This is a genomic window from Vibrio marinisediminis (genome assembly GCF_014050145.1).
GTDB lineage: Bacteria > Pseudomonadota > Gammaproteobacteria > Enterobacterales > Vibrionaceae > Vibrio > Vibrio marinisediminis.
On the sequence record NZ_JACFYF010000010.1, the window covers coordinates 1 to 57,671 of the forward strand.

Annotated in this window: 55 protein-coding genes, 1 tRNA gene and 1 pseudogene (1 of these 57 running past the window's edge); 31 read left to right on the forward strand and 26 right to left on the reverse strand. The window is 44.4% G+C overall.

The window, feature by feature from the left end; translation table 11 throughout:
- A pseudogene (locus H2O73_RS14690) lies at positions 1-168 on the forward strand (Hsp70 family protein); the annotation flags it as partial.
- A 304-nt stretch (positions 169-472) separates the two neighbouring features.
- Complete coding sequence (dnaJ, locus tag H2O73_RS14695) at positions 473-1,618, forward strand: molecular chaperone DnaJ (RefSeq protein ID WP_182109623.1); 1,146 nt, start codon at positions 473-475, stop codon at positions 1,616-1,618.
- Positions 1,619-1,718: 100 nt separating this feature from the next.
- On the opposite strand, the gene H2O73_RS14700 is transcribed toward dnaJ, so the two are convergent.
- A complete protein-coding gene (locus tag H2O73_RS14700) occupies positions 1,719-2,150 on the reverse strand; it encodes a type IV pilin protein (RefSeq protein ID WP_182109742.1) in 432 nt (143 codons plus the stop codon).
- Between the two features lie 66 nt (positions 2,151-2,216).
- Here H2O73_RS14700 and H2O73_RS14705 point away from each other — a divergent pair, with 66 nt between their 5' ends.
- From H2O73_RS14705 to tadA, 7 genes are all read left to right on the forward strand, one after another.
- Positions 2,217-2,762, forward strand: coding sequence for a GspH/FimT family pseudopilin (locus tag H2O73_RS14705; protein ID WP_306464269.1), 546 nt, complete (start codon positions 2,217-2,219; stop codon positions 2,760-2,762).
- Positions 2,740-3,351 carry a PulJ/GspJ family protein gene (locus H2O73_RS14710; RefSeq protein ID WP_182109624.1) on the forward strand — a complete coding sequence of 204 codons (612 nt, stop codon included), beginning with the start codon at positions 2,740-2,742 and terminating at the stop codon, positions 3,349-3,351. The genes H2O73_RS14705 and H2O73_RS14710 overlap by 23 nt, the downstream gene beginning before the upstream one ends.
- Positions 3,348-4,580, forward strand: a complete 1,233-nt coding sequence (locus H2O73_RS14715) for a hypothetical protein (protein WP_182109625.1) — start codon at positions 3,348-3,350, stop codon at positions 4,578-4,580. Before H2O73_RS14710 ends, H2O73_RS14715 begins: the two co-directional genes overlap by 4 nt.
- Positions 4,570-5,025 carry a type IV pilus modification PilV family protein gene (locus tag H2O73_RS14720; protein ID WP_182109626.1) on the forward strand — a complete coding sequence of 152 codons (456 nt, stop codon included), beginning with the start codon at positions 4,570-4,572 and terminating at the stop codon, positions 5,023-5,025. The genes H2O73_RS14715 and H2O73_RS14720 overlap by 11 nt, the downstream gene beginning before the upstream one ends.
- Before the next feature lie 254 nt (positions 5,026-5,279).
- Complete coding sequence (locus H2O73_RS14725) at positions 5,280-6,839, forward strand: AbgT family transporter (protein WP_182109627.1); 1,560 nt, start codon at positions 5,280-5,282, stop codon at positions 6,837-6,839.
- 111 nt (positions 6,840-6,950) lie between these two features.
- A complete protein-coding gene (locus H2O73_RS14730) occupies positions 6,951-8,231 on the forward strand; it encodes a hemolysin family protein (protein ID WP_182109628.1) in 1,281 nt (426 codons plus the stop codon).
- 78 nt (positions 8,232-8,309) lie between these two features.
- Entirely contained in the window at positions 8,310-8,852 is a 543-nt protein-coding gene (tadA, locus tag H2O73_RS14735; RefSeq protein WP_438696072.1) for a tRNA adenosine(34) deaminase TadA, read from the forward strand.
- A gap of 70 nt (positions 8,853-8,922) precedes the next feature.
- Here the strand turns inward: tadA and H2O73_RS22220 are convergent, their stop codons facing one another.
- Both H2O73_RS22220 and mltF read right to left on the reverse strand, forming a co-directional pair.
- Positions 8,923-9,057: a hypothetical protein gene (locus H2O73_RS22220; RefSeq protein ID WP_281364235.1), complete on the reverse strand. Its 135-nt coding sequence runs from the start codon at positions 9,055-9,057 to the stop codon at positions 8,923-8,925.
- 231 nt (positions 9,058-9,288) lie between these two features.
- Positions 9,289-10,848: a membrane-bound lytic murein transglycosylase MltF gene (mltF, locus tag H2O73_RS14740; protein WP_182109629.1), complete on the reverse strand. Its 1,560-nt coding sequence runs from the start codon at positions 10,846-10,848 to the stop codon at positions 9,289-9,291.
- 385 nt (positions 10,849-11,233) lie between these two features.
- Between mltF and purL the strand changes: the two genes are divergently transcribed.
- Together purL and H2O73_RS14750 are read left to right on the forward strand one after the other, a co-directional pair.
- On the forward strand, positions 11,234-15,142 hold the full coding sequence (gene purL / locus H2O73_RS14745) for a phosphoribosylformylglycinamidine synthase (protein ID WP_182109630.1): 3,909 nt from the start codon (positions 11,234-11,236) through the stop codon (positions 15,140-15,142).
- Between the two features lie 260 nt (positions 15,143-15,402).
- Positions 15,403-15,723: a DUF3622 domain-containing protein gene (locus tag H2O73_RS14750; protein WP_182109631.1), complete on the forward strand. Its 321-nt coding sequence runs from the start codon at positions 15,403-15,405 to the stop codon at positions 15,721-15,723.
- Positions 15,724-15,794: 71 nt separating this feature from the next.
- On the opposite strand, the gene H2O73_RS14755 is transcribed toward H2O73_RS14750, so the two are convergent.
- From H2O73_RS14755 to purM, 5 genes are all read right to left on the reverse strand, one after another.
- The gene (locus H2O73_RS14755) at positions 15,795-15,986 is read right to left on the reverse strand and encodes a DUF4250 domain-containing protein (RefSeq protein WP_182109632.1); all 192 of its coding nucleotides are present in this window, start codon (positions 15,984-15,986) and stop codon (positions 15,795-15,797) included.
- A gap of 2 nt (positions 15,987-15,988) precedes the next feature.
- On the reverse strand, positions 15,989-16,192 hold the full coding sequence (locus tag H2O73_RS14760; protein WP_182109633.1) for a YaeP family protein: 204 nt from the start codon (positions 16,190-16,192) through the stop codon (positions 15,989-15,991).
- A gap of 152 nt (positions 16,193-16,344) precedes the next feature.
- Positions 16,345-17,001 (reverse strand): tellurite resistance TerB family protein, encoded by a 657-nt coding sequence (locus H2O73_RS14765; RefSeq protein ID WP_182109634.1) that lies wholly within the window; start codon positions 16,999-17,001, stop codon positions 16,345-16,347.
- Between the two features lie 177 nt (positions 17,002-17,178).
- Entirely contained in the window at positions 17,179-17,817 is a 639-nt protein-coding gene (gene purN, locus H2O73_RS14770; RefSeq protein ID WP_182109635.1) for a phosphoribosylglycinamide formyltransferase, read from the reverse strand.
- A 3-nt stretch (positions 17,818-17,820) separates the two neighbouring features.
- On the reverse strand, positions 17,821-18,861 hold the full coding sequence (gene purM / locus H2O73_RS14775; protein WP_182109636.1) for a phosphoribosylformylglycinamidine cyclo-ligase: 1,041 nt from the start codon (positions 18,859-18,861) through the stop codon (positions 17,821-17,823).
- Between the two features lie 180 nt (positions 18,862-19,041).
- On the opposite strand from purM, the gene upp reads away from it, so the two are divergent.
- The gene (upp, locus tag H2O73_RS14780) at positions 19,042-19,668 is read left to right on the forward strand and encodes a uracil phosphoribosyltransferase (protein WP_182109637.1); all 627 of its coding nucleotides are present in this window, start codon (positions 19,042-19,044) and stop codon (positions 19,666-19,668) included.
- 113 nt (positions 19,669-19,781) lie between these two features.
- Here the strand turns inward: upp and rluF are convergent, their stop codons facing one another.
- The 3 genes from rluF to H2O73_RS14795 all read right to left on the reverse strand — a co-directional run bounded on the left by rluF (position 19,782) and on the right by H2O73_RS14795 (position 21,806).
- On the reverse strand, positions 19,782-20,828 hold the full coding sequence (gene rluF, locus H2O73_RS14785) for a 23S rRNA pseudouridine(2604) synthase RluF (RefSeq protein WP_182109638.1): 1,047 nt from the start codon (positions 20,826-20,828) through the stop codon (positions 19,782-19,784).
- A gap of 101 nt (positions 20,829-20,929) precedes the next feature.
- Positions 20,930-21,508: a DNA endonuclease SmrA gene (smrA, locus tag H2O73_RS14790; protein ID WP_182109639.1), complete on the reverse strand. Its 579-nt coding sequence runs from the start codon at positions 21,506-21,508 to the stop codon at positions 20,930-20,932.
- A gap of 157 nt (positions 21,509-21,665) precedes the next feature.
- Entirely contained in the window at positions 21,666-21,806 is a 141-nt protein-coding gene (locus tag H2O73_RS14795) for a DUF3149 domain-containing protein (protein WP_182109640.1), read from the reverse strand.
- A gap of 257 nt (positions 21,807-22,063) precedes the next feature.
- Between H2O73_RS14795 and H2O73_RS14800 the strand changes: the two genes are divergently transcribed.
- Positions 22,064-22,140 (forward strand) — tRNA-Pro (locus H2O73_RS14800).
- A 192-nt stretch (positions 22,141-22,332) separates the two neighbouring features.
- Here H2O73_RS14800 and H2O73_RS14805 read toward each other — a convergent pair.
- The 6 genes from H2O73_RS14805 to nagA all read right to left on the reverse strand — a co-directional run bounded on the left by H2O73_RS14805 (position 22,333) and on the right by nagA (position 31,064).
- Entirely contained in the window at positions 22,333-23,199 is an 867-nt protein-coding gene (locus tag H2O73_RS14805) for a TraB/GumN family protein (RefSeq protein ID WP_182109641.1), read from the reverse strand.
- Positions 23,200-23,496: 297 nt separating this feature from the next.
- On the reverse strand, positions 23,497-24,888 hold the full coding sequence (locus H2O73_RS14810) for a peptide MFS transporter (protein ID WP_182109642.1): 1,392 nt from the start codon (positions 24,886-24,888) through the stop codon (positions 23,497-23,499).
- A gap of 276 nt (positions 24,889-25,164) precedes the next feature.
- Positions 25,165-26,829, reverse strand: a complete 1,665-nt coding sequence (gene asnB / locus H2O73_RS14815; RefSeq protein WP_182109643.1) for an asparagine synthase B — start codon at positions 26,827-26,829, stop codon at positions 25,165-25,167.
- A gap of 207 nt (positions 26,830-27,036) precedes the next feature.
- Complete coding sequence (locus H2O73_RS14820) at positions 27,037-28,623, reverse strand: cation:proton antiporter family protein (protein WP_182109644.1); 1,587 nt, start codon at positions 28,621-28,623, stop codon at positions 27,037-27,039.
- An 87-nt stretch (positions 28,624-28,710) separates the two neighbouring features.
- A complete protein-coding gene (gene nagC, locus H2O73_RS14825) occupies positions 28,711-29,925 on the reverse strand; it encodes a DNA-binding transcriptional regulator NagC (protein ID WP_182109645.1) in 1,215 nt (404 codons plus the stop codon).
- 2 nt (positions 29,926-29,927) lie between these two features.
- Positions 29,928-31,064, reverse strand: coding sequence for an N-acetylglucosamine-6-phosphate deacetylase (nagA, locus tag H2O73_RS14830; RefSeq protein WP_182109646.1), 1,137 nt, complete (start codon positions 31,062-31,064; stop codon positions 29,928-29,930).
- A gap of 480 nt (positions 31,065-31,544) precedes the next feature.
- Between nagA and nagE the strand changes: the two genes are divergently transcribed.
- Positions 31,545-33,104, forward strand: a complete 1,560-nt coding sequence (gene nagE / locus H2O73_RS14835) for an N-acetylglucosamine-specific PTS transporter subunit IIBC (RefSeq protein ID WP_182109647.1) — start codon at positions 31,545-31,547, stop codon at positions 33,102-33,104.
- A gap of 247 nt (positions 33,105-33,351) precedes the next feature.
- On the forward strand, positions 33,352-35,022 hold the full coding sequence (gene glnS / locus H2O73_RS14840) for a glutamine--tRNA ligase (protein ID WP_182109648.1): 1,671 nt from the start codon (positions 33,352-33,354) through the stop codon (positions 35,020-35,022).
- Between the two features lie 103 nt (positions 35,023-35,125).
- On the opposite strand, the gene fcrX is transcribed toward glnS, so the two are convergent.
- A complete protein-coding gene (fcrX, locus tag H2O73_RS14845; RefSeq protein ID WP_182109649.1) occupies positions 35,126-35,572 on the reverse strand; it encodes a ferric iron uptake transcriptional regulator FcrX in 447 nt (148 codons plus the stop codon).
- A gap of 199 nt (positions 35,573-35,771) precedes the next feature.
- On the opposite strand from fcrX, the gene H2O73_RS14850 reads away from it, so the two are divergent.
- On the forward strand, positions 35,772-36,278 hold the full coding sequence (locus H2O73_RS14850; protein ID WP_182109650.1) for a DUF4442 domain-containing protein: 507 nt from the start codon (positions 35,772-35,774) through the stop codon (positions 36,276-36,278).
- Between the two features lie 31 nt (positions 36,279-36,309).
- On the opposite strand, the gene fldA is transcribed toward H2O73_RS14850, so the two are convergent.
- From fldA to H2O73_RS14865, 3 genes are all read right to left on the reverse strand, one after another.
- Positions 36,310-36,843, reverse strand: coding sequence for a flavodoxin FldA (gene fldA / locus H2O73_RS14855; RefSeq protein ID WP_182109651.1), 534 nt, complete (start codon positions 36,841-36,843; stop codon positions 36,310-36,312).
- Positions 36,844-36,902: 59 nt separating this feature from the next.
- The gene (locus tag H2O73_RS14860; protein ID WP_182109652.1) at positions 36,903-37,124 is read right to left on the reverse strand and encodes a DUF2788 domain-containing protein; all 222 of its coding nucleotides are present in this window, start codon (positions 37,122-37,124) and stop codon (positions 36,903-36,905) included.
- Positions 37,125-37,208: 84 nt separating this feature from the next.
- Positions 37,209-37,973 (reverse strand): alpha/beta fold hydrolase, encoded by a 765-nt coding sequence (locus tag H2O73_RS14865; protein ID WP_182109653.1) that lies wholly within the window; start codon positions 37,971-37,973, stop codon positions 37,209-37,211.
- 93 nt (positions 37,974-38,066) lie between these two features.
- Between H2O73_RS14865 and seqA the strand changes: the two genes are divergently transcribed.
- Entirely contained in the window at positions 38,067-38,606 is a 540-nt protein-coding gene (seqA, locus tag H2O73_RS14870) for a replication initiation negative regulator SeqA (protein ID WP_182109654.1), read from the forward strand.
- Between the two features lie 101 nt (positions 38,607-38,707).
- Positions 38,708-40,354 carry a phosphoglucomutase (alpha-D-glucose-1,6-bisphosphate-dependent) gene (gene pgm / locus H2O73_RS14875; protein WP_182109655.1) on the forward strand — a complete coding sequence of 549 codons (1,647 nt, stop codon included), beginning with the start codon at positions 38,708-38,710 and terminating at the stop codon, positions 40,352-40,354.
- Between the two features lie 52 nt (positions 40,355-40,406).
- On the opposite strand, the gene H2O73_RS14880 is transcribed toward pgm, so the two are convergent.
- The gene (locus tag H2O73_RS14880; RefSeq protein ID WP_182109656.1) at positions 40,407-41,159 is read right to left on the reverse strand and encodes a DUF1853 family protein; all 753 of its coding nucleotides are present in this window, start codon (positions 41,157-41,159) and stop codon (positions 40,407-40,409) included.
- Between the two features lie 90 nt (positions 41,160-41,249).
- Here H2O73_RS14880 and H2O73_RS14885 point away from each other — a divergent pair, with 90 nt between their 5' ends.
- The gene (locus H2O73_RS14885) at positions 41,250-42,008 is read left to right on the forward strand and encodes a Nif3-like dinuclear metal center hexameric protein (RefSeq protein WP_182109657.1); all 759 of its coding nucleotides are present in this window, start codon (positions 41,250-41,252) and stop codon (positions 42,006-42,008) included.
- A gap of 125 nt (positions 42,009-42,133) precedes the next feature.
- Here the strand turns inward: H2O73_RS14885 and H2O73_RS14890 are convergent, their stop codons facing one another.
- Positions 42,134-43,423, reverse strand: coding sequence for a citrate synthase (locus H2O73_RS14890; RefSeq protein ID WP_182109658.1), 1,290 nt, complete (start codon positions 43,421-43,423; stop codon positions 42,134-42,136).
- Between the two features lie 396 nt (positions 43,424-43,819).
- On the opposite strand from H2O73_RS14890, the gene sdhC reads away from it, so the two are divergent.
- From sdhC to sucD, 8 genes are all read left to right on the forward strand, one after another.
- Positions 43,820-44,212, forward strand: coding sequence for a succinate dehydrogenase cytochrome b556 subunit (gene sdhC / locus H2O73_RS14895; protein ID WP_182109659.1), 393 nt, complete (start codon positions 43,820-43,822; stop codon positions 44,210-44,212).
- Positions 44,206-44,550 carry a succinate dehydrogenase, hydrophobic membrane anchor protein gene (gene sdhD, locus H2O73_RS14900; protein ID WP_182109660.1) on the forward strand — a complete coding sequence of 115 codons (345 nt, stop codon included), beginning with the start codon at positions 44,206-44,208 and terminating at the stop codon, positions 44,548-44,550. The genes sdhC and sdhD overlap by 7 nt, the downstream gene beginning before the upstream one ends.
- Positions 44,551-46,317 carry a succinate dehydrogenase flavoprotein subunit gene (sdhA, locus tag H2O73_RS14905; protein WP_182109661.1) on the forward strand — a complete coding sequence of 589 codons (1,767 nt, stop codon included), beginning with the start codon at positions 44,551-44,553 and terminating at the stop codon, positions 46,315-46,317.
- A gap of 13 nt (positions 46,318-46,330) precedes the next feature.
- Positions 46,331-47,041, forward strand: a complete 711-nt coding sequence (locus H2O73_RS14910; RefSeq protein ID WP_182109662.1) for a succinate dehydrogenase iron-sulfur subunit — start codon at positions 46,331-46,333, stop codon at positions 47,039-47,041.
- A gap of 105 nt (positions 47,042-47,146) precedes the next feature.
- Positions 47,147-50,002 carry a 2-oxoglutarate dehydrogenase E1 component gene (gene sucA / locus H2O73_RS14915; RefSeq protein WP_182109663.1) on the forward strand — a complete coding sequence of 952 codons (2,856 nt, stop codon included), beginning with the start codon at positions 47,147-47,149 and terminating at the stop codon, positions 50,000-50,002.
- Between the two features lie 11 nt (positions 50,003-50,013).
- A complete protein-coding gene (odhB, locus tag H2O73_RS14920; RefSeq protein ID WP_182109664.1) occupies positions 50,014-51,219 on the forward strand; it encodes a 2-oxoglutarate dehydrogenase complex dihydrolipoyllysine-residue succinyltransferase in 1,206 nt (401 codons plus the stop codon).
- 195 nt (positions 51,220-51,414) lie between these two features.
- The gene (sucC, locus tag H2O73_RS14925; RefSeq protein ID WP_182109665.1) at positions 51,415-52,581 is read left to right on the forward strand and encodes an ADP-forming succinate--CoA ligase subunit beta; all 1,167 of its coding nucleotides are present in this window, start codon (positions 51,415-51,417) and stop codon (positions 52,579-52,581) included.
- Entirely contained in the window at positions 52,581-53,453 is an 873-nt protein-coding gene (gene sucD / locus H2O73_RS14930; protein ID WP_182109666.1) for a succinate--CoA ligase subunit alpha, read from the forward strand. Before sucC ends, sucD begins: the two co-directional genes overlap by 1 nt.
- Positions 53,454-53,540: 87 nt before the next feature.
- On the opposite strand, the gene H2O73_RS14935 is transcribed toward sucD, so the two are convergent.
- Entirely contained in the window at positions 53,541-53,831 is a 291-nt protein-coding gene (locus tag H2O73_RS14935) for a hypothetical protein (RefSeq protein ID WP_182109667.1), read from the reverse strand.
- A gap of 571 nt (positions 53,832-54,402) precedes the next feature.
- On the opposite strand from H2O73_RS14935, the gene H2O73_RS14940 reads away from it, so the two are divergent.
- A complete protein-coding gene (locus tag H2O73_RS14940; RefSeq protein ID WP_182109668.1) occupies positions 54,403-54,921 on the forward strand; it encodes a GNAT family N-acetyltransferase in 519 nt (172 codons plus the stop codon).
- Here H2O73_RS14940 and H2O73_RS14945 read toward each other — a convergent pair.
- Complete coding sequence (locus tag H2O73_RS14945; RefSeq protein ID WP_182109669.1) at positions 54,869-55,168, reverse strand: DUF3301 domain-containing protein; 300 nt, start codon at positions 55,166-55,168, stop codon at positions 54,869-54,871. The genes H2O73_RS14940 and H2O73_RS14945 overlap by 53 nt on opposite strands.
- Positions 55,169-55,192: 24 nt before the next feature.
- Positions 55,193-56,230 carry a DUF3549 family protein gene (locus H2O73_RS14950; RefSeq protein WP_182109670.1) on the reverse strand — a complete coding sequence of 346 codons (1,038 nt, stop codon included), beginning with the start codon at positions 56,228-56,230 and terminating at the stop codon, positions 55,193-55,195.
- Between the two features lie 88 nt (positions 56,231-56,318).
- Here H2O73_RS14950 and H2O73_RS14955 point away from each other — a divergent pair, with 88 nt between their 5' ends.
- From H2O73_RS14955 to H2O73_RS14965, 3 genes are all read left to right on the forward strand, one after another.
- On the forward strand, positions 56,319-56,621 hold the full coding sequence (locus H2O73_RS14955) for a YqcC family protein (protein ID WP_246335940.1): 303 nt from the start codon (positions 56,319-56,321) through the stop codon (positions 56,619-56,621).
- Positions 56,622-57,344 (forward strand): tRNA pseudouridine(65) synthase TruC, encoded by a 723-nt coding sequence (gene truC / locus H2O73_RS14960; RefSeq protein WP_182109672.1) that lies wholly within the window; start codon positions 56,622-56,624, stop codon positions 57,342-57,344.
- A gap of 305 nt (positions 57,345-57,649) precedes the next feature.
- A protein-coding gene (locus tag H2O73_RS14965; RefSeq protein WP_182109673.1) for a YncE family protein crosses the window boundary here: on the forward strand, positions 57,650-57,671 show its 5' portion. Its footprint extends 2,951 nt past the window's final position; 22 of the gene's 2,973 nt are visible here — the first part of the coding sequence; its start codon is at positions 57,650-57,652; its stop codon lies off the right edge, out of view.

Consider the following 57,671-nt stretch of genomic DNA (forward strand, 5'->3'; position numbering starts at 1 on the left):
GACGCAAAAGTACAAGCGCTAATGGCTGCGGCTCAAAAGCTAATGGAAATTGCTCAGCAACAAGCGCAAGCACAACAAGCTGAAGGCGCTGATGCTGGCGACGCTCAATCTAAAGAAGATGACGTTGTAGACGCGGAATTCGAAGAAGTTAAAGACGACAAAAAATAATTTATCGTCGCTATAGCGTGTGACTTCTATGTCGAGAGTGCTCACTTACACTTGTAAGCTGCGCGCTCTCTCCTTGAACTAACGCGTTCTAGCTTAGATAAATCGTTTTTAGAATCTAACGATGCGGGCGTCAGAGGTAACTCTAACGCCCGTATGTTTGTTAATGAAGGTTGTCTTTCTAGCTAAGTACTTTGCCAGAGTTTAGATCTGGAATTGAGTGAAAAGCTTTTAGCTAGAATGAGATAAACAATAAATGGCTCTAATGTTTAGGGCTATTTGTAGCAAAGAATTGGTGACGAAAAGCATGTCAAAACGTGATTTTTACGAAGTATTAGGCGTAAGCCGTGATGCAGAAGAACGCGATATTAAAAAGGCGTACAAACGCTTAGCGATGAAATTCCACCCTGACCGCAATCAGGGTGATGAAACTGCGTCAGACAAGTTTAAAGAAGTAAAAGAAGCGTACGAAATCCTAACTGACCCGCAAAAGAAAGCGGCGTACGACCAATATGGTCATGCGGCTTTTGAACAAGGTGGCGGTGGCTACGGCGGTGGTTTTGGTGGCGGCGGTGCTGATTTCGGTGATATTTTTGGTGACGTATTTGGCGATATCTTTGGCGGTGGTCGTCGTGGCGGCGGTGGTCAACGTGCACAACGCGGCGCCGATTTACGTTACAACATGGAACTGACTCTTGAAGAGGCGGTTCGTGGCGTATCAAAAGAGATTGAAATCCCAACACTAGTGCATTGTGATTCTTGTAACGGTAGTGGTGCGAAGAAAGGTTCTTCAGCTGATACATGTGGTACGTGTCATGGTCATGGTCAGGTGCAAATGCGCCAAGGTTTCTTTGCTGTTCAACAAACTTGTCCTACTTGTCATGGTAAAGGCAAGATCATCAAAGACCCTTGTAACGAGTGTCATGGTCAAGGTCGCAAACAGAAAACCAAAACCCTTAATGTTAAGATCCCTGCAGGTGTGGACACAGGTGATCGCATTCGTTTATCTGGTGAAGGTGAAGCGGGTGAGATGGGCGCTCCAGCGGGCGACTTGTATGTTCAAGTCCATGTTAAAGAGCACCATATTTTCGAACGTGAAGGCAACAACCTCTACTGTGAAGTGCCTGTAAGCTTTGCTATGGCAGCGTTAGGTGGTGAAGTTGAAGTGCCTACCCTTGATGGTCGCGTAAATTTAAAAGTACCAACAGAGACTCAAACTGGTCGTATGTTCCGTATGCGCGGTAAAGGTGTTAAAGGTGTTCGCGGTGGTGGTATTGGTGACTTGATCGTCAAGCTAGTAGTCGAAACGCCAGTGAACCTGAGCGCGCGTCAAAAAGAGCTGCTAAAAGAGTTTGAAGAAACATGTGGTGGTGATGCGGCTACCAAGCATAAGCCAAAATCTGAAGGTTTCTTTAATGGCGTTAAGAAATTCTTCGATGATTTAACCAGCTAATTGGTTAATACAGCATATTTAAAAAAGCCTGCTTACTAGCAGGCTTTTTTTACATCTAGAGATTAGGTTGAGGCTGATGGGTTCTGTTTTAAAGCTATTCTCACTGCCAACAGGCTTCAGGTCTCCCGTGACCGGAGTGATCAAGGGTAATGATATCATTGTGGTTACTAAGACAAGCATCTTGCTCTTGGTTCATTTGTGGATCGGCACTAATGGTATAGCTCTGACTATCTGCCGTTATCGTAATTAAATAATCGCTACTGTTACTGTCGCAAAGCTGGCAGCTCCCCCCTGACATAATGACGTCGCGTGCATCACTGTAACCACCGTTATAGCCGTTTTCCAAGTAGAGTTGAATTCGAGCAAGATCACTCAGAGCCGCTGCTCGATTCCCCTGAATCAGTTGTGTTTGGTAAGTAGGATAGGCGAATGAGGCGAGTAAGGCGATTATTCCGACTACAATCAGCAGTTCGATCAATGTCATTGCTTTTAGATGTTTTTTTCTTACTTTGCAGTCAATAATCAGAGCCATTTCGAGGAGTTCCTGTTTATCCATCAGCTCAATTTTGATTACTGTTAGCATCAAAGCAAGATTGAAATGATCAGCCACGCTGTTTACAAAGGATTTTGGGAAATGGGTCGAGGCTTTAACCTTCTTGAACTGACGATCATTATTGCGATTCTCTCCATCCTTTTATTGATGGCGGTTCCTAGTTTTGATGGAATCATGAGCCGAGTTAAGATGAAGCGACTAGCGAGTGAGCTCAATAGCTTTTTGGTTCAAGCTAAGTCTGAAGCCGTGACGCGGAACAAAAAACTGTATGTCCACTTTTCATTTAATACCGACAATAGCATCTCTAACGGTAGTTGGTATATCCAGCTTACTGACTCAGCCTCATCCACTGGTAATCAGTTGCTCTACTTCAGCGGCGCACCGTTCAATAAGATAGAGATCAGCCACAGTTATAACCCTGCTTACATTACTTTCGACCAAGTTCGAGGTCGTCCTAATGGGGGCACAATCGAATTTTTCTCTGTTACGGATACGGTAAATAGACTTAAGGCTGTGATGGCGAACCCACCGGGAAGAATCAAGGTTTGTGCAACCAGTGGAGCTGCCTATGGCTACCCATCCTGCAGTTAGTTCCGTCAAAGGTTTCACCGTCATCGAATTTATTGTTTCTGCTGCGATTGGAGGTGTAGCGCTTGGGATCATAGGTTCAATTTTTATTTCCGCACAGAATGTAGCGCATCAAAAAAGCCAACAACTTAATCTATTACAGTCTCTCACCAGTACGTTTCAGACCATTGAAGAAGATATTCAACGCGCGGGCTTTGATAGTGCCCAAGGGCAAAGCTTAACCTTATCAGGCGCGACAAGTGTCATTACGCAAAATGGTGGCAGCGAATTTGGTATGGCGTATTACCGACAGATGGTCGACAACAAGAATTACCGTAGCCTTCGCTATTACTTAAATGATGGCAAACTGATTTTGTGTGAGCAGGGAGTATTGGTTAAAAGTGAGATAAAAGCATTAACCGACATTGCAAGTTGTCGCTCTTTATTGGATCAAAACATTGTTCAAGTAACGTCGTTTGCATTGTCATCTACCCCTTTGATCAATACCAATGCCACCAGTGCTATTTGGCATCTTTCTATATCAGCACATACCGTCGATAACGCCTATCAGCGTCAACTCGCAGTCGATATTAAGCAAAGGAATTGGCAATGAATTTACAACGCGGTGCGGTAACCATCATTGTGACGTCTGTTCTGCTTTCAGCGATGTTGTTGTTGGTGATGGGGAGCTATCGAGCCACTTTTCACCAAATAAAAGTTGGGCAAAACGAATTGAAATCGCGAGTGAATCATTGGCAGGCTGAAGGCGCGATCGAATGTTTGTTCACTTATATTCAAACCATGTCAGAAGACCCCGCAAATCTTACGCAAGGCAGTAGCCATGCAGCGTTTGCGGCTGTGCAAAATATCTGCTTATCGGATACGAGTCGACAGTCGTTATTCACCAAGCTCGATGCATTGAGCAATTACCGTTTGATTTACCGCTTTGATGGGGTGGATCTAATCAGCAAGACCATTGTTCAGCTTGTTGGGACGGGCAGTGGGGTGATTCAATCTCGAGGACCGCTTATTTTAAATGGTTCACTAGAAATATGGCCGGACGTGACAGGGAAAAAGATCGATGGTCAGGATGAATGTGTGGCGATTCGTTATGCACAAGAGATTGATTACACCTATTCAGGGAGTGGGTTGCAGACGGTCAACCCATTAAATGATGGTCCTTATGCTGGCTATGCAGGGGTTTGTCACCAGTCGACGAAAACTAATCTCAGTGTTAGCAAAAACAGCGCCTCAGATCCAAGCAAAGTGCATTTTAAGAATGACATGATAAAAGACAGCAGTTTGGACCCTTTTCGGTCTTTCTTCGGTTCTCCTCGTTCACAGCTTAACGATGTTCGTGCTAGCTACAAAGTTATTGCTGGCTCAAAAAGCAATTGTGATCAACTAATTGCTAATGCTTTTGCTTCAACTGACAAGGTGTGGGTTCAAGGAGACTGCGATCTTGGAAGTGGGCACGCTTTGACGCTGCTACCTAACACGCCAAGAAAGCTCGTTGTAGAGAACGGTGTCTTTGGTGTTTATTCGGCGGTGGTGTTTTATGGGGCGATGTATCACCTCTATCAGCCTTCAACACCAGTGGACTTGACGGCGAACTGGAGTGGAACAACCAGCGGCATCTACTTACCGGCGAGCCATAAGTCGTCAGTGGCGCATTTTCAAGCGGGCTCTTTTGTCAGCACCGGAGGCTTAATTCTCGATTTACCCAATACATCGACTTACTTCTTCAATTCGATGGTGTTCAAATATGATCGCTCTGCGTCAGGTAGCGGGGGCGGTTCTTCTTCGTATGTATGGCTGAAAGGATCATGGAGTGACTTATAAGCAGAACGGGTTCAGTTTGTTTGAAGTGATGGTATCGCTCGTATTGATCACTATTGCCGCATTAGGATTAATAAAGTTACAAGCTAATCTAGAACAAAAAGCCACATTTACCTTGCAGCAAATCGAAGCTGTGCATTTTGCTGAAAGACAGTTAGAGCTGTTTCGTGCTCGAGCCAATGACACAGCTGGCAGTACCGGATTGGTGGCATTTTCACAGCTGGCTTTACCCGCTTATTGTGGTCATGGAATTGATCAGTTAAGTGGCTCCATTTACTCCATAAGTTGTAAAGTTGAGGACGCCGGGGGGATTTTATCTGGAGAGCTTAAAAATGTCACAGTAACGGTGAGTTGGAATAAACGTGTCGCGGATTACATAGAATTAAGTCCATCTCATGCGGTTTCTTTATCAACAAAACTATCAAAATACAGCGAATTTGATATGTAACAAAATGTTTCTAGCACGAAAAATACGGTAAAGGTTTCGAAATGGTTTCGTCATTGTATTTTATGTGATGTTGATGTGTGTCTTTATTGTTGTGGAGCGTTGTTAAATTTGCAAATTAGGTCTCTAAATGTAGTTTTTCTTTCGGGGTGATGTGCTTTTGTGTGATGTATTTAATAAAATGCTTAATTAGCTAAAGACCACTAAAACTATTTCTAAAGGTCACCGGCAATTACAACATCACATATGGAATTACCATGAGTAACCAAGCTGCAAATAAAGCACCATTGCCAAAGCCGAAGGGTATGGATCGCTTTCTAAACGCTATTGAGCGCGTCGGCAATAAAATTCCAGATCCAGCGATCCTGTTCTTCTGGGCGTTAATGATTACATGGGTAACATCAGCACTTTTATCGAATGTTACGTTCGATCTAGTCAACCCTCGAACTGGTGATGCTCTAACCGTTTCTAACTTGCTAACGGGTGAGTCTCTGGCTAACTTTTTAGCTAACATGGTGACGACGTTTACAAGCTTTGCTCCACTGGGTATCGTTCTCGTTGCAATGCTGGGTGTTGGTGTGGCGGACTCTTCAGGCTTTATTACTACCGGCCTAAAGAAAATGCTTAACTTTACGCCTGCGAAACTATTAACACCTATGCTGATCCTGGTTGCGATTGTGTCGCACACCGCTGCGGATGCCGGCTATGTGTTGGTTATTCCACTAGGTGGTATCATCTTCCACGCTGCGGGTCGTCATCCGCTGGCGGGTATCGCAGCTGCGTTTGCTGGTGTATCGGGTGGTTTCTCTGCAAACTTTATTCCTTCAGGTATTGATCCATTGTTGGCTGGTTTTACCCAGACAGCGGCTCAAATTCTAGATCCTGAGTACATTGTTAACCCACTGGCGAACATTTTCTTCACTGGTCTTTCATCAGTCGTTATCGTTGCTATTGGTTGGTATGTAACAGAGAAAGTTATTGAACCTCGTCTAGCGAATACACCTATCGATGAAGATGCTGAAAAAGCACCGGATCTAGGTTCATTCACGGAGCTAGAATCGAAAGCATTCCGCTATGCGGGTTGGTCAATGATGGCGGGTATCGCACTGCTGATTGCTGCGCTAGTGCCTGAAACATCGGCATTGCGTTCGCCAGAAGGTGAAATTACTGCGTTCTCTGCGCCAGTCATGCGTTCTATCGTTCCGCTGATCTTCATTCTATTTATCATTCCTGGTTACGTGTACGGTCGTGTATCTGGCACGTTCAAGACCAGCAATGACATTATCAAAGCAATGGCAAATACCATGTCGACCATGGGTGCTTACATTGTTATGTCATTCTTCTGTGCGCAGTTCCTATCGGCATTTGCACAGTCAAACATCGGTACGATGTTGGCGCTATACGGTGCGGAAGGTCTGAAGGCTATGAACCTACCAGGTGAAGCGACAATCGTGGGTATGATTCTACTGACGGCGTCTGTAAACCTACTTATCGGTTCGGCATCGGCGAAGTGGGCACTAATTGGTCCAATCCTTGTACCAATGTTGATGGCGGTGGGTATTTCTCCTGAGCTATCTCAAGCGGCTTACCGCGTTGGTGACTCAGTATCGAACATCATTTCCCCGTTAATGGTCTTCTTCCCGCTTGTGGTTGTGTACTGTCAGCGTTATGTGAAGTCGACAGGTATCGGTACGCTAGCATCGCTAATGATGCCATTCTCTATCGCTATGCTAATTGGTTGGTCTATCTTCCTAATCGCATACTGGATGATTGGTATTCCACTAGGTGTACAAGCGCCATACACTTACACAATGTAAGCGACACAAATGGTTACAAGCCTACCCAACCGGGTAGGCTTTTTTTTATCTGCGACTCGCTATACACTGCATGCGACGGCACATGCCGTTATACATGGAAAATAACAAACTATGAAAATTCTGCTTTTAGTAGGGTTAATTGTTTTAAACGGTTTATTTGCGATGTCTGAGATCGCATTAGTTGCTGCAAAAACGAGTCGATTGAAACGCATGGCTGAAAAGCATAAAGCTGCTCAAGTCGCACTGGATTTAAAAGAAGATCCCACTCGTTTCCTCTCTACCATACAAATAGGTATCACGGTTATCGGTCTGTTGAGCGGTATTGTCGGTGAAGCGACGCTCTCGGTGCCTTTAGCCCAGCAAATGGAGTTATGGGGTATTGAAGCCACTCAGGCAAATATATTCTCTACTGCAATTGTCGTTGTGGGTATTACTTACTTCGCGATTGTTGTGGGTGAGTTGGTGCCGAAACGTTTTGCTCAATCGCAGGCAGAAACGATCGCGGTTCTGGTGGCATTGCCTATTTATTGGGTCTCGAAAATCACGACTCCATTTGTATTTGCACTTTCTTGGTCAACAGAAACCTTGCTTAAATTGCTTGGTCAACGAAACCAAGAGGACAGCGTGACAGAAGATGATATTCACGCCATTGTACGTGAGGGCTCTGAGTCAGGTGCGATTGAACAAGGCGAGCAAGAGATGATCCGCAATATCTTGCAGCTTGATGACCGATTAGTCAGTTCATTGATGACGCCGCGTCGAGATATTGATTTTCTCGATATTGATCAGCCTATAGAGCAGTTACTCAAACGTATTCGCTCAACCAAGCACACGGTCTTCCCTGTATGCCAAGGGCATCTAGAAAAGATGGTTGGTACCGTCTCTGCTAAGGCGCTGCTTAATCAAGCGCACAAGCTGAATGTGCAGGTTATCGTGGGGTTGTGTAAAGCGCCAGTCTATATTCCTGAATCAATGAAAGGTTTGCGCCTACTTACTTACTTTAAAGAGTCGGGCAGTGAAATGGCGTTTATCGTCGATGAGTATGGTGACGTTCAAGGTGTCGTGACTCATTACGACGTATTGGAAGCAATTGCTGGCGAGCTATCGAATAACCCAAATGATTTGTGGGCAGAACCTACTGAAAATGGCTGGTTATTAGATGCGTCGATTCCTCTTAGTGAGGTTAAAAATCGTTTAGAGCTCTCTGAACTAGAGGGGGAAAATGAAGGGTTTCAAACTTTAAATGGATTACTCACTTGGCGAGTGGGACGTTTACCTGAGCAAGGTGAAGTGATCACTTGTCAGCAATGGCAGTTTGAAGTTTTGCTGGTTGAGCATAACCGTATTGTGAGTGTGAAAGCATCGCCGCTTGAGCAAGATCAAAACGACTAAACTCTCTTTGGTTGTGTTATAAGGCTAAGATTAGGTATGCTTCGCGGCATACCTATTTTTTTATATTTGTTTCTATAGTTGGAGCCCAGTTTGTCTCAGCAATTTTCCGCACTCGATGAGCATTTCATGCGTTGTGCCATGGCATTAGCCGCTCAAGCAGAAAAAGAGGGAGAAATCCCTGTGGGTGCCGTGCTGGTCAAAGATGGCGAAGTTATCGCAGAAGGCTGGAATCAGTCGATTAGTTGCCACGATGCCACTGCCCATGCAGAAGTTCAAGCGCTGCGTAAAGCGGGTCAGTCGCTATCAAACTATCGACTGCTTGATACGACGCTGTATGTGACGTTAGAGCCTTGTCCTATGTGTGCTGGCGCGCTTTTGCATAGCCGTGTGAAACGCATCGTTTTTGGCGCTCCGGATCTTAAAGCGGGGGCGGCAGGCACAGTATTAAATCTGTTTGAACATCAAGCCGCTTATCACTACGCGACCGTTGAACGAGGGCTGCTGGAAGATGAATGTCGTAAACAGTTGCAAACGTTTTTTAGGCGTCGTCGTAAACAGATTAAAGCGTTAAAGAAGGCAAAGGATAAGTTGCTAAGTAAGCAAGGAAAAAGCGAGTCATAGAAAGGAAATTCAGTTAGCAAACATATAAATATGTTTGCTAACTTTTCAAGCCAGTCTAATTCAAAAAGAACTAGAGGCTAGACAATTGCACAAATGCACGATGGCGAGCAATCACCTTTTTCTTGTTGTTTGCTAGTTTGCGTTTACGGCGGTTAGCGGCAACAGTCTTTTTAAGGCGTTTTGATTGCATGCTACGTTTTCGCATAAAACAACCTCCAAATAATACAAATTGCATTACCGGTTAAAACCGAAATGATCCCCACCAAAAGTTGATGAGAACACGCTTCTACATATTTAGATTTGTATCAGAAATTGATGACAGTTTATTTATCTAAACTCTCGAAGGGCAGTGAGTATGTATGGATTGCAGCAAAGAATTCAAGGGAAATCTGCATAAATCGAGATTTCCCTTGATTTAGAATAGGTAACCAGTGTTTTAGTTAGTTTGGTTACTTGTATTTGACGACTCAACCGCAGCAGAAGTTGTTAACCCTGAGGCATCGGAAATAGACCCTTGCGCCGCAGAAAGCATCTGTGGGGTGACCTCTATTACCGCTAAATCGTTAATATTCACATCACCTTCGTCAGGCGTTTGCTGCTCAACATGACCGATAATACTTTGGTAATAACGACGAATATTCTCAACGTAATTACGCGCTTCGTCACCACGAGCGTAACCATAGCGGGTATGGCTGTAGTACTTCGCTTGGCGTAGTAATGGCAAGCGCTCTTTTACATCAGCCCATTGGTCAGGGTTGCCACCTTGTTTCTTGGTGAGCCTTCTGGCATCCATTACGTGTCCGTAGCCTACGTTGTAAGAGGCGAGGGCAAACCAAATTTTCTCATGCTGCTCAATAGAATCAGGAATGCGAGCTACCATGCGGCGTAAGTATTCCACTCCCCCTTTAATTGATTGCTCAGGGTTAAGTCGATTGGTTACCCCAACACTTTTTGCCGTTGGTAGAGTTAACATCATCATGCCACGCACACCGGTTGGCGATCTAGCAACTGGGTTCCAATGTGACTCTTGGTAGGCCAAAGCGGCAATTAAGCGCCAATCGAATTCTTCTGAATACTCTTTAAATAGTGGTGCCCATTTAGGCAGTTTGTTGTCCAATGCACGAATAAACGCACGGGTGTCGACGTAATCAAAGCTGCCGATATGACCAATGTATTTCTCTTCTAATTGAGCTAAATCACCGGATTGCTTTAAGTGACCAAAGAATTCAATCACCATCGCGTACAGGCTTTCATCATCAGAACGACGTAAGAACCATGACGTAGGTTGGTCTTCAGTAAGCTCGAAGGCGGTGGCGACATCAGGGTAGATACGTTGAGAAAGTGATACTTCAACGGAATCGGCAACGGTGAAGCGTATTTTGCCTTCTGATATCTGTTTGAGCAAATCACTGACATCGGCCGATTTATTAATAGTGAACTTAAAGTCAGGGTGCTCTGTTTGAATCGTCGCTAAGGTTTGCTTGAAGTGAGAATCACCAACGATAGTGACTACAGGTTTACCGTCATTCTCTTCAATCAGTGATGCTTGCTTCTTAAGCAATTGGCTCAAATTACGTGGTCGCCAATGCCCTTTTTTATAGATCAACTGCTGGCTGACGTAATAGTAAGCAGGACCGGGTCTAAAGCGTTTCAATCGATCAGGGGATTGAGTTAAGCCGGCAGCAATAATGTCTATCTCACCTTTTTCAAGCGCTGGATAAAGATTCGAAATTTGATAAGCCGGTTTCATTTCTAAACGTACGCCAAGTTCTTGCGCGAACTGACGTGCAATTTCGTAGTCCAACCCGGCAGGACCATCAGGACCGATGTAGTATGAAAGTTGATTGTTTAGTGTGCCTACACGCAATACGCCGCGTTCACGAATTTGGTCTAAATCGCTTTTGGGTGCCGACTCTATCTGGCATCCCACCAACATCATCGCGCTGATAGTAAATAGCAGATAAGTTCGTACTTTATTAAGAAATTGGCTACTCATTCATAGTTTCTCGTACTTCATGTACGGCCTTTATATCAGAGTCGACGAGTAAGGCAAAGTAAAGCTGAAGCTATCGCGAGCACAGCTAGATTTTTCGGTGGTGTGCAAAAAAGTTTATGCCGCTATTTGTGGCGGGTTCCGCAGTTGTGGGTGCAGCAATCTCAAGCAGGACAAGCGTTGAGCAATATTACGTGAACCGGTTGTATTTCAAAATTGACAAAAAAATAAAGCAAACGTTTGCTTTTGATGTTACATCACAAAAATAAATCCTTTATAATGCGCCCGCAACCCGAGGTGAAATCGGCATAAGTTATCGATGAATGTTTATTAACTATCTGAATTTATTCCAATATCACCTTAATCAATTGCAGAGAGACCTAAGTACATGAGAATTTTGCGTGGCTCCCCAGCTCTTTCCGAGTTTCGTGTTAACAAGCTACTAGACCTTTGCCGTGAACAGCAGTTACCTGTGAGCGCTATTTACGCAGAGTTTATGCACTTTGCTAATTTGACGGCAGATCTCAATGCCTCAGAGAGTGAGAAGCTTGAAAAGCTACTTACCTATGGTCCAACGATTGAAGAACATGAACCGCAAGGTTTATTGCTTCTTGTTACCCCACGTCCCGGCACAATCTCACCTTGGTCTTCTAAATCGACTGATATCGCAACAAACTGTGGCTTAGACAAAGTAAAACGTCTTGAGCGTGGCACGGCGTATTATATTGAATCTTCAGTTGAGCTTTCTCAACCGCAAATTGAAGCAGTAAAAGCATTAATCCATGATCGAATGATGGAAACCGTATTCACTGAGTTTGAAGCGGCTGACACACTGTTTAAAGTATCACAGCCAGCACCAGTGGCAGATGTTGATATCTTGGCTGGTGGTCGCCTTGCGCTTGAAGAAGCAAACGTTTCCCTTGGTCTTGCTTTGGCTGAAGATGAAATTGATTACTTGGTCGAAAGCTTTACTAAACTAGGCCGTAACCCAAATGATATTGAGCTGATGATGTTTGCCCAAGCAAACTCAGAGCACTGTCGCCATAAGATTTTCAATGCTGATTGGACAATTGATGGTGTGGAGCAAGAGAAATCTCTGTTTAAGATGATTAAGAACACTTTTGAAGTGACACCAGATCATGTGCTGTCAGCCTACAAAGATAATGCTGCGGTAATGGCAGGTTCAAAAGTCGGTCGCTTCTTCCCTGATCCTGAGACTCGTCAATACAATTACCATCATGAAGATGCCCACATCCTGATGAAGGTAGAAACACATAACCACCCAACGGCAATTTCACCATGGCCAGGTGCATCCACCGGTTCGGGTGGTGAGATTCGTGACGAGGGCGCAACAGGTATTGGTGGTAAACCAAAAGCTGGTCTGGTTGGTTTTACTACTTCAAACTTGCGTATTCCTGGCTTTGAACAGCCATGGGAAACGGATTTCGGTAAGCCAGGTCGCATTGTTACAGCACTGGATATTATGCTGGATGGTCCGCTAGGTGGCGCGGCATTTAACAATGAGTTTGGTCGTCCGAACTTGCTGGGTTACTTCCGTACCTATGAAGAGAAAGTGACTTCTCATGCGGGTGAGGAAGTACGTGGTTATCATAAGCCGATCATGATTGCTGGTGGTTTAGGTAATATCCGCGACCAACATGTGCAGAAAAAAGAGATCCCAGTTGGCGCGAAGCTAATTGTGCTTGGCGGTCCAGCGATGAACATTGGTTTAGGTGGCGGCGCAGCCTCGTCAATGGCATCAGGTCAATCAGCAGAAGACCTTGATTTTGCATCTGTTCAGCGTGAAAACCCAGAGATGGAGCGTCGCTGTCAGGAAGTGATAGATCGCTGTTGGCAGCTTGGCGAGCAAAACCCGATTGCCTTTATCCATGATGTGGGTGCGGGCGGTATCTCGAATGCATTGCCAGAGTTGGTTGATGATGGCGAGCGTGGTGGTAAATTCCAACTACGCGATGTGCCAAATGATGAGCCGGGCATGAGCCCACTTGAGATCTGGTGTAACGAATCACAAGAGCGTTATGTTTTAGCGGTAGCCGTAGAAAACATGGCGGAGTTTGACGCAATCTGTAAGCGTGAACGCGCACCTTATGCTGTGGTCGGTGAAGCGACAGAAGAGCGCCATCTAACGTTGGAAGACTCACATTTCGACAATACGCCAATCGATATGCCTATGGATATCCTACTAGGCAAAGCACCGAAGATGCACCGTGATGCAACAACGTTAAAAGTTGAAAGCCCAGCGATTAATCGTGATGGTATCGAAATTAACGACGCAGTTGATCGCGTGCTTCGCTTACCGACGGTCGCTGAAAAGACCTTCTTGATTACCATTGGTGACCGCTCTGTAACAGGCTTAGTTGCCAGAGACCAAATGGTTGGTCCTTGGCAGGTTCCTGTCGCTAACTGCGCAGTCACTGCAGCGAGTTATGATACTTACCATGGCGAAACGATGTCGATGGGTGAGCGTACACCAGTCGCACTGTTGGATTTTGGTGCTTCAGCGCGTCTTGCTGTTGGTGAATCACTGACCAACATTGCGGGTACGGATATTGGCGATATTAAACACATCAAACTGTCGGCAAACTGGATGTCACCAGCGGGTCACCCAGGTGAAGATGCTGGTTTGTACGAAGCGGTAAAAGCCGTTGGTGAAGAGCTATGTCCAGCGCTAGGGTTAACTATCCCAGTAGGTAAAGACTCGATGTCGATGAAGACCAAGTGGGAAGAGAACGGTGAAAACAAAGAGGTGACTTCACCGCTGTCACTGGTGATCACCGCATTCGGTCGTGTGGAAGATGTACGCAAGACGGTAACTCCGCAACTTCGTACCCCGGCAACGTTACACGGGCTTGGCGAGTCTTCACTAGTACTCGTTGACTTAGGTAATGGGCAAAACCGCATGGGCGCAACGGCGCTGGCACAGGTATACAAGCAACTGGGTGATAAGCCAGCTGATGTTGATAACGCGGAGCAATTGAAAGGCTTCTTTGACGCAATGCAAAGCTTAGTGCGCAATGACAAGTTGGTTGCTTATCACGATAAAGGTGATGGTGGTCTGTTTGTGACATTGGCTGAAATGGCTTTTGCAGGGCACTGTGGCGTAAATGCAAATATTGCAGAGCTTGGTGACGATACGCTAGCGGCTCTGTTTAACGAAGAGCTAGGTGCCGTTGTTCAAGTTAGAAATGAAGACCTTGATTCTGTACTGTCGACACTCGCAGCGCATGGTTTAGAAGCGTGTTCTCATGTTATTGGTCGTGTAGAAGAGTCAGATACTCTCATTATTACATCGGGTGATGAAGTGATTGTAGAGCGCTCACGTACTGAGCTTCGCACCATCTGGGCTGAGACCACGCATAAAATGCAAGGTCTACGAGACAATCCAGTATGTGCCGACCAAGAGTTTGAAGCGAAGAAAGACAACTCAGACCCTGGTCTGAACGTGAAACTAAGTTTTGATGTGAATGAAGACATTGCGGCGCCATATATTGCAAAACGCGCGAAGCCTAAAATGGCAATTCTACGTGAGCAAGGCGTAAACTCGCATGTTGAAATGGCCGCAGCGTTTGACCGAGCGGGTTTTGAAGCTACTGACATTCACATGAGTGATATTCTAACTGGTCAAGCGGTATTGGAAGAGTACAACGGCTTAGTCGCTTGTGGTGGTTTCTCTTATGGTGACGTACTTGGAGCGGGTGAGGGCTGGGCAAAATCCATTCTATTCAATGCTCAGGCGCGTGAACAGTTTGAGGGCTTCTTCAACCGTGACGATACCTTCTCACTGGGTATTTGTAATGGCTGTCAAATGCTGTCTAACTTGAAAGAGTTGATCCCAGGCGCTGAGTTATGGCCTCGTTTTGTACGCAATGAATCGGAGCGTTTTGAAGCACGCTTTAGTTTGGTTGAAGTACAAAAATCAGACTCAATCTTCTTTGATGGTATGGCGGGCTCGCGTATGCCAATCGCAGTCTCACACGGTGAAGGCCGCGTGGAAGTGCGTAACGGCGAACATTTAAATGCAATTGAAGCGTCGGGCACAGTCGCATTGCGTTATGTTGATAACCATGGCAACCCAACCCAGCAGTACCCAAATAACCCGAATGGTTCGCCAAACGCGATTACGGGTTTAACGACTGCTGATGGGCGTGTCACGATTATGATGCCGCATCCAGAGCGAGTGTTCCGAACGGTTGCAAACTCATGGCATCCAGACAGCTGGGGCGAGAATAGTGCGTGGATGCGTTTATTCCAAAATGCCCGTAAGAACATTGGCTAATGTAAGCGAGTGGTCTTTGAGATAACAGAGCGCAGCCTAATAAGGCTGCGTTTTTTTCGCTACAAGCTGATAAATATGCCTTTGAGCGATATTGAACTAGTTTGTGATCGAGATCTTATTAGGAAAGCATAAAATAATTGCAGCACGCTAGGATCTTTTATGTTCTAATACCGCGCTTACCAAGGGATGGTGTTAAACAGCTCAGCTTCGATGGAGTTATCAAGTTGACCGATCCCTGAATAATCCCTTAGGAAATTGAAATGTCTAAAAACAAAAAATTCGCAATTCGCGTGACTGAAAAGCGCGCTGGTTGGACTGCAGAAATCACTCGTCAAGTAACATCACGTAAGACAGTAGTCTCTAAGCGTGAAGCTGGTTTTGAAACTGAAGAACTTGCGCAAGCATGGGCTGAGAACGAGTTGCTAGGTTTTGTTAAGAACCAAGCAGAACGTAACGAGCGTAAAGGCCAACAACGTGTTGAGCGTCAAGAACGCCAAGAGCTTGAAACGGCAAAACGCAAAGCAGCAGCATTGCGTGCGCGTGCGGAAGCAGCGTTAGAAGCTGACGACGAAGAAGAGTAATCATTGCTCTTAATCGAAAAAAAACCGCCGAACGGCGGTTTTTTTGTGTTCTTAGCATAGATAAAACTGGGTTAGCGGAATTGACCAACCTCAGGTAGAAACTCAAATCCGGCAGTGGCTAATTTAGTTTGTAAAGCTTGTTTATCAATATCGAAAAACTTAACCAGTTCATCAAGATCACCGGCGAAATCATCACGTAACTTTAAGTTTATGATGCTCATCAGCATGATAGGATCCATGCTTTCAAATTTAGCCAAATCCATATTTAGTCCTCAAAATCTGAAATTAACAGATTTGCAGCGGCGAAAGCGGCTTTTTCACGTACTGATTTATCGAGAGTTGTATCGGCTGCAATTTCATTTAATGTACGCACCGCACAGGTAATAGCTTGTGGGATGTAGCCTTGATCACCACTACCAATCTGCGCGTATAGCTCGCGCACTAAATCACAACAATCGTAAACTTTCATCGTTTTACTTCCAATTAAATGAGAACTTATCTCAATATACACATAGTGTTTGGCAAACTCAAAGGTTGAGATTGCGCTACCTCAAGGCTTAGTCTGAGTTGGACTAAATTTGTGCAATCGAAAGCGGAATCCGCAGCCAAGACCAATAAAAATCAATGGTTAAGTTGCATTTCAAGCTGCTGAGTCACTTCCGGAGCTAAGTTAAGCTGCTTTGCTAATTCTTGTAGATAAGCTTTTTCCATAAAGTTTTGCTCGTCGATGATGATCAATGAGGCAAGGTACACTTCAGAAGCTTGTTGTGGTGTCGTAGCAAGTTGAGCAACTTGGCTTGGATCGAGCGGCTTATTGAGCTCTTGATGGATCAACGTTTTAAGTTGTTCGTCGGCACCTGCCTGCGCTATGGCCGTTTCAATATGCTTCATTTCTGTTTCGTCAACGTGCCCATCGGCTTTTGCTGCGGCGATCATGGCTTTGAGAATCAACTGTTCATGAATACTATTTTGAGCGTTAAAAGTGTCATTGCTTGGTGTTGCCGGGCTGGTTTGGCTTGCTTGCCAGTCGTTATAAACTTTATAAGCCAACGCACCAAGAGCTGCTGCGCCGCCGACTTTTAAAGCATTCTTACCGACTTTTTTACCCATCTTCTTACTCTTTTTTGACCCCATCAGTAGGTTGACTAAACCGCCACCAACCGCGCCAGCTCCGAGAGATTTGAGTGTGCTTGACGTTGATGAGCTTTTTAGTTGCTGTTGTCCTTGGCGAACAATGTCAGAGCTGAGAGCCTGATTAAGCAAAGATTTGATATCCATAATTACCTCAATTAATTGATGCCGAAACTGACGAGTTTGTGGTTAGTCTTACTGTAGCAAACAAAGAATGAACAGAAGATTAATAGCAATACGCGAAGCAGATGGAAGAAGTTTGAACTTTTAGGCAATAAAAAAGCGAACGTAATGTTCGCTTTCTAAATTAGAAATAAAGAGGTGCTATTCGGGGGCGTAGCCATGCATATGAAGTTGTTCACCATCTAAAAACGCTTTGCCTTCGCGCATCTCTAGACGATCTTCAACAAACCATTTTGCAACCATAGGGTAGATTCGGTGCTCTTGGTTTTGCACGCGCTCAGTTAGGCTTTCGACATTGTCTTCGTCAAAAATAGGCACTTTGGCTTGTAAGATCACTGGACCACCATCAAGTTGCTCAGTCACAAAGTGAACGCTGGTACCATGCTCCTCATCACCAGCGTGGATAGCACGTTGATAGGTATTTAATCCAGGATATTTTGGCAGTAGAGAAGGGTGAATATTGATCATACGACCAAGGTAATGGCGTACAAACTCACCACTTAATATTCTCATATAGCCAGCAAGGATGATTAAATCAGGCTTGAATCCATCAATTTGGCGCATCAATTCATGATCAAATGCATCACGAGTATCGAATGCCTTAGGATCGAGAAACACTCCAGCTGCGCCAGCTTTTTTGGCACGCTCAAGCGCATAAGCTTCCGCTTTATTTGAGAAAACCGCGGTAACTTTGCCGTGCGTGATGTTTGCATCGCAGGCATCAATGATTGCTTGAAGGTTGGTACCGTTTCCGGAAACTAAAACTACAATACTCTTCATAAGTTAGATGATCTCTACTTGCTCTTCACCTGCTTGAGCAGGTGCAATTTTGCCGATAACCCATGCATTCTCGCCTTCTTGCTGTAAAAGTTTTACAGCGGCATCAGCTTGGTCAGCAGGAAGAGCAACGATTAAACCGACACCACAGTTAAATGTACGGTACATTTCATGTGTGGTGACGTTACCTTGCTCTTGTAGCCAATTGAAAATAGCAGGCCATTGCCAGCTATTGCCTTCAACGACCGCTTTCGTACCTTGTGGTAATACGCGAGGGATGTTTTCCCAGAAACCACCACCAGTAATGTGCGAAATCGCATGAATGTCATGCTCTGCAATCATTTTAAGTGCTGATTTGATGTAAATCTTAGTCGGTTCAAGAAGGTGTTCACCAATAGTGCGACCTTCCAGCTCTTGATTAATATCGGCAGCGGATACTTCAAGAATTTTACGGATTAGAGAGTAGCCGTTTGAGTGTGGACCACTAGAGCCAACAGCGATAAGTGCATCACCAGCCGCCACTTTAGTGCCATCAATGATGTCTTCTTTTTCTACGACACCCACGCAGAAGCCAGCAACATCGTAATCTTCGCCTTCGTACATGCCCGGCATTTCTGCTGTTTCACCGCCGATAAGGGCACATCCAGCTTGTACACAACCTTCTGCAATACCTGAAACAACATCAGCTGCAGTATCAACATCTAACTTGCCAGTTGCGTAGTAGTCTAAGAAAAACAGCGGTTCACCACCTTGTACGATAAGGTCGTTGACACACATAGCAACCAGATCGATACCTATGGTGTCATGTTTGTTCATATCCAACGCAAGGCGTAGTTTGGTGCCCACCCCGTCGGTACCAGACACTAACACAGGCTGCTTATACTTGGTTGGCAGTTCGCAAAGCGCACCAAAGCCACCAATACCACCCATAACTTCTGGGCGACGAGTACGTTTTACGGCACCTTTGATACGATCGACAAGTGCATTACCTGCATCGATATCAACGCCAGCGTCTTTATAGCTTAGAGAAGTATTATTGCCACTCACGGGAAATCCTCGGTCTAGTAAGTTGGATATGAGAAATCGGGCGCTATTCTAACAGTGGATAAACTGCAATAGCAAACGTTTGCGCTAGTTTTTTATCTTACACTAGATCAAGAAATGTCGCGCGAAATCGTTTATAATCTGAAGGTTTATTTAAAGAAAACCAAAAAGCCGGAGATGGACATGAAAGTTGTTGAAGTAAAACACCCTCTTGTAAAACACAAAATTGGTCTTATGAGAGAAGGTGACATCAGCACGAAACGCTTCCGTGAATTAGCGACAGAAGTTGGTAGCCTACTAACTTATGAAGCAACCGCGGACTTTGAAACAGAGAAAGTAACCATTGAAGGCTGGAATGGTCCAGTTGAAGTTGATCAAATCAAGGGTAAAAAAGTTACAGTAGTGCCGATTCTACGTGCTGGTCTTGGCATGATGGACGGTGTACTTGAGCATATGCCAAGCGCACGTATCAGTGTTGTAGGTGTTTACCGTGATGAAGAAACACTTGAGCCAGTACCGTACTTCAATAAACTAGCATCAAACATCGACGAGCGTATTGCGCTGGTTGTTGACCCAATGCTAGCGACGGGTGGTTCAATGATCGCAACGATCGATCTTCTAAAAGAGAAAGGTTGTCAGTCAATCAAAGTACTTGTACTTGTTGCTGCTCCTGAAGGTATTGAAGCTCTTGAACGTGCGCACCCTGAAGTTGAACTTTACTGTGCTGCAATCGATGAGAAGCTAAACGACAAAGGTTACATCGTTCCAGGTCTAGGTGACGCGGGCGATAAAATCTTCGGTACTAAGTAATAATACCAAGCAATGAAAAAGGGGAGCGTTTGCTCCCCTTTGTTTTTCGGCTTATAAATGACAGCTTAAATGGCTATCATTTTTAATACTGCGATCTTGCTAGCTGCCAGCGATTATTTTTTCAAACCCAAGGTGCCACCGACTCGAGGTTGGTTGCTTGGTCTTGCTTGCTCACCATTACGCTTTGGCTTTTGGAAAGGTTTTCCTTTATTCGCTGAAGATGCACCGCCAGAAAATCCACCGTTTGAAGAAGAGTGATTGCGTCCTTTCTTCGAGTTTGGTGCATGACGAAACTCATCGGCATTTCGACCTTTGAAAGTACGTTCTTTTTGATTACGACGAGCAGTCGATGTTTGGTTTTCTTCACGGCTATCAAATAGCTTAGCATCAGTCGCTTTACGAATGTGCTTACCTTTTGAATCAGTTTTTGATGCTTCTTCTGTGCTAACGGAACCTTCACACATAGCATGAATTTCATTTATTTCGGCATCGGTTAGATAGCGCCAACGACCATTGGGAATATCATCTAAGGTAATGTTCATAATGCGCACACGGCGAAGCTTGAATACTTCATAACCCAGTGCTTCACACATACGGCGAATTTGACGGTTTAAGCCTTGAGTTAACACAATACGAAACGAGAACTTAGTCTCTTTGCTGACTTTACAAGGCAGCGTGACAGTATCGAGGATCTCCACACCAGAACCCATACGGCGAATAAAGTCGTCGGTGATTGGTCTATCTACACGAACAACATACTCTTTTTCATGGCTATTGCCGGCTCGTAGGATTTTATTAACGATATCACCATCGTTAGTGAGGAAAATCAAACCATCAGAGGGTTTATCCAAACGTCCAATCGGGAAGATACGTGATTTATGACCGATAAAATCAACGATGTTGCCCGGAATATCACGCTCGGTAGTACACGTAATACCGGTTGGCTTATTTAAGGCAATATAAATCGGTTTTTCTTTAGACTTTAGCGGTTTGTCATCGATGCAAACATCATCACCAGGCATGACTTTGGTGCCCATCTCTGGAATCTTGCCATTAATGGTGACACGACCTTGGTCAATTAGCTTGTCTGCTTCGCGACGCGAGCAGTAGCCAGTTTCACTGATGTATTTATTTAAGCGTTTAGCATTATCTTGTGACATAGGGTTTCTCTCAACGTTTCCCAACGGCAAATGTAGATCGTCATGTTTATCCGTACCATGACGTAAATCGATAGCCGGCGATTGTAACAGCCGTTTGGCGATTAGCCCATTCGTTTTTGATGACGTTCTCGGTTGTCTAATTTTTTCTCTTCACTCTTGCGTAGCAGTATATAGACCGCCCCCGTCCCACCATGAAATTGCTGCGTACTGTGCACACACTGAACATCGCTGATTTGAGTCAACCAATGCGCAACATAGCTCTTCATTAAAGCGGGTGGGTTAGAGCGTTCTCCGCGTCCATGAATAATGATGACGGTTCGAATATCCATGCGCATGCATTGCTTGAGGAAGTTGACTACTTCATCACGCGCCTGTGTTAACGTTTTACGATGTAAGTCGAGTTTTGCTTGGATAGGGTATTTAGCCAAGCGAAGTTTGCGATAAACGCCGTCTTGAACACCATTGCGTTTAAACGCAATGACATCGTCAGGTTTGAGCATTGGCGCATTATCTAAGGACAGATATTCAGGATCGTGTTTAGTTAATGAAACCGCGGCTTCTCGCTTAGCAAGCTGAGCTTCACTGACTTGGTGAGATTTTTTAAGTTCAGCGGTGTCATTTTGCAGGGGTTTTACATCCCCCATCATTTGTTGGAATAAGTCGAAGTCGTCTTGAGACATAACGGCATCTCAGGGTAGGAGTTCAATAACGTTATTATACCTACTCTAATCACGGTTTGATCATATTTTCTAAATAGAACAGATAAAAAACCGAAGTAGACAGGAAATCTACTTCGGTGCAAAGCGCTTGGCTACTAAATAGCTCAGCTTAGCGATTCTAGTGAGGAGATTTGTCAGTCATTACCTTGTAAATGAAGAAACCGCCATAAAATAGCATTAGACCTAAAGTGACAAATATAACGATCATTGACGATAGTCCAACTGCATTACCAAAAAGGAGATCGAGCCAAAAGTCCATGTTTCCTCCAAAGTTCCGAAGACAGAACTAAGGTTAACTTTTGAGCCGAAAAAGATACTGATCTGGATCAATTGTTTATTCAAGGTTACGAAAATGTTCCTTTCGGTGTGTTTTTGGTCACAATTTGTAGCCCGTTGATGTTGTTTTAGGCAAACGAACCGGATCCGCGAATAAAGTGAGTAAAATCACTTGTGTTGCGCGCGATAATCCGTAATATACACATCCGTTGACGGGCAATAAGCCCGAATAAAACATCTCGGTGAATAGCGCAGCTTGGTAGCGCATCTGGTTTGGGACCAGAGGGTCGGGGGTTCGAATCCCTCTTCACCGACCATATTAAGAAAAAGGCTCTGTAGCAATACAGAGCCTTTTTCGCATCTGGACAATAGGTATTGTGAATTTTGCTAGCGCTTTGGGCTAGATCTGCAGCATCTCTTTGACCAAATCACTTTTAATTAAACCTATATGCAAAAGCCGTAGTGGCAACACTACGGCTTTGTTGTATTTAACCAGCCAATAAATGCAGCTAGTACTTAAATTCGCAATTCGCGGGGGTGCTTTTTGAGCGTTGAGTCACTGTAAACCCTTGGGCTTGTAGAAGTTCAAGTAGACTGTCTCTACCAAGTAAATGTAGGGCGCCAACCACAACTAAATAGTTGCCTTCATGATTAGGAAAGGGGGCGCCACTTGCGAGTTGCTGTGCCCAATCTCTATTGCGCTCAAACATAAACGCTTCTTCTAACTCTGATGACATCTCAGAAAGCTCAGCAAACTCGTTGAGTTTATTTATGTCACCATGCTTCCAGCTCTTAATTAAGCAATGGGCTGCCTCTTCGGTATGATCAAAGTCTTCGATAGCACTCAACAGCAGCTCTTCTCCGCCATTGGGTAGTTGAGCGAGTAGGTTGATTTGGAACTGCATTGTTTCAAGGCTATACACGGGTTTGCCTTGTGCTGATGCCTGACTTAGTAACCATAAATCCACACCGTCTTGTGCTTTGTAGCCTAAATACTCGACAAGCTTCATCTGGATGGTGAGTGCGCTTGCCCATGGCGGAGCGAGTAACAGTTGTTGGTCGTTTAATCCGAGTAACTTTGCGATACCGATGAGTTCTTTTCTTTCGGCTTCATTGACCACTTGTTGGCTGGTTATTGAGGTCTGCGGGTATTGCACGCCTGAACTATTACGAATATCCGTTTCTACAACGATGCCATCAGAATGCTGTAGGAATGAGGTTAGATTTGTTGGCAATGGGTACATACTGTCATCACCCACATGGACGGAACCGGTGATAAGGTAATTCAATTTCCCTTTACTGGCTTGCCAATAAAGAGGCTCAGCCGTTGCAAAGGTTGATACCAATATTAATAGAAGGCAGTAGATGAATTTCATGGTATTCCCTAATAGACAAAGTCGGTGTCAGGCAGCAAGTTATTCTACCTAAGCATGAACGGGAAGTCGGTAGTTGGCAATATGTGAGATCCACAGAGATTATAAAGACGGTTTGATTGATTAGTTTTCTGGATGAAAAAAGCATAAGTTAATGAAAACTAAATTCTCGGTGTGAAATAACTCGCATTTTTATCTGTTGTCTTTGTCTTTATTTTTGTCTTTCGGCTGTCGTCATTCGCTGTTTAGATACAAAAAAGCCCGACGTATGCGCCGGGCTAAATTTTCTATCTGTTTATCTTAAGCGATTTGAGCTTGCTGCTCTTCAATCTGCTGCTCGGTGCTCATTGGTGATTCGGCACCATGCATCCAGCGAACAAGAGTGTTTGAGAACAATAACAGGATCACGCCACTAACGGTCGCAGTGACAGCGATGCCACTGAAGATAGCAAGTGCACCTAGTTCTCCTACGTGAGAGCCCACATAGCCCGCAACGTAGTTTGCGATAGCATTACAACCAAACCATGCACCCATCATTAATGATGCTAGGCGTAGTGGAGCCAGTTTGGTCACAAGAGACAGACCAATTGGTGATAGGCATAGCTCACCAAGTGTGTGGAAGAAGAAGGCACCAACTAACCACATCATTGATGTTTTCACTGTCGTGTCACCACCTTGCTCCATTACCGCACCCATCATGCATAGGAAGCCTAGTGCTAAAAAGAACATTGCCATTGCAAATTTCACTGGTGAGTTTGGTTCGCGTTTACCTAGTTTTACCCATAACACTGCAAGTACTGGAGCAAGAGTAATGATGAAGAATGGGTTAAGTGATTGGAACCAAGCCGCAGGTATTTCAAAGCCACCAATCATACGGTCAGTATATTGCTGAGTATAAATATTCATCAAACCGCCAGCTTGTTCAAAACCAGCCCAGAAGACGATAGTAAATAAGCTCATTACTAAGATAACTTTAATGCGGTCGAATTCTTCTTTGGTTAGCGGCTCTTTCTTAGAAGAGTTCTTATGTGCAAGGTCACGCTTTGCTGCCGGTTCACGACCAATATCACCAAGCCATGATTGCGCCAAGCTCATTTGCATTACTAGGCTCATCAGCATACCAATACCAGCAGCGATAAAGCCGGCTTTCCAACCAAATTCATTGGTGACAGAGCCTGAGATTACGCCAGCAAGTAGTGCACCAATGTTGATACCCATGTAGAAAATAGTGAATGCACCGTCACGACGGTTATCACCGTCTTTATATAGGTGACCTACCATGGTTGAGATGTTTGGCTTAAACAGACCATTACCGGCAATAAGTAGCGCTAGACCAAGGTAAAAGCTATGCAATTCACTCAGTCCAAGCATACCTGAAGGTATAGCAAGGGTGAATTGACCGATCGCCATTAAGGCTCCACCGATCAAAATTGAGCGGCGCTGACCTAGGTAGTTATCTGCTAACCATCCACCAATCAGTGGAGTGATATAGACGAGTCCAGTATAGATGCCGTAGAGATCTAGAGCATCTTTAGTCGACCAACCTAAACCGCCGTTTAAAGTAGTGTCTGTTAAATACAGTACTAATATTGCGCGCATTGCGTAATATGAGAATCGCTCCCAAAGCTCTGTACCGAAAAGTAAGAACAGCCCTCGAGGGTGCCCAAGAATTTGATGGTGCTGTGTTTGCATAAATTTTACTAATAGTTTTTGTTAAAGAATATTATGTGGAAACATCTATACCGTAGAATATTTCATATTGCAAATTATTAATTTGTTAGTTTTTGCATAAATTTTGTGACAACTGTATGTTTTTTGGTGCTTTGTATCAGCAATAGAGGAGATTTTAGTGGGAGTAAATCTTAGGTTTCATATTTGGTGAACTGTTAGAAATCAATACTTTCCTGTTACTCAGTTGATGTAAAAAGGGGCGCTAGAGCGCCCCTTTCATGTTGGTGTTAATTTAACTTAATAAGCGTCGTTGTGAACCGCTTTTACTGCGCGACCAGATGGGTCTGCACAATCTTTAAACGATTCATCCCATTCAATGGCTTTTGCAGACGAACAAGCAACAGAAGGACCACCCGGAACACACTCAGCAGCTGAAGGCAGCGGGAAGAGTTCTTCAAAGATTTCACGGTATACGTAACCTTCTTTGGTCGTTGGGGTATTGTATGGGAAGCGATACGCTGCCGTTTCTAATTGCTGATCGGTCACTTTCTCTTCAGCAACTGATTTTAGAGTGTCAATCCAGCCGTAGCCAACACCATCAGAGAACTGTTCTTTCTGGCGCCATGCAATTGCTTCAGGTAAGTAGTGTTCAAAACACTCACGCAAAATGTGTTTTTCCATCTTGCCGTTGCCACACATCTTATCAGCAGGATTTAGTCGCATTGCAACGTCAATAAACTCTTTATCTAGGAATGGTACGCGTCCTTCAACACCCCATGCCGCCAGAGATTTATTTGCACGAGCACAGTCGAACATGTTCAGCGCAAGCAGTTTACGCACGGTTTCTTCATGGAACTCTTGTGCGCTAGGTGCTTTATGGAAGTACAAGTAACCACCAAAGATTTCATCGGCGCCTTCACCTGATAGCACCATCTTGATGCCCATAGCTTTGATTTTTCGTCCCATTAGAAACATTGGTGTTGATGCGCGAATAGTGGTGACATCGTAAGTTTCAATGTGGTAAATCACATCACGAATCGCATCCAGACCTTCTTGAATGGTGTAGGTCATTTCATGGTGAACAGTGCCAATTTGTTCTGCCACCTCACGTGCTGCTTTAAGGTCTGGCGCACCATCTAAGCCGATCGCGAATGAGTGTAGTTGTGGCCACCACGCTTCTGATTTTTCATCATCTTCGATACGCATAGCAGCAAAACGTTTTGCTACAGCAGAGGTAATCGATGAGTCGAGACCACCAGAGAGTAAAACACCGTAGGGTACGTCGGTCATCAACTGACGTTTTACCGCCGCTTCTAAAGCTTCAGTCAGCTCTTCTTTGCTTGATAGGTTGTTCTGAACGGCAGCGTATTCGTTCCAATCTCGGATGTAGTAGCGCTGTGGTTCACTGTCTGTGCTGCCATAGTAACTACCTGGAGGGAATTCACTAATGGTTTTACAAACCGGCACGAGAGCTTTCATCTCAGATGCAACGTAGTAGTTACCATGCTCATCGTAGCCTTGGTACAGAGGAATAATACCAATGTGGTCACGACCAATCAGGTATTGGTCTTTCTCTTCGTCATACAGAACAAAGGCGAAGATACCATTAAGCTCTTCGAGTAATGCTTCACCCATCTCTTGGTAAAGCGCCAAGATGACTTCACAATCAGAGTCGGTTTGGAAGTCATATTTGCCTTCGTAACGAGCGCGAATCTCTTTGTGGTTGTAGATCTCGCCATTCACGGCGAGTATGTGTTTGCCATTTGGGCTGTAGATAGGCTGTGCACCACTATTTAAACCAACAATTGCCAAACGCTCATGGGCAAGAATGGCGTTGTCTGAAGTGTAGATACCTGACCAATCCGGACCGCGATGACGTAATTTCTTAGACATCTCAAGAGCCACTGGGCGTAATTGGGTAGCATCACTTTTTATATCTAAAATGCCAAAAATTGAACACATACTAATCCCTTATGTAAACTGTATTTATCTGTTACCTATAAATTTGCCATTATGGTTAAAAAAATCAACCGTAAACGATAAAAAAAATAATGAAACAACAACTCGATTAAATAATATTTAATATATTTCTATAATGTTAAAAAAAATCCACCCAAAGGTGGATTTTTGTCTGTTTATCATTCTTGAGGCGATGAAAAGTTAATCGATTTAAACTTTTTGAAACTGAGGTTTGAGCTGTTCGCATACATTTCCGGCAAAACCACTCCCAGCTTCGCTATAAATGTTAAATGCGGCATCGACGCCATTTTCAATTAAGGTATCAATTTGATCTTGATACTCTGCAATCGCAGCGATTTGTCCTTGATAGTTGCGAAGCTGTAGCTGTTCTAATGCAGTTTGGTTACCTTGATGGTGAGGCATTGCCAGCAGAACAAGTTTTACATTGGCGGTATCAAGGATTCGCTCCCAAAAATCAGGGTCAGTTGCATCACCTTCAATGACATTTCGACCGAGAGTTTGATGAACAATGGCTGCCTCTTCGCGAACTTCAATACCTAAGCAAATATTTCCGTATCGATTTCTCAACTCATCGTAGGCTCCGGTGCCTATTCTGCCCATACCAAGAATAAGCACTTGTGCACTACCTGGATTAATTAATTGATCACGCTGGTGGAGTTTTTCAGCGGCATGCTCTTTTAACCAACGACCTGAGCGCTGGTACAGTTCATGACCTTTACGATTGATTGGGGCTGCGATAACAAAAGAAATTGACACTGCAATGGCGAGTGCAACAAGAATATCACCGCTCATCCAGCCCATCTTGAAAGCTAAACCACTGACGATAAGACCAAACTCACTAAAATTGAATAAGCTTAAAGAAGCCAGCAGTGAGGTGCGAACGCGGAATTTGAACGCATTGAGCACCAAAAAGTAGAGCACACCTTTTAATGGCAGCAGCAATAGGAACAATAGTGCTAAAGCAAAACCCGTTAAGGTAGGTTGTTCAGATAGGCCAATATTGAGGAAGAAGCAGACGAGAAATAGCTCTTTGAGATTAAATAGGGATTTAGAAAGCTCAGAAGCTTTTTTATGTCCGGCGAGTAACATACCTAATATCAATGCGCCGAGATCGGCCTTCATGCCGACCAGTTCAAATAACCCAGCCCCGACGACCAGAGCAAAGAAGATCCCAAACAACACCAGCATTTCACCGTGTCCAACCCAATCAAGCAGTTTGTAAAACAGCGGTCTGAGCAGTGGGAGAGCAAATAGGGCAATGGCATACCATTCCGGCAGTTTTCCGGTTGAAGCGGTGAGGAAAATTACGGCAAAAATGTCCTGCATAACCAAAATACCAATGGCCAACGTGCCATAGGTAGCATTCATTTCACCTTTTTCTTGCAAGGATTTTACGGCAAACACCGTACTGGAAAACGATAGTGCAAAACCTAACAGAACAATTTGTTCCAAATTCATTGATGCAATCGTACTCACTCCAAGCACTTTAAGTAGCAACAGTGCGAGGCTGAATAAAGCGGTAGAGAGCAAGTTATGGACGGTAGCACCTGCCCAAATCTCTTGGGAAAGTAGGGTTTTGATATCCAGTTTTAGACCAATGGTAAACAGAAGAAGGGTTACGCCGAGATCAGCCAGCGTAATAATGGTGTCATTGGAGCTAAAGCCAAGGGCGTTTAAGCCAAAACCTGCGAGCAAGAACCCTACCAATGGTGGGAGGTTGCATTTCAGGGAGAGAAAACCTGCAGCAAATGCCGCGGTGATTAAGATAAGTTCCATACAATTAAAATCATAACATCCATAAAAATGAAAAGGCTACGTCACAGACGTAGCCTTATATTCTAACGCAACAATTTGCTTAATCTATCAATCTTCAAGCAATTTTTGTAACAAAACGCCGTTTAACATTGCTCTTTTGATCATTGCAAACGCACTTAGCGTCGGTTGCTTATCTATTTCTGAGGCAACAATAGGAAGATCGGTATGGAAAGTCGTTAACGATTGGTTTTCCACATTACGTCTAATTGCCGGGAAAAGGATATCTTCGCATGAGGTGATATCACCAGCAATGATCACTTTTTGCGGGTTAAACAAGTTAATAGTAATAGCGACAGCTTTACCGAGTTGGTTACCTACACGTACTAAACTTTGTTTTGCCAGTTCATCGCCTTGGTTTGCATGCTCGCACACCTCTTTGATGGTGATGGAATCTAACTGAGCCAAACTAGACTCATAGCCTTGTGCGATGAGTTTTTTAACGCGATCGACAATGGCAGGGTTGGCTGCCACAGTTTCTAAACAACCAAAGTTACCACATTGGCACTGTTCACCAAGGGGATCAATTTGAATGTGACCAATTTCGCCGACGTTACGGTTAAAACCAAGGAAGACTTGACCATTAACAATAATACCGGCACCCGTACCACGATGTACACTGACTAAGATTGAGTCTTGGCAATCTTTGCTTGCGCCAAAGTAGTGTTCAGCTAATGCCATGCCACGTACATCATTGCCGACAAAACATTCAACATGGAATGTATTACGGATCAAATCACCGAGCGCTAAGTTGTCGACGTTGATATTTGGCATATATTCAACAACCCCAGATTCAGGGTTAACTAAGCCAGGTAACGCGACACCAATCGCGATCAGCTGATTGATATTCGATTGGTTGTATTGAATAAAGTTCTTAAGAAACAGCAGCAGACCGTCAACCAACTCACCTTGAGTGGTGTAGTAGAACTCCTGGTAATCGTTAGCAAGCTCTTTGCCGCCAAGATCAAAAAGACTGAACTGAATATAGTCTCGACCTAAACGCACAGCAACTGAGTGAAAAGGCTCCACTTCAGTGGTTAATGATATTGCGCGACGACCACCAGTAGAGGCCTGCTGAGCGACCTCTTTAACAAGACCGCGTTCAAGCAATTGGCGGGTGATTTTTGTCACGCTAGCTGGCGCTAATTGGCTAACATCAGCCACTTGGATCCTAGAGATAGGACCTTGTTGGTCTATTAGCCTGTAAACCGCTGCACTGTTTAGTTGTTTAACTAAATCTACGTTACCTATTTGTCCGCCATTCATGTTTACACTTGCTCGTATTGTCCGTTAACAATATTCGCTTGGATAGTGAAGTCACGATCAAAGACAGTCAGGTTAGCCACCATACCTTTTTTGATACGACCAAGTTTGTGGTCAACACTGATTGCTTTTGCAGGATACAGAGTAGCCATGCGTAGAGCTTCATCCAAAGCGATTCCGACGTGCTCAACCGTATTTTGCACTGCTTCAATCATAGTGAGTGCTGAGCCGCCAAGTGTGCCATTTTCATCAACACACTTACCATCACGGTAATATACTTTCTTACCTACAAAAATAAAGTATTCCATGTCAGCACCTGCAGGAGCTGTGGCGTCGGTCACTAATACTAATTTTTCGCCCTTAATTTTGTGAGCGATTCGAATATTTGCGTAATCGACATGGAAACCATCAGCGATGACACCTGCGTAAACATCTGATGTATCGTAAATTGCGCCAACAACACCAGGCTCACGACCGACAATTGGTGTCATAGCGTTGAATAGGTGCGTAGCAAAAGTAATACCGTGTTCAAAGCTTTGGCGAGCTTCAGCATAAGTTGCGTTGGTATGACCAATAGAGACTACGATACCAGCCTTATGTAGGCGCTCAATGTGTGCTGAGTCGTTATGCTCAGGTGCAAGAGTCACTTTCGCGATCACATCAGCGTTGTCGCAAATAAAGTCAATCATGCTGTCATCCGAAGGGCGGATGTAGTCCACGCTATGGATGCCTTTTTTGGCAACGTTTAAATATGGACCTTCCAAGTGAAGACCAAGTGAATGGTTTTGGTGTTTCGCGTGGTAATCACGAGCAGCTGCAACCGCTTGGCGCATATTTTCATCAGATGAAGTGATAAGCGTCGGTAGGAAGCTTGTACAGCCAGATTTTAAGTTAGCGTCATGCATGATCTGAATGGTTTCAGCGGTGATTTCGTCGTTAAACATCACGCCACCACAACCATTTAGCTGTAAGTCGATAAATCCAGGGCTGAGGTTTGCACCATGAAGATCACGAACGTCGATGTCCTTTGAGAGTTCAGCAACTGGGCAAACAGACTCGATAAGACCGTTATTAATGATCACAGCATGGTCAACAAGAACATCGTTGCCTGTGTATATTTTACAGTTAGTTAGCGCATACATGATTAGCTAATCCTTATGGGTTGAAATCTGGAAATTTATGGTCTGTTTAATTGAAGATTGTTTCCTCACTTTTACTTAATTCGTGAACTTCAATTAGACCGCAAAATATCTTTAGCAAAGGATGATTTTGTCCTCTATTAGCTCTACTTATGTGCTTTCCGTCGCGAAAAAAATCCATTGTAATTTATAATAATGTCATAACGCTTGAAGCCTTGCTCCATCAGACTTTAGTCTTGATATGAGCTCACATCAGTAGCGGAAATAATATCTGCTATTTGCTATTTTTTTGAATTGTAAAATAAGTTTTATGATCTCGCTAGCAAAAACCTTCGATCATGGTCTTTTCTGGTGATTATGATCACAAATGGTAAGGTTTTAATTTGCGGAGCAAAATTAATGGCATAAACTGACTTCGACTAAATTGAGCAACATAAAAAAAGTAGCTCGGCCAAAATACAAATCCTATAGGGGGAACTTAAGGTGAATATTCTTGGATATGCACAGAAGCTAGGTAAAGCGCTTATGCTACCTATCGCAACGCTTCCAGTTGCGGCGCTTCTACTACGTTTGGGTCAAGGCGACCTGTTAGATATTCCGTTTATGGCACAAGCTGGTGGTGCAATTTTCGGTAACCTTCCACTATTATTCGGTCTAGGTATCGCGATCGGTCTTTCTAAAGACGGTAACGGTGCTGCTGGTCTTGCGGGTGCGGTTGCGTACTTCGTACTAACAGCAACGGCAACAACAATTAACGCTGACGTTAACATGTCATTCTTTGGTGGTATCATCGCTGGTATCATCGCGGGTCACTCATACAACGCTTTCCATACTACACGTCTTCCTGAGTGGCTAGCGTTCTTCGCTGGTAAGCGCCTAGTACCAATCATGGCAGGTCTGTTTGCTCTGGTTGCTGGTGCGGTATCTGGTGTTGTATGGCCTTCAATTCAAGGCGGTCTTGACGCACTAGCACACGCAGTATCTACTTCTGGCGCTGTTGGTCAGTTTGTATACGGTACTCTTAACCGTGCTCTTATCCCTGTCGGTCTACACCACGTTCTTAACTCGTACTTCTGGTTCGGTATGGGTACGTGTCAAGAGATCGTAGTTGCAGGTTCTGCTGGCTTTGAAAGCTTCAAGCAACTTTGTGTTGACCCAGCTCTAGCGAAAACTCTAGTAGTTGGTCAAGAGTACACATTTGAATTTGCTAACTCTGTAACTCCTGAAATCACTGCAGTTGTTAAAGAAGTAACTGAAACAGTTAAATCTGGTGACCTACACCGTTTCTTCGGCGGCGATAAGTCTGCTGGTGTATTCATGAACGGTTTCTTCCCAGTAATGATGTTTGGTCTACCTGGTGCTGCACTAGCTATGTACCTAGCAGCTCCTGCTGAGAAACGTAGCCAAGTTGGTGGTGCACTATTCTCTGTAGCATTCTGTTCATTCCTAACGGGTATTACAGAGCCGCTAGAATTCATGTTCGTATTCCTAGCTCCAGCTCTATACGCAATGCACGCGGTATTTACTGGTCTATCTCTAGTAGTAGCTAACATGTTCGGTACTCTGCACGGCTTCGGCTTCTCTGCAGGTCTAATCGACTTCCTACTAAACTGGGGTCTAGCGACTAAACCACTAGTTCTACTACTTATCGGTCTAGGTTTCGGTGCTCTATACTTCTTCACATTCAGCTTCGCAATCCGCGCTTTCAACCTGAAATCGCCAGGTCGTGAAGATGATGACGAAGCAACAGCAGCGCCAGCTGGTGAAGCAGTAAAAGGTGACCTAGCTCGTCAATACCTAAAAGCTCTAGGTGGTCACGACAACCTAACTTCAATTGACGCTTGTATCACTCGTCTACGTCTTACTCTAAAAGACCGCTCTGTAGCTAACGAAGATGTTCTTAAGAAGCTTGGTGCGAAAGGTGTTGTGAAACTAGGTGAAAATAACCTACAGGTTATCCTTGGTCCTCTAGCTGAAATCGTCGCTGGCGAAATGAAAGCTATCGGTGCTAACGAAGACCTATCTGATGTAAAACTTCCATAATAACCAAAAGTTAGAATGTTAGTGTGAAAGCCTCCTTCGGGAGGCTTTTTTGCGTTTGCGCACATATAAAACTTGGACTGGTTAAATAACCATCATTCGTGTGTGATTATTTCTCAATATTAGGTCAGTTCTAGTTGTGTCTTGTGCAAGAATTGTGGATGATAAGTCGCTATATGCTCTGAGAAGTTTACTTATGCTCTTGGAGCCTTTTTTTTCTGACAATACTAAAATATCTGAGGTGCTATAGATGAGTGAAGCTGAAGCTCGTCCATCGAATTTTATTCGCCAAATCATTGATAAAGATTTAGCAGATGGTACACACACAAGCGTGCATACTCGTTTCCCGCCAGAGCCAAATGGCTACTTGCATATCGGTCACGCGAAGTCAATTTGCCTAAACTTTGGTATTGCTCAGGACTATCAGGGTAAGTGTAATCTACGTTTTGATGACACAAACCCAGAAAAAGAAGACGTTGAATACGTTGAGTCAATTAAGAATGATGTGTCTTGGTTAGGCTTCGAGTGGGATGGTGAAGTGTGTTATTCATCAGACTACTTCGATAAGCTGTACGGGTACGCCGTGGAATTAATTAACAAAGGCTTAGCGTATGTTGAAGAGCTAAGTCCTGAGCAGATCCGTGAGTACCGTGGCACACTTACCCAACCAGGTAAGCCAAGCCCATACCGTGACCGCAGCGTAGAAGAAAACTTAGCGCTATTTGAAAAAATGCGTGACGGTGGCTTTGAAGAAGGTAAAGCATGTCTTCGTGCGAAAATCGATATGGCGTCATCGTTTATCGTAATGCGCGATCCTGTTATCTACCGCGTGCGTTTTGCTTCTCACCACCAAACGGGTGACAAGTGGTGCATTTACCCAATGTACGATTTCACGCACTGTATTTCTGATGCGTTAGAGCACATTACTCACTCTATTTGTACGCTTGAGTTCCAAGACAACCGTCGTCTATACGATTGGGTTCTTGAGAATATCACTATTGACTGTCAACCACGTCAGTATGAGTTCAGCCGTCTAAATCTAGAATACACAGTGATGTCTAAGCGTAAGCTTAGCCAACTAGTGACTGAGAAATTGGTTAATGGCTGGGATGATCCACGCATGCCGACTATCTCTGGTCTACGTCGTCGTGGTTTCACGCCTTCGGCTATTCGTGAATTCTGTAAGCGTATTGGTGTGACTAAGCAAGACAACATGATCGAAATGAGCTCTCTAGAGTCATGTATTCGTGATGATCTTAATGAAAACGCACCACGCGCAATGGCGGTACTTGATCCAGTTAAAGTTGTAATTGAAAACTTCGAAGAAGGTAAAGTTGAAACTTTAACGGTTGCTAATCACCCGAACAAACCAGAAATGGGCGAGCGTGAAGTTCCGTTCACTCGTGAAGCTTGGATTGAGCGTGAAGACTTCCGTGAAGAAGGCAACAAGAAGTACAAGCGTTTAGTACTGGGTAAAGAAGTTCGTCTACGTGGCGCTTACGTGATCAAAGCTGAGCGTGTTGAAAAAGACGCTGAAGGCAACATCACGACAATCTTCTGTAGTTACGATAACGAGACGCTAGGTAAAAACCCTGCGGATGGTCGTAAAGTGAAAGGTGTAATCCACTGGGTATCTGCTGATAAAGCACTGCCTGCTGAGATCCGTCTATACGACCGCCTATTTACAGTGCCAAATCCAGCGGCAGCGGATAACTTTGCTGAAACAATTAACCCAGATTCACTGGTTGTATTGAATGGTTTCGTTGAACCAAGTCTTGCAACAGCAGAAGTGGAGAAAGGTTACCAGTTCGAACGTATGGGTTACTTCTGTGCTGACGCGAAGGAATCTTCAGCGGATAAGCTTGTATTTAACCGTACAGTTGGTCTTCGTGATACTTGGGCAAAAATTGACGCTCAATAATCATTAAGCTGATAGAAAAAATGCCAGTCTATTGACTGGCATTTTTGTATTTAGCATTCCAACAAAGGTAAAAAAAGCGCCTGATTAGGCGCTTCTTAAATGTTTATTTTGCTTTGTGTGCATCAGGGTTTTCTTTGCACGTACCATCACCACATTTGCCGTATAGGTATAGGCTATGGTTAGTCAGCGTTACATTATACTTTGCAGCAATTTCACGTTGACGCTCTTCGATAACGTTGTCAGAAAACTCGATAACTTCGCCACAATCAAGACATACTAAGTGATCATGATGGTGTTGAGTTGACAGTTCAAATACTGATTTACCACCCTCAAAGTGGTGACGGGTTACGATGCCTGCATCATCAAATTGGTTCAAAACGCGATAAACCGTCGCTAGACCAATCTCTTCCCCTAGATCGATCAGTTTTTTGTACAAATCTTCAGCACTGATGTGTTGGCAGTCAGGTTGCTGTAATACTTCTAAAATTTTCAGTCTAGGTAAGGTTACCTTTAGACCAGCATCCTTAAGCGCTTGATTATTGTCTGACATATACTTTCCCGTTGATGATCTGCGGCATTTAACAGAATTCAATATTCCTACCATTATAGGGCAGGTTACCTTAACAATAAACCACGAAGTTCAAGGGGTTACTTATATTTATTATAAAGTTGTGTGGTGTCACGGATAAAACTGGTCTGATTAGTTACAATTTATTAACTTTTGTTTTTCTGCATGGATGCATATTTCTATGAGTTCTTTATTTTCAAGGGTTTATAAGCCTGGCTTTGTTCGCTTTGCCCTTAATAGTTGGCCTCCTTTTTGGGGGAGTGGGATAAAAATCCTCTCTATTAGTGCCGATTTTCGTCAAGTTAAGGTGAGATTAAAGTTACGTTGGTGGAATAAAAATGCCAACCGTACCCAGTATGGTGGCAGTATTTTTTCTCTTACTGATCCTGTCTATGCTTTGATGTTGATGGGTATTTTAGGTGAGGAATATTATGTCTGGGATAAAGAGGCGAGTATCAACTTTATCAAACCCGGCAAAGGGGATTTATTTGCAGATTTTGAATTGCACAGTGCTCAGTTAGATCAAATCTATCAAGAAACTCATGGTGGCGATAAGAGCTTTCCTGAGTTCGTTGTACATGTGAAAGATCAGCAAGGCACGGTGGTCGCGGAAGTTGAACGTAAGCTCTATGTGCGCAAAAAACCGAAATATCGTGAAGACGGTGAAGTGAGTGAAAGTCGCGCATAAAAAAACCTCCGTAAAGGAGGTTTTTTTGAAATTAGCCTTCTAGCTCTGCTAGGCACATTTCTTCATAGATTTGCTTACACCAGTTTTTAACGCGATCATCGGTCAATTCTGGTTGACGGTCTTCGTCGATACATAGACCTACAAATTGGCTATCGTCGCCTTCTACTAGTGCTTTAGACGCTTCGAATTCATAGCTTTCAGTAGAGGTGTTACCAAGGATAGTACCGCCTTTTGACTCGACGATGTCACGTACTGTACCCATTGCATCACAGAAGTACTCTGCATAATCTTCTTGGTCACCACAACCGAAGATCGCAACAAGTTTGGTAGAAAAGTCGACTTGCTCAAGCTCAGGGAAGAAGTCATCCCAATCACATTGCGCTTCACCGTAGTACCAAGTAGGGATACCAAGTAAAAGAAGATCAAAGTTATTAATGTCTTCTTTGCTGCTTTTCGCAATGTCTTGAACGTGAACTAGTTGCTTGCCTAATTCTTTTTGAATCATCTTTGCAACAGCTTCAGTGTTACCTGTGTCGCTACCAAAGAAGATACCTACACTTGCCATAGATTCATTACCTTTAATATTGTCTACTTACTAGCATCTAAAATAAGGGGGGTAGTCTATTAGCCTAAACCTGTACCTTCCCAGCTCAACTGAATCAGCCCTTTCGCGACAAATCCAGCACAACCGAGAAACAGTACCAACCATACTATTCTACGACCAAAAGTAGGAACATTGCCGGCGTGAAGTACATCTTTTATCGCCATACCAATCAGAAAAAAGACCGAGGCGAATAATAGATCGAGACCAATAGACTCAAGCATGTTCATGTAGTCGTAAAGCATGATATCCCTTTATGCCAATTTACTTGCGCTGCACTATACCACTGTTAAAAGCCAAAGTTAATGTGGAAGCTTCTCACTTTGTCGTTATGCAATAAATTTACGAATGGTTCGGAGCACTTCGTCAGGTTTTTCTGCGTGTAACCAGTGACCAGTATTGGCAATAATATGCGCTTTTGCTTGACTAAATTGAGCTTGGATCTGTGGTTGGTGCTCAGCAAGCAAATAGTCGGAATTCGCCCCTTTAACAAACAATGTTGGCGTATTGATGGTTTGAATCGTTTCCCAGCCGAGAATGTCTTGATAATTGTCCAACAAGTTTTGTACGTTAAATCGCCACGCCAAATAGTCATCATGCTTGTATAACGATTTACTCAAAAACTGGCGCACACCTTCCAGTTCGATATGTTGCGCTAAAAGTTCAAGAGCTTCTTTACGACTGCTTGGCTTTGCCGCTTCGACGGCTTGTAAACCAGAAAAGACATTACTGTGTCGATTTTGAGTGTAATGCACAGGTGCCATATCCAATACAACGAGCTTTTCAACCATGTGTTCAAGCAATTCAGCCACTTTGATCGCGACTTTGCCACCCATTGAGTGACCAACCAGCGTAAAGCGTTCAATCTTAAGATGCAGTAATAATGCTTTCACATCTTCGGCTTGAGCTTGGTAGTTGTGCTGCGTTGAATGGAATGATTGTCCATGGTTACGAAGATCAACGCTAACAACTTGATGATCCTGCTTTAAATTGCGCGCAAGCAGACCAAGATTATCAAGATTACCGAATAATCCGTGGATCAATACTATGGTGTGACCCTCACCTTCGAGTTTGTAGTTGAGCAGTTGTGACATTTTATCTTATTCGTGACTGGTTTAACGTAGAGTCTAAGAGAAGATCTCGCTATAATCGCCACAGAGTTTAAACATAGAGATTGTGAAAAGCGAATGAAAACAATTGAGGTTGATGAGGATCTATACCGTTACATCGCAGGTCAAACCCAACACATTGGTGAGAGTGCTTCAGATATTTTACGTCGTTTATTGAATGTCGATGGTAAAGTTTCTGCAGAAGCACCATTAGTCATGACCCCACCAAAAGGTATTGTGGTAAGTAAAGACGCTGTGAAAGACGTGCAGGTAGATTACGTAAAAGAAATGCGTTCTCTGTTAATCTCGGATGAGTTTGCTGGTCTTAAGAAAGCGATTGATCGCTTTATGATGGTATTGTCAACTTTGCACCGTCTTGACCCAGAGGGCTTCTCTGAAGCGACTCAAGTTAAAGGTCGTAAGCGCGTATACTTTGCAGAAGACGAGCAAACATTGCTAGCGAGTGGTAACACAACTAAACCAAAAGCGATTCCAGCATCACCATTTTGGGTGATCACCAATAATAACACTAGTCGCAAAAGACAAATGGTTGAGCAACTGATGTCTCGCATGAGTTTCCCTGCGGATTTGATTGAGAAAGTGGCTAACTCAATCTAATTCACAAAATTAACAGCCTCATAATTCGCTAAGTTTTATGGGGCTTTTTTTATATACCCGAGCATCTCGAGGTTACTTGTTTATTTAGAAAGGATGTCAAAATGGCTATGCACCCACGAGCTGGACAAAAGGCTCAGCAGAAGGATCTGCACAATATCCCTGCGTTAGTCTCTAATTATTTTCTCCTGCAACCGGAACCGAGTAATCCAAGCCACAGAGTTGAGTTTGGTACATCAGGTCACCGTGGTACAGCAGATAAATCAAGCTTCAATGAGAACCATATTTTAGCTATCGCTCAAGCTATCGCTGAAGTGCGTGCTGAGCAGGGGACAACAGGTCCGCTATTTGTAGGTAAAGACACTCATGCTCTGTCAGAACCGGCATTTTCAAGTGTGGTTGAAGTGTTGATTGCCAATGATATCGAGGTGATTGTCCAGGAGAATAATGGCTATACGCCAACGCCTGGCGTCTCGCATGCTATTTTGACTTATAACCTCGCTCATCATGATAAAGCTGATGGCATTGTGATCACGCCATCACATAACCCACCGCAAGACGGCGGCATCAAGTACAATCCAACTCATGGTGGACCTGCTGAAGACTCGCTAACCAAAGCGATTGAGAACCGTGCCAATGCACTGATTGCTGAGGAGCTACAGGGTGTTCAACGCATGCCTTTGGCTCAAGCGAAAGCATCACCACTGTTCAAACAAATCGATTTGGTGAAGCCATACATTGATGATCTGGTCAATGTTATCGATATGCAGGCGATTCAAAAAGCGAATCTAAAATTGGGTGTCGATCCATTAGGTGGCAGTGGCATTGATTACTGGCGCCAAATTGCCAAGGCGTACAGCCTTGATCTTACGTTAGTCAGTGAAGCGATTGATCCGACCTTCCAGTTTATGTCATTGGATAAAGATGGCGTAGTACGTATGGACTGTTCATCACCTTACGCAATGGCGGGCTTACTTGCGCTAAAAGATGATTATGATCTCGCGTTTGGTAACGACCCTGATTATGATCGTCATGGTATTGTTACCGCGAAAGGTTTGATGAATCCAAACCATTTCCTAGCGGTATGTATTGATTATCTTTACCGCCACCGTCAAGGTTGGGGTAGTGATGTTGCGGTAGGTAAAACGCTGGTTTCTAGTGCTTTAATTGACCGTGTTGTGGCTGATCTTGGACGTGAGTTGTGTGAAGTCCCAGTTGGCTTTAAGTGGTTTGTTGACGGCCTTTATAGCGGTAAGTTTGGCTTTGGTGGCGAAGAGAGTGCGGGTGCCTCATTCCTTCGTAAAGATGGCACACCATGGGCGACAGACAAAGACGGCATTATTCTGTGTCTTCTCGCAGCTGAGATCACGGCGGTTACAGGCAAGAACCCTCAGCAGTACTACGAAGAACTGGCAGCCAAGCATGGTGAGTCGCAATACAACCGTATTCAAGCGGTCGCCAATGGTCCTCAAAAAGAGGTGCTGAAGAAGCTTAGCCCTGAGATGGTTGCTGCTGAAACGCTTGCGGGCGACACCATCACTGCTCGTTTGACTCATGCGCCTGGTAACGGTGCGGCAATCGGTGGTCTTAAAGTAACAACGGAAAACGGTTGGTTTGCTGCGCGTCCTTCTGGCACCGAAGATATCTACAAGATCTACTGTGAAAGCTTTAAAGGTGAAGCACACCTAAAGCAAATAGAAGCTGAAGCGCAAGAGATCGTTAATCAAGTATTTAAAGACGCCGGGCTGTAAACTGCTGAGCGTAATTCAATGTTTGAACATAAAGGCAACCAAGAGGTTGCCTTTATTTATTTGGCCAGCAGTCAGGTACCACAAACCAGAACTGCCCATCCGCTGTTTGTCCATGAATGAATCTATCTCTGTTTGGTTTGATTTGCTTAGCGTGGTCATCTTTGCCGGTAGCCCAGCGAACTTTTGGTAGCTCATACAACGCTTGCGGGATCTGATCCGCTTGAGAGTAATAACACCAATAACCATTCATTTGACTGGAATTTAGTTTATGACCTAAGCAGTGATTGGGCGGTTGTTCGTCATGGAATGGATTGATGTAAAGCCGCCCTTGCATCAATAGATGATGGGCATCGACGTTTAACTCTGGGTACTGTTGTCGGAAAACGTCACTGTTGGACATCGCCAGTTGATGGCTAAGCATTCGATGCAATTTCTTGTCGAGTTGATCATGTGCGTTGGGACCATACCAAACACCTTGATGCAGCAAATAGAATTTGACTGCCACTTCCCAATGTTCGATATGTTGATTGAGTTGATTCGCTATAATCAAGTCTATCGCACCCAACGTTTTTCCCTGCTCAGACAACTGAACCTCTTCAAGCAGCACCTTGTAGTGAGGGCTCGATTCAAATGCTTGTGTGCAAAGATGCTGATAGACAAAGCCTAGCCTTGAGTTGCCTTGATAAATGGCGTCACTATTGAGTGGCAATGGTGACAGAGAGCGTAAATCACAGAAAACCTCATCGTGCTCAATAAGGTTCGGGCTGGTGGTAATCCAGTTATAAAAGTCAGTTAGAGCACTCATGTTAGCTCACTATCAAAAGGTAGGGTTTGTTTCGACATTCCATAGTGAAGTTGTTATAACTTCGCTTAAGTCAGGATACTGGAAAGTAAGATGAATAATCTACAACTAGAAAAATTACTTAACGAAAAACTCTCAGCGCAACTGATCAAAGATTACAGCCCAAACGGTCTGCAAGTTGAAGGTTGTGTGGAAATCAATAAGATCGTCACAGGTGTCACGGCATCACAAGCTTTGATTGATAAAGCGGTGGAGTTAGGTGCCGATGCGCTATTGGTACATCACGGTTATTTTTGGAAAGGTGAGCCTGAGCCGATTCGCGGTATGAAGGGTAAGCGAATCCGCACTCTGATTAAAAACGATATCAATTTGTTGGGTTATCATTTACCGCTTGATATTCATCCTGAGCTTGGTAATAACGCTGAGCTTGCGCGTCTACTGGAAATTGAGGTTGAAGGTGGTCTAGAAGGGCATCCTCAATCGGTAGCCATGTACGGGCGCCTAAAACAGCCACTAACGGGCGAACAACTCTCGCAACGTATTACCCAAGTATTATCACGAACTCCGCTGCACATCGCGCCAGAGAACGCAGAAAAGCTTATTGAGACAATAGGTTGGTGTACTGGTGGCGGACAAGATTATATAGAACTTGCGGCTCAACATGGTCTTGATGCGTTTATTTCCGGTGAGATCTCTGAGCGCACAACTTACACGGCGCGTGAACAAGATATCCATTATTTCTCTGCAGGACATCACGCGACAGAACGCTATGGCATTAAGGCGTTGGGCGAGTGGTTAGCAAGCGAACATGGGTTTGATGTCACTTTTGTTGATATCGATAATCCAGTGTAGCCACTCAATATCGCCACTTCGAAATGACAATAGCGGCTAAAATACGCGTGCAGTAAAAAACAAAAAGGTTGACCATTGGTCAACCTTTTTTCATGTTAATCAGCTAGCTGATTCATTATGCTTGCTTATTCACGTTCATGTAGCGGACGGAACTCACGTTGAACTTCACCTGTGTAAAGCTGACGTGGACGACCGATACGGTTTTCAGGATCACTGTGCATTTCATTCCAGTGCGCAATCCAACCGATAGTACGGGACATGGCAAAAATTACCGTGAACATTGATACCGGAATACCGATCGCTTTCAGAATGATGCCTGAATAGAAGTCCACATTTGGGTAAAGCTTCTTCGAAACAAAGTATTCGTCAGACAGAGCAATGCGCTCAAGTTCCATTGCAACATCAAGTAGTGGGTCTTGAATGTTTAGCTCAGTAAGCACTTCATGACACGCTTCACGCATTACGGTTGCACGTGGATCGTAGTTTTTGTAAACACGGTGACCAAAGCCCATTAGACGGAACGGGTCATCTTTGTCTTTTGCACGATCGACAAATTCTGGAATGTTATCAACGCTACCAATTTCTTCTAGCATCTTCAAACAAGCTTCGTTTGCACCACCGTGTGCTGGTCCCCATAGAGACGCGATACCTGCGGCGATACAAGCGAATGGGTTTGCACCAGAAGAACCGGCTAGACGTACTGTTGAGGTTGACGCATTTTGCTCATGGTCTGCGTGTAGTGTGAAGATTTTATCCATCGCACGGGCAACAACTGGGTTTACGTCATACTCCTCACATGGGTTTGCGAACATCATGTGTAGGAAGTTTTCTGCGTAGTTCAAGTCATTACGTGGGTAGATGAACGGCTGACCAATTGAGTACTTGTAACACATGGCAGCCAATGTTGGCATCTTCGAGATGAGACGATACGCCGCAATTTCACGGTGTACGTCATTATTGATATCAAGTGAATCGTGATAAAACGCAGCAAGTGCACCGACTACACCACACATAACAGCCATAGGGTGCGCGTCACGGCGGAAACCATGGAAGAAGCTAGCAATTTGCTCATGCACCATAGTGTGTCGTGTTACTGTCGTTTTGAATTGCTCGTATTGCTCACGGGTTGGGGCTTCACCGTAAAGAAGAATGTAACAGACTTCTAAATAATCAGCGTTGTTCGCTAATTGATCGATAGGAAAACCACGGTGCAATAGCACGCCTTTGCCACCATCGATGTAAGTGATTTGAGATTCACAAGATGCAGTGGCAAGAAAACCTGGGTCAAATGTAAAGTAGCCATTAGCTCCAAGTTTGCGAACATCGATTACTTGAGGACCAATAGTCCCATCCATAATCGGCAGCTCGACTGGCGCTTCACCTTCAATATGAAGGGTCGCTTTCTTATCCGCCATAACAATCTCCTTTGTTTATTATTTAATCCATCCAGGATGTTTGTGTGCCATTTTTGTACGTCTGTTCGTTACTAAAGTCAATAAATCTCCTCTGATGTGTGCTCTTGTTATTATTTTTTACGCACATTAAGTTAAAAATCTGTTCTGTGTAGCAAAAATTGTTACGCTAATTGTATTAGAATGTTGCCAACCGTATATTGGTGACGTGAAATTTGGGAGAAACCTAATAAATTCAAGGATTGAAAGAATTATAAATCAAACTTCCAAGACTTGTTGTTAACAATTTATTTACAATTAACTGGGTGGTATGAGGGGTTGTTTGTTAATTTTTTGTTATTGTTTTAAAGGGTTCAGCTACCAATTTCGTCAATAACTATAAATGCTCTAGTGAGCTGAGTGAGCAAGCCCGTGAAAGAAAGAAAGTCAAGACCTGTAAACCTAGACTTGCAAACCATAAACTTTCCGATCACTGCTATCGCATCTATTCTCCATCGTGTGTCAGGTGTGATCACATTTGTAGCAGTCGGTATCCTGTTGTGGTTGCTGTCTTTATCTCTATCATCTCCTGTAGGTTATATGAAAGCTGTTGATATTGTCGACGGCTGGTTTGTTACGTTTATCCTATGGGGAATACTTACCGCTTTGGCCTATCACATCGTTGGCGGTGTACGCCATCTATTGATGGACTTAGGTCATTTTGAAGAACTTGATACTGGCGCGATGAGCGCGAAAGTGTCGTTTGGCATAACAGCAGTGTTGTCTCTGTTGGCGGGGGTATTAGTATGGTAAACAATGTTTCATCATTCGGTCGTAATGGTGTGCACGATTTCCTTCTAATTCGTGCGACTGCAATCATTATGACGCTATATACGATTTATCTCGTGAGCTTCTGTGCTTTTAGCGATATTTCGTACGCATCTTGGACCCAGTTTTTTGCTGGCAACTTTACTAAAGCATTCACCATGATTGCTCTTACTTGTGTGTTGATTCACGCTTGGATTGGCATGTGGCAAGTTCTGACTGATTACATCAAATGCGCAAAATTACGCGGCGGGCTACAAGTCGGTGTTGTGGCATTGTTGCTTGGTTATTTCTTCTCTGGTCTGTTTATTCTGTGGGGTGCGTAAGTGTCTATTCCAGTTCGTGAATTCGATGCCGTGGTTATCGGCGCAGGTGGTGCGGGTATGCGTGCCGCTCTACAAATTTCAGAGCAAGGTTTAACCTGTGCTCTACTATCAAAAGTTTTCCCAACTCGTTCACACACTGTGTCTGCTCAAGGCGGAATCACGGTTGCGCTAGGTAATGCGCACGAAGATCATTGGGAACAGCATATGTACGATACCGTCAAAGGCTCTGATTACATCGGCGACCAAGACGCGATCGAGTACATGTGTAAAAACGGTCCAGAATCCGTGATCGAACTTGAAAAAATGGGCTTGCCGTTTTCTCGTTTCGATAACGGTACGATTTATCAACGTCCGTTTGGTGGTCAGTCGAAAAACTTTGGTGGCGAGCAAGCTGCTCGTACCGCAGCAGCGGCGGACCGCACAGGGCATGCTCTTTTGCATACCTTGTATCAACAAAATATCAAACACAAAACCACCGTATTTTCTGAGTGGTATGCGCTTGATTTGGTGAAGAACGAAGATGGCGCAATTCTAGGTTGTACCGCACTTTGCATGGAAACTGGTGAAGTGTGCTATTTCAAATCTAAAGCGACAATTCTTGCGACTGGCGGTGCAGGCCGTATTTACGCTTCGACTACCAATGCGCATATCAATACTGGCGATGGTGTTGGCATGGCAATTCGTGCTGGCGTGCCAATGCAAGATATCGAAATGTGGCAGTTCCACCCAACAGGTATCGCTGGTGCGGGCGTGTTGGTAACGGAAGGCTGTCGTGGTGAAGGTGGTTACCTGCTTAATAAAGACGGTGAGCGCTTTATGGAACGTTACGCGCCGAATGCCAAAGATTTGGCCGGTCGTGATGTTGTTGCTCGTTCGATGATGATTGAAATACGTGAAGGTCGTGGCTGTGATGGTCCTTGGGGTCCACACATTAAGCTAAAACTCGATCACTTAGGTAAAGAGACATTGGAATCACGTCTCCCAGGTGTTTGTGAGCTATCACGTACCTTTGCTCACGTCGATCCAGTGAAAGAACCTATTCCTGTGATTCCTACTTGTCACTACATGATGGGTGGTGTGCCAACACAAGTCTCTGGTCAAGCGATTAAGCAAGATGAAGCAGGCAATGATGTTGAAATTCAAGGTTTGTTTGCGTGTGGTGAGATTGCTTCGGTATCGGTGCATGGTGCTAACCGTTTAGGTGGTAACTCACTGCTTGACCTTGTAGTGTTCGGTCGTGCAACGGGTCTACACCTTGGCGAAGTTCTTGATAAGCAAGCTGAGGCAAAACCAGCAACGGATGCAGATATTGAACGTTCACTTGAGCGTTACAATCGTTGGGAAAACAGTACTGACGGTGAAGACCCTGCGCAGATTCGTAAAGATCTCCAGCAATGTATGCAGAACAACTTCTCGGTATTCCGTGAAGGTGATGCGATGGCCAAAGGCCTTGAAGAGCTGAAAGTGATCCGCGAGCGTTTGAAGAATGCCCATCTTGCCGATAAGTCAACCGAGTTCAATACTCAGCGAATTGAGTGCCTTGAGTTAGAGAACTTGATGGAAACGGCTTACGCAACGGCAGTGGCAGCGAACTTCCGTACTGAAAGTCGTGGTGCGCATGCTCGCTTTGACTTCCCAGATAGGGATGATGAGCAGTGGCTATGTCACTCCATTTACAACCCAGAGACTGAAGCAATGTCTAAGCGTGGTGTAAATATGGAACCTATATACCGTGAAGCTTTCCCGCCGAAAGCTCGTACATACTAAGGGAGGATTGACGATGAAATTGAACTTCTCTTTGTATCGCTACAACCCGGATGTTGATAATAAGCCATACATGAAAGACTACACTCTTGAGGTAGAAGAAGGCTCAGACATGATGCTTTTGGATGCGCTTATTCTACTGAAAGAACAAGACCCAACTCTTTCGTTCCGCCGTTCATGCCGTGAAGGTGTTTGTGGCTCTGATGGTCTGAATATGAACGGCAAAAACGGTTTGGCTTGTATTACACCTTTGTCTGCACTTGAGGGTGATAAGTTAGTGATTCGTCCGCTACCAGGCTTACCGGTTGTACGCGATCTGATTGTCGATATGACTCAGTTTTATGATAACTACGCCAAAGTGAAACCATTCTTGATGGCTGACGATGCTACGCCACCATCGCGTGAAAACTTGCAGTCGCCAGACGATCGTGCCCATTTAGATGGGTTGTATGAATGCATTATGTGCGCATGTTGTACAACATCTTGTCCATCGTTCTGGTGGAATCCAGATAAATTTATCGGTCCTGCTGGTCTATTAGCAGCCTATCGCTGGCTAATTGATAGCCGAGATACGGCAACTGATGAACGTTTGTCCGATCTCGATGACGCATTTAGTGTTTTTCGTTGCCATGGCATCATGAATTGTGTAAGTGTTTGTCCTAAGGGGTTAAATCCTACTAAGGCGATCGGTCATATTAAATCGATGTTGGTGAATCGCTCGGTTTAGTGAATTAACAAAATTACCGCTATTCACGTTAGTGGGTAGCGGTTTAGTCAATGAAAGCGCGGCATAGACTGCGCTAAACGTGAAAACTACTGGTTAAGGGAAAATATGCACAACGGTGTGATGAAGGCATGGCTCGAGTCTTCACACTTGGGTGGCGCTAATGCAACGTACGTAGAAGATCTCTACGAACTGTATCTCAGTGATCCCGACCTGGTAAGTGAGGAGTGGATTCGTGTATTTGATGGTTTGCCTAAGCCATCAAGTGATGTGGTAGAACAACCACACTCACGTGTCCGTGATTACTTCCGTCGACTCGCTCAAGAAACAAAGCATTATAACGTCCAAGTTAGTGACCCCGACGTCGATGCGAAACAAGTAAAAGTTCTACAGCTCATTAACGCGTGCCGCTTCCGCGGTCATGAAGCAGCTGATCTTGATCCCCTCGGTCTATGGAATCGCCCTCCCGTGGCAGAGTTAGACCCATCCTTCCATAATCTCAATGAAGATGACTTAGAAGAAACATTCAATGTTGGTTCTTTTGCGATTGGTCAAGAGACCATGAAACTCAAGGACATCTACTCTTCACTGAAGAAAATCTATTGTGGTTCTGTTGGTGCAGAATATATGCATATGATTGACACTGAGCAAAAACGTTGGATTCAGCAACGTTTGGAGCCAGTTGTTGGTCAACCGACATTTACCGCAGAGGAAAAACGCAATTTCTTGGAAGAGCTAACGGCAGCGGAAGGTCTTGAGCGCTATTTGGGCGCAAAATTTCCGGGGGCAAAACGCTTTTCACTAGAAGGTGGTGATGCACTTATTCCAATGACTAAAGAATTAATTCGTCATGCAGGTAACAGCGGCATGCGCGAAGTGGTTATTGGTATGGCTCACCGTGGTCGTTTGAATATGTTAGTCAACGTTCTGGGTAAAAAACCACAAGACCTATTTGATGAGTTTGCGGGTAAGCATGGCGAATCATGGGGTACGGGTGATGTGAAATATCACCAAGGTTTTTCTGCCGACTTTGCCACCCCTGGTGGTGATGTTCACTTAGCGTTGGCATTTAACCCGTCTCACTTAGAGATTGTGAACCCAGTTGTGATTGGTTCGGTTCGTGCTCGTCAAGATCGCTTAGGCGATAAAAACGGCAGCACAGTGTTACCGATTACTATTCACGGTGACTCAGCGATTGCGGGTCAAGGTGTTGTGGCTGAAACGTTCAACATGTCGCAATCTCGTGGCTACCGAGTCGGTGGTACGGTGCGTATCGTGGTGAATAACCAAGTTGGCTTTACGACGTCAAACCCACGAGATACACGCTCGACAATGTACTGTACTGATATTGCAAAAATGGTACAGGCACCGATTTTCCATGTGAATGCGGATGACCCTGAAGCAGTTGCATTTGTTACTCGTATTGCTTTGGATTACCGCAACGAGTTTAAGCGTGATGTTGTGATTGATCTTGTTTGTTACCGTCGCCACGGTCACAACGAAGCTGATGAGCCGAACGCAACTCAACCAATCATGTATCAGAAAATCAAAAAGCACCCAACGCCACGTAAGTTGTATGCTGATGTTCTGATTGAGCGCAGTGATCATGATATTGAAACTGCCACACAAATGATCAACGAATACCGTGATGCATTGGATCGCGGCGATATCGTAGTGAAAGAGTGGCGTCCAATGGCATTGCACTCCGTGGACTGGTCTCCTTATCTTGGGCATGACTGGGATACGCCATGGCAGAGCCAATACGATAAAGATCGTTTGATTGAGCTAGGCAATCGCCTATGTCAGTACCCAGACAGCCATAAGCTGCAAAGCCGTGTAAATAAGCTTTATAACGATCGCTTGTCAATGATGAGCGGTGAGAAGCCTATTGATTGGGGTATGGCAGAAACGTTGGCATACGCAACCTTGGTTGATGATGGTAAGCGTATTCGTATTTCAGGCCAGGATTCTGGTCGCGGTACCTTCTTCCACCGTCACTCTGTTCTACATAACCAATCAGATGCGAGCACCTATATCCCACTTGCAAATCTTCATGATAAACAAGGGCCTTTCCAAGTGATTGACTCAGTATTGTCAGAAGAAGCGGTATTGGCCTTTGAGTACGGTTATGCCACCGCAGAGCCGGGCGGTTTAACTATTTGGGAAGCGCAGTTTGGTGACTTTGCCAACGGTGCTCAAGTCGTGATTGACCAATTTATCTCTTCTGGTGAGCAAAAGTGGGCTCGTTTATGTGGCCTAACCATGCTGTTACCACACGGTTATGAAGGTCAAGGTCCGGAGCACTCATCTGCTCGTTTAGAGCGCTATCTACAATTGTGTGCTGAGCAAAACATGCAGGTAGTCGTACCATCAACGCCTGCGCAGGTGTATCACATGATTCGTCGTCAAGTGGTACGTCCGATGCGTCGTCCTTTGATTGTGATGTCACCGAAATCTTTGCTTCGTCATCCACTGTGTACTTCGAGCATCGAAGAACTGTCGGATGGCACCTTCCAAGCGGCGATCCCTGAAATCGATAATCTCGAGCCTAGCAAGGTGAAACGCGTGGTGTTCTGTTCAGGTAAGGTTTACTTCGACTTACTGGATCAGCGTCGTAAGAACGAGCAAGAAGATGTGGCAATCGTACGTATTGAGCAAATCTATCCGTTCCCAATGGAAGACGTACAAGAAGCTATTGCTCAATACACCAATGTTGAAGATTTTGTTTGGTGCCAAGAAGAGCCGCAAAACCAAGGTGCTTGGTACTGTAGCCAACATAACTTCCGCGCCGCAATTCCAGTAGGTGCTGATCTGAAATACGCAGGTCGCCCAGCTTCGGCTTCTCCGGCGGTAGGTTACATGTCGGTACACTTGAAACAACAAAAAGCGTTGGTTGAAGACGCTTTGACCACTGGTTCTAATACATCAGATTCCAAAACCTCAGATAAAGAACTAGAAGTATAAGGAAGATAGAAATGACAATTGAAATTCTGGTTCCAGATTTACCTGAATCAGTCGCTGACGCAACCGTTGCTACTTGGCACAAACAACCGGGTGATACGGTTGAGCGTGATGAAGTGCTTGTTGATATCGAAACCGATAAGGTTGTGCTTGAAGTGCCTGCTCCTGAAGCGGGTGTATTAGAAGCGATCATCGAAGAAGATGGTGCAACTGTTCTGTCTAAGCAGCTTATCGCTAGACTTAAGCCAGGTGCAGTTGCGGGTGAGCCAACAACGGATACTACTGAAGATACCCAAGCATCTCCAGATAAGCGCCATAAAGCGTCTCTTTCGGAAGAAAGTAACGATGCATTAAGCCCAGCGGTTCGTCGCCTATTGGCAGAACACGGTTTAGAGCCTTCTCAAGTGAAAGGCACTGGAGTGGGGGGGCGTATTACCCGTGAAGATGTTGATGCTCATTTGGCGAAAGCAAAAGCTGAACCAAAGGTAGGTGAAGCGGCAGTACAAGCGCCTGCGGCTGCTCGCAGTCAAAAACGCGTACCAATGACTCGACTACGTAAGACAGTGGCGAATCGCCTACTTGAAGCGAAGAACAGCACGGCGATGCTCACTACTTTCAATGAAGTAAACATGAAGCCAATCATGGATCTGCGTAAGCAATACAAAGACCAGTTTGAAGAGCGTCATGGCATTCGCTTAGGCTTTATGTCTTTCTACGTGAAAGCGGTAACGGAAGCGCTTAAGCGTTACCCTGAAGTGAATGCGTCGATTGACGGTGAAGATATTGTTTACCACAACTATTTTGATATCAGCATGGCGGTATCAACGCCACGTGGTCTAGTGACTCCAGTACTGAAAGACTGTGACACGCTAGGTTTTGCTGATGTTGAAAAAGGCATCAAAGAGCTCGCAATCAAAGGCCGTGACGGTAAGTTAACGGTTGATGAGTTGATGGGCGGGAACTTCACCATTACTAACGGTGGTGTCTTTGGTTCTCTGATGTCGACGCCAATTATCAATCCGCCACAATCAGCAATTTTGGGTATGCACAAAATCCAAGATCGTCCGATGGCTGTTGATGGCAAGGTAGAGATCCTACCTATGATGTATTTGGCACTATCTTATGACCACCGTTTGATTGATGGTCGTGAGTCAGTTGGCTTCTTAGTCACCATTAAAGAGTTACTTGAAGACCCAACGCGTCTGTTATTAGACGTTTAATATCGCTAAAACGTCGAGTTGTCTCTGATGGCTCGACGCTCTTAGCCTACGGGACTAGACTAGCTCAACGGTCTAGTCTTATTTGAATCTTATTGCGATTGATTTGAGAAGATGCCGCGAATGGAATACGTATCATTCAACTAGGCGTCATGGAAATTATAATTCCCTTAAGGGAAAAACAAACGGAATATCAAAATGAATTTGCATGAATACCAAGCCAAACAGCTGTTTGCAGAATTCGGTTTGCCTGTACCTGAAGGTTATGCTTGTGACACTCCACAGGAAGCGTTCGAAGCAGCCGGTCGTATTAGTACCGAGAAAAAAGTTGTTAAATGTCAGGTTCACGCTGGTGGCCGCGGTAAAGCGGGCGGTGTGGAACTACATGATACAAAAGAAGGCGTGAAAGAATTTGCGCAAAAATGGCTAGGCAAAAACCTAGTGACTTTCCAAACCGATGCTAACGGTCAGCCAGTGTCTAAAATTTTGGTTGAAGAAGCGTCGGATATTGCGAACGAGCTCTACTTAGGTGCGGTTGTTGACCGTTCTACTCGTCGTATCGTCTTTATGGCGTCTACTGAAGGCGGCGTGGACATTGAAACTGTAGCGGAAGAAACGCCAGAGCTGATCCACAAAGCGGCGATTGATCCGCTTGTTGGTCCACAAGCTTACCAAGGTCGTGAACTCGCATTTAAGCTAGGTCTTAAAGGCGACCAAATCAAACAGTTTGTTAAGATCTTCATCGGTCTTGGTGACATGTTTGCTCAATATGATTTGGCGCTACTTGAGATTAACCCACTTGTGATTACGGGTTCGGGTGATTTAGTTTGTCTCGATGGAAAAATCAACATCGATTCTAATGCCCTATACCGTCAGCCAAAATTGCGTGAAATGCACGATCCGTCTCAAGAAGACGAGCGCGAAGCTCATGCGGCTCAATGGGAGCTAAACTACGTTGCTCTCGATGGTAGCATTGGCTGTATGGTTAATGGTGCTGGTCTTGCTATGGGTACCATGGATATCGTTAATCTGCATGGTGGTCAGCCAGCGAACTTCCTAGATGTTGGCGGCGGCGCGACCAAAGAGCGTGTGACAGAAGCATTTAAGATCATCTTGTCTGACAGCAATGTAAAAGCTGTTTTGGTGAACATCTTCGGTGGCATCGTTCGTTGTGACCTGATTGCTGAAGGCATTATTGGTGCAGTCGAAGAAGTTGGCGTTGAAGTACCGGTTGTGGTGCGCCTTGAAGGTAACAATGCACCGCTAGGTTCACAGAAACTGGCTGAAAGTGGTCTAAACATTATCGCTGCAAACTCGCTAACAGAAGCTGCAGAAAAAGTCGTTGCTGCTGCGGAGGGCAAATAATGTCAGTACTAATTAATAAAGATACCAAAGTTATCTGTCAAGGTTTCACTGGCGGTCAGGGTACCTTCCATTCTGAACAAGCGATCGCTTATGGTACTCAAATGGTTGGTGGTGTTTCACCTGGTAAAGGTGGTCAAACTCACCTAGGTTTGCCAGTGTTTAACACGGTACGTGAAGCAGTAGAAGTAACAGGCGCAACGGCGTCAGTCATCTACGTTCCAGCTCCTTTCTGTAAAGATGCCATTTTAGAAGCGATTGATGCAGGCGTGAAGCTAATCGTGACTATCACAGAGGGTATCCCGACACTTGATCTACTAGATGTCAAGGTACGTTTAGACGAAGCGGGCGTTGTGATGATCGGTCCTAACTGTCCAGGCGTTATCACGCCGGATGAGTGTAAGATCGGTATCATGCCAGGTCATATCCACCAGAAAGGCAAAGTGGGTATTGTTTCTCGCTCAGGAACGCTAACTTATGAAGCCGTTAAGCAGACGACAGATGAAGGTTTCGGTCAGTCGACTTGTGTTGGTATCGGTGGTGACCCAATTCCAGGTTCAAACTTCATTGATATTTTGAAGCTATTCCAAGACGATCCAGAGACTGAAGCGATTGTGATGATCGGTGAGATCGGCGGTACTGCGGAAGAAGAAGCTGCGGCATTTATCAAAGACAACGTGACTAAACCAGTAGTTTCTTACATTGCTGGTGTGACAGCGCCTCCGGGCAAGCGTATGGGGCACGCTGGTGCAATCATCTCTGGCGGTAAAGGCACTGCTGAAGATAAGTTTGCAGCACTAGAAGAAGCTGGCGTTAAGACGGTGAAATCTCTAGCAGATATTGGTAAGGCGCTACGTGAAGTAACCGGTTGGTAACTTAGTAAGCGACAGATAACTTAATGAAAAGGCTTGGTTTAATACCAAGCCTTTTTGCATTCTAGAATGAGACTGTTTTTGGCATGGCTAATTTGATTGGTTTAGCTTGGCTTCCAACTGTTCAACGCGTTGGGTTAAATGGGCTATCTGCTGTTCCAAGTTTGCAACTCTGTCTTCCTCAGCTTTTTGAGGTTGACGAATTTCAACCTTAGGCACTCGTTGGCTATTCTTCCAGCTTTTAATCGTGGAGATCAAGGCAGGCATTGGGACCGATGATTTTAAGCGAGATTTAACCAGAGCAACGGTTGGCTCTTTACCTTCATGAACGAGTTGCTCAATTGCCAATTCAAGTTCTTGGCTAACATCTTTAGTAAGCATTGTTTCTCTTCCTTGTTTACTTCATCACATCAAGCGGTGCAATGGTGTAATTCTACGTTCAACTAATGCAATAAGCGAATGGAATAATCGGTAAATGCTTGTAGGAGATTGACCATGCAATTTGTGAGATATAGATTAGATAATAATATAATTGACAATAAGCTAATGGCTTAACGTCCTGAAATTTAACATTATATCGTTTGATTTATCATCGGTTGTAAATTGCAAAATGCGGACTGGATCATTGTTTGATTTGTTTTTTCAGTTACATTGTGCGTTCAAAAAATAGTGTGGGTACACGCTTGTGCTTCACATTTTTGGCTGTCGGATCGACCGAGAAGGAAAATAAGTGGTCCAAGGAAGAAGTCGCAAAGGAGTGACTACAGACCGATCATTAAAGTTTCCCATTTAAATTCATACCTTTAAAAGCAACATTATCAAACTAGAACGAATAACTATAAAACAAAGTTTGATGCATTTATTTTTTATCGTTGGCTAACGTATCGGCTTCAACATTTTTACTCGAGAAGTGAAGAGCTTAATTCAAGTTTGCTGAAAGCAAGGAAGATCTGTGACTATTGCCACACGACGCGTATTACTAGTGCCCTATACCGACTCTTTACTATCGGATTTCGTGGTCCTTAATTGCTGTGTAAAAAACCGAGCCCAGATGAATGGTCCTTATACCGTGTCTAAAGCTAGAGAAGTCTTTGAGCGTATATTGAGTGACCGTGCTCTGTATGCTCGCGCAGTGCTTGATAGCCGGACTCGAGAGTATATTGGGCATATCTTTATTAGCGATATTCAATCGACCCCTGAGTTGGGTTATATCTTTGATAAAGCTTATTGGGGGCAGGGTATAGCGAGTGAAGCTGTGGGTGCTTTCTTTAATAAAGCACTTAGGGACTTATCGATAAGCACTGTGAAAGCAACATCAAATGTCGATCACCCTTCATCCATTCGTATTCTGGAAAAATTGGGTTTTGAAAAAAAAGGTCTCAGCAGCGATAGCCATGGACCTTTTTTTGAGTATCGGTTTACATCCGATGTGGCGGTAAATGAAAGTGGAATACTTGAAACCCAATCATAATTAATTCGCCTTGATAGCAGTCATCACCCAATGATGAAAACTCAAATTGATAGATAGTATGCCAGCGCCAGACTCCGTCTGGCGTTTTCATTTTATGAGCTTTCAATGCGGTGCTGATCAACTGCAAATCAAGTTGATCACACTTGCGCTGGATAGCCACCTTGGCTAGCTCTGATTGACGCCGTTGTTGCCAAAACAACATGCACACAAGGCAGAGCAACAGAATCGCGAATAAATCAGAAATCATATCAATCGCCCGTTATTATGCTGGTTAAGCTTTTGTCGCTTGCTGCAAGTTAACTAAAGCCGTCGCCAGTTCCGCAGAAGGCGAAGAGTGCAGTAAAGGCAGTAATACCATTCGCAGCTCAGGTAACATCACCAAATCAGCAAATAACTGATTAAATAGGTTCTGATTGCCTGTTTGTGCTAATCGAAGCAAAAACAGTTCAGCGGTCTTGGCATCGGCCAGTAAGTGCCAACTGCGACCGGCAATGCCAATCAGTACTTCTTGATGGCTTAAGCGAGGGCTTTGTAGAACTTGGTGTAGCAGTGGCAGTGCCAAAGCATTGTCGGCACCAGAGAGAGCTCGAATAAGTGCTGACAGTAAGAATAGATCAGGCTCTTGGCTGTCGATTTGAGCTTGAGTTAGTTCAGCAATACGTTGTGCAAGTTTCTCTGGTAAATCAGTGTGTTCAAGAGCGCCTAGCAGTCCGTACAGTGGTTCATTGGGTAAATGCGAAAGAGCTTTGCGCAATTCGACACCATTTTGCTCTTTGCCAAGTCGGGCACATATATCAGTAATACCTTGTAAGCCAACGGTTTGCCAGTTTTGCCAGCCAAGACCACCTTTAAAATAGTGCTGTGCGTGCTCGTAATATTGACTGCATGGCAGGTCAAGTTCGGCGCGGATCTGGCTGTGGAAAACCGACATTTTGTCTTCCGCAGGTTTGTAAGTGTATGGATTATTCGCCAGCTTTTTCTGTTGTTCTTCGCTCATCTCTTGATTTAAGCGAGTTCCCATTGCTTCCACGACAAACTTGATAAAGTTACCTACATCCGCCTGTTTTAATAGACCTCGCTCATCAAGCTCAAACTTTAAGAACCAAATCCAAGGCTGCTTTGTTTCATTCCAATAAGCGATGGCTATGTGCGCCTTACGTTGTAATGGAAATGGATAGGGCTGTTGACCTTTTTCAATCAGTTGAAAGGTTTGGTTATCGATGGTCTTAATGCGACGTCCTAGATCGAAGATCTTAAATTGGCAGTCGCTATTGTGTAGTAAATCACTGAGGGTATGAATGGTATCCATGGAAGAGTTTTCCTAACTTTCTTTACCATATAAATGGTACTCTATAGGCTAATTTCAAGGTCATCGATAAAGATAAATGAAACAAGATATGCCGCTCAAGGTTTTGCTTGATGAGCTAGAACAGCAACTTCATGAAGCTCAGTTATGGCAAGAAACCTCACCTTCACCTCAACTATTGGCGAGTGAGCAGCCGTTTGCGATAGATACGCTTGAGCCTCAGCTGTGGTTGCAGTGGATCTTTTTACCACGCATGCGTGCATTGATAAAGGCTGAGCAACCATTACCTAAAGGATTTGCTATAACGCCATACTTTGAAGAGTGTTGGCGACAAAATAGTGAGTACGCCACATTGCTGGTGGTGATTGGTCAAATCGATCAAGAGGGCGCGTAAATGCTAGAAATCGTTTATCAAGATGAGTATTTTGTTGCGGTTAACAAGCCCGCAGGCATGTTGGTACACCGCAGTTGGTTGGACCGACATGAAACTCAGTTTGTGATGCAAACGTTACGTGATCAAATAGGGCAACATGTCTTTCCACTCCATCGACTGGATAGACCCACTTCTGGTGTGTTGATTTTTGCGCTATCGAGTGAAGTTGCCTCGCACGTGATGCCGTTATTTGCTAACCATGAGATGAAAAAAACGTATCATGCAATTGTTCGTGGTTGGATTGAAGAAGGCGGCACGCTCGATTACCCGCTGAAAGTCGAACTCGATAAAATAGCCGATAAATTTGCTAGCGAAGAGAAAGAAGCGCAAGAAGCGGTAACGGACTATTTGCCTCTTGCCAAGGTTGAAGTGCCACACTCAACAGGACGCTTTCCAACTACCCGTTACTGCTTAATGGAATTGAGCCCACATACAGGTCGTAAACACCAACTGCGCCGTCATATGGCTCATCTACGCCATCCAATCGTTGGGGATACGACCCATGGCGACGGTAAGCACAATAAATTGTTCCGTGAAGTCTATGATGCACATCGATTATTATTACATGCTTCAAGCTTAGAATTTGTTCATCCATTTAGTGGTGAAACAGTGATTATTCAAGCGGGTTTTGATGATGTTTGGCAGACATTAAGTCATACATTTGAGTGGTCGCTTCCCATGTAGTTTTTAAAAACCCAGCGGATTTGCTGGGTTTTTTCCATTTGTTCCATACCTATCAATCCGTTCTTATCTCGAAGGTAACGATATCTGGAAATATTTGTTTCATTTTTGAGATGTTGATTCATAACTCTATAAATACCGCCTATCAATCGGTAAAAAACAATATTCAGCATCAATTTCTTCCGTTTAGAATTCGCAGCATATGAGATTAGGTTCGCTTAGTTCTCTATTTCAATAGCGTATCTTCGGCCGAGATGCATCGCCTGATTTCTATTCGTGATAGCACGATTTTTTGTGGAAGAAATGTAATGAAGAAAACCCTCCTGTCTT

Bases quoted from the DNA above. Each gene is read 5' to 3' on its own strand.
- dnaJ (WP_182109623.1), top strand. From the start codon at position 473: ATGTCAAAACGTGATTTTTACGAAGTATTAGGCGTAAGCCGTGATGCA.
- H2O73_RS14700 (WP_182109742.1), bottom strand. From the start codon at position 2,150: ATGGCTCTGATTATTGACTGCAAAGTAAGAAAAAAACATCTAAAAGCA.
- H2O73_RS14705 (WP_306464269.1), top strand. From the start codon at position 2,217: ATGATCAGCCACGCTGTTTACAAAGGATTTTGGGAAATGGGTCGAGGC.
- H2O73_RS14710 (WP_182109624.1), top strand. From the start codon at position 2,740: ATGGCTACCCATCCTGCAGTTAGTTCCGTCAAAGGTTTCACCGTCATC.
- H2O73_RS14715 (WP_182109625.1), top strand. From the start codon at position 3,348: ATGAATTTACAACGCGGTGCGGTAACCATCATTGTGACGTCTGTTCTG.
- H2O73_RS14725 (WP_182109627.1), top strand. From the start codon at position 5,280: ATGAGTAACCAAGCTGCAAATAAAGCACCATTGCCAAAGCCGAAGGGT.
- H2O73_RS14730 (WP_182109628.1), top strand. From the start codon at position 6,951: ATGAAAATTCTGCTTTTAGTAGGGTTAATTGTTTTAAACGGTTTATTT.
- H2O73_RS22220 (WP_281364235.1), bottom strand. From the start codon at position 9,057: ATGCGAAAACGTAGCATGCAATCAAAACGCCTTAAAAAGACTGTTGCC.
- mltF (WP_182109629.1), bottom strand. From the start codon at position 10,848: ATGAGTAGCCAATTTCTTAATAAAGTACGAACTTATCTGCTATTTACT.
- purL (WP_182109630.1), top strand. From the start codon at position 11,234: ATGAGAATTTTGCGTGGCTCCCCAGCTCTTTCCGAGTTTCGTGTTAAC.
- H2O73_RS14750 (WP_182109631.1), top strand. From the start codon at position 15,403: ATGTCTAAAAACAAAAAATTCGCAATTCGCGTGACTGAAAAGCGCGCT.
- H2O73_RS14755 (WP_182109632.1), bottom strand. From the start codon at position 15,986: ATGGATTTGGCTAAATTTGAAAGCATGGATCCTATCATGCTGATGAGC.
- H2O73_RS14760 (WP_182109633.1), bottom strand. From the start codon at position 16,192: ATGAAAGTTTACGATTGTTGTGATTTAGTGCGCGAGCTATACGCGCAG.
- H2O73_RS14765 (WP_182109634.1), bottom strand. From the start codon at position 17,001: ATGGATATCAAATCTTTGCTTAATCAGGCTCTCAGCTCTGACATTGTT.
- purN (WP_182109635.1), bottom strand. From the start codon at position 17,817: ATGAAGAGTATTGTAGTTTTAGTTTCCGGAAACGGTACCAACCTTCAA.
- upp (WP_182109637.1), top strand. From the start codon at position 19,042: ATGAAAGTTGTTGAAGTAAAACACCCTCTTGTAAAACACAAAATTGGT.
- rluF (WP_182109638.1), bottom strand. From the start codon at position 20,828: ATGTCACAAGATAATGCTAAACGCTTAAATAAATACATCAGTGAAACT.
- smrA (WP_182109639.1), bottom strand. From the start codon at position 21,508: ATGTCTCAAGACGACTTCGACTTATTCCAACAAATGATGGGGGATGTA.
- H2O73_RS14795 (WP_182109640.1), bottom strand. From the start codon at position 21,806: ATGGACTTTTGGCTCGATCTCCTTTTTGGTAATGCAGTTGGACTATCG.
- H2O73_RS14805 (WP_182109641.1), bottom strand. From the start codon at position 23,199: ATGAAATTCATCTACTGCCTTCTATTAATATTGGTATCAACCTTTGCA.
- H2O73_RS14810 (WP_182109642.1), bottom strand. From the start codon at position 24,888: ATGCAAACACAGCACCATCAAATTCTTGGGCACCCTCGAGGGCTGTTC.
- asnB (WP_182109643.1), bottom strand. From the start codon at position 26,829: ATGTGTTCAATTTTTGGCATTTTAGATATAAAAAGTGATGCTACCCAA.
- H2O73_RS14820 (WP_182109644.1), bottom strand. From the start codon at position 28,623: ATGGAACTTATCTTAATCACCGCGGCATTTGCTGCAGGTTTTCTCTCC.
- nagC (WP_182109645.1), bottom strand. From the start codon at position 29,925: ATGAATGGCGGACAAATAGGTAACGTAGATTTAGTTAAACAACTAAAC.
- nagA (WP_182109646.1), bottom strand. From the start codon at position 31,064: ATGTATGCGCTAACTAACTGTAAAATATACACAGGCAACGATGTTCTT.
- glnS (WP_182109648.1), top strand. From the start codon at position 33,352: ATGAGTGAAGCTGAAGCTCGTCCATCGAATTTTATTCGCCAAATCATT.
- fcrX (WP_182109649.1), bottom strand. From the start codon at position 35,572: ATGTCAGACAATAATCAAGCGCTTAAGGATGCTGGTCTAAAGGTAACC.
- H2O73_RS14850 (WP_182109650.1), top strand. From the start codon at position 35,772: ATGAGTTCTTTATTTTCAAGGGTTTATAAGCCTGGCTTTGTTCGCTTT.
- fldA (WP_182109651.1), bottom strand. From the start codon at position 36,843: ATGGCAAGTGTAGGTATCTTCTTTGGTAGCGACACAGGTAACACTGAA.
- H2O73_RS14860 (WP_182109652.1), bottom strand. From the start codon at position 37,124: ATGCTTTACGACTACATGAACATGCTTGAGTCTATTGGTCTCGATCTA.
- H2O73_RS14865 (WP_182109653.1), bottom strand. From the start codon at position 37,973: ATGTCACAACTGCTCAACTACAAACTCGAAGGTGAGGGTCACACCATA.
- seqA (WP_182109654.1), top strand. From the start codon at position 38,067: ATGAAAACAATTGAGGTTGATGAGGATCTATACCGTTACATCGCAGGT.
- pgm (WP_182109655.1), top strand. From the start codon at position 38,708: ATGGCTATGCACCCACGAGCTGGACAAAAGGCTCAGCAGAAGGATCTG.
- H2O73_RS14880 (WP_182109656.1), bottom strand. From the start codon at position 41,159: ATGAGTGCTCTAACTGACTTTTATAACTGGATTACCACCAGCCCGAAC.
- H2O73_RS14885 (WP_182109657.1), top strand. From the start codon at position 41,250: ATGAATAATCTACAACTAGAAAAATTACTTAACGAAAAACTCTCAGCG.
- H2O73_RS14890 (WP_182109658.1), bottom strand. From the start codon at position 43,423: ATGGCGGATAAGAAAGCGACCCTTCATATTGAAGGTGAAGCGCCAGTC.
- sdhD (WP_182109660.1), top strand. From the start codon at position 44,206: ATGGTAAACAATGTTTCATCATTCGGTCGTAATGGTGTGCACGATTTC.
- H2O73_RS14910 (WP_182109662.1), top strand. From the start codon at position 46,331: ATGAAATTGAACTTCTCTTTGTATCGCTACAACCCGGATGTTGATAAT.
- sucA (WP_182109663.1), top strand. From the start codon at position 47,147: ATGCACAACGGTGTGATGAAGGCATGGCTCGAGTCTTCACACTTGGGT.
- odhB (WP_182109664.1), top strand. From the start codon at position 50,014: ATGACAATTGAAATTCTGGTTCCAGATTTACCTGAATCAGTCGCTGAC.
- sucC (WP_182109665.1), top strand. From the start codon at position 51,415: ATGAATTTGCATGAATACCAAGCCAAACAGCTGTTTGCAGAATTCGGT.
- sucD (WP_182109666.1), top strand. From the start codon at position 52,581: ATGTCAGTACTAATTAATAAAGATACCAAAGTTATCTGTCAAGGTTTC.
- H2O73_RS14935 (WP_182109667.1), bottom strand. From the start codon at position 53,831: ATGCTTACTAAAGATGTTAGCCAAGAACTTGAATTGGCAATTGAGCAA.
- H2O73_RS14945 (WP_182109669.1), bottom strand. From the start codon at position 55,168: ATGATTTCTGATTTATTCGCGATTCTGTTGCTCTGCCTTGTGTGCATG.
- H2O73_RS14950 (WP_182109670.1), bottom strand. From the start codon at position 56,230: ATGGATACCATTCATACCCTCAGTGATTTACTACACAATAGCGACTGC.
- H2O73_RS14955 (WP_246335940.1), top strand. From the start codon at position 56,319: ATGCCGCTCAAGGTTTTGCTTGATGAGCTAGAACAGCAACTTCATGAA.
- truC (WP_182109672.1), top strand. From the start codon at position 56,622: ATGCTAGAAATCGTTTATCAAGATGAGTATTTTGTTGCGGTTAACAAG.